Source organism: Acinetobacter sp. YH16031, from assembly GCF_013417335.1.
Classification (GTDB): Bacteria; Pseudomonadota; Gammaproteobacteria; order Pseudomonadales; family Moraxellaceae; genus Acinetobacter.
Window position 1 is genome coordinate 1 of sequence record NZ_VPED01000017.1, and the last position, 57,671, is coordinate 57,671.

Sequence of the window (57,671 nt, forward strand, 5' to 3'; positions counted from 1 at the left end):
CAATTACGCAGAATAATTCGGTACTATTGAACATCAGGACTAGAGTTGTGAGTTTGGTGTGGTAACTCAACTGATGGCTCTAGTCCTCTTATTTTTCAAGTCAATTTTTTATCCGCGATTCGGGTTACTTATGAAACTTTTTCATAAATACCGTCTTCGCTGTTATAGCGGAAGTTGCTAATGTCCTGCTTGACGTCTTTACGCAGTTCACGGCTTGGACGGCCATCCACACCTACTGGCACATCACCCTCTAAAGTCACACGGCGCACTACACGGTGCTGGTCACCATAGTCATTAATCGCTCGGTGTTGCGTTGCACGGTTGTCCCAGATCGCCACATCACCTGCACTCCAGCGCCAGCTCACAATATTTTCCAGCTTCTCTACATAACTTTGGAACAGGTCGAATAAACGGCGTGATTCACTTGAGCTATAACCGACGAAACTCTTAAAGAAGTGGCCCAATAACAAGGTTTTTTCACCTGTTTCAGGATGAACGCGTACCAATGGATGTTCAGTTTCATATTCAGTTGAATTGAAATAATTTTTATATTTTTCCAAAGCTTCTTTTGGAACACTGACTTTTGCAGCATAGTCAAAGTTGTTGCTGTGAATGGCACGCAAGCTGTCTGCCAATGTTTTTAATTCTTCAGGCAAATCATTGTAGGCAGCGGTTGTATTTGCCCATACGGTATTGCCACCTACTGCAGGCGCAACCACGCTACGCAGGATAGAAGCTTTTGGATAGGCATCAATAAAGCTGATGTCCGTATGCCAGCTGTCTGCACGTGCACCACGTGAATCAATTTCCAGAATATGTGCAGAGCCATCTTTTACCGGTACAGTCGGGTGATTCAACGGTGTGCCTAAACGCGCTGCAAAGGCTTCTTGGGCGACATCATCCAGATGTTGCTGATCTTTAAAGAAGATCGCTTTATGCTGCAATAATGCCTGATTGATTTCATTCACCACTTCATCAGCCAAATCCGCTGACAGTGTTACGCCCTGGATTTCAGCGCCAATACGGCCACCAATTGGTTGTACCTGGATGTGTTTGTATTCATAAGCCATGATCATTTCCTCTATCTATAATTATGTCGACCTTCGGTCTGTGAAATCATCATGCCGAATCGGCTTATCTAACGCTGTCAATTTATTGACATTCTTATGCACCATTTTTGATTTATAAAATACTTTAGCTGCTTAAGTTTTCAGGCATAAAAAAACCCGCTTATGCGGGCTTTGATCAGGGTGTTTTAAGCTGACTTTTTCTTCTGCTTGCCAAGTCGGGTAGCTAAAGCCGTGACTTTCTGATAGCCAGTTGGCATAAGGCGCTGAATTAAATCAATCGCTTTGGCATCATTTCCAATTAGCAAACGGCGTTTGTCTTTTTGTACCGCTTCCAGAATTTGACGCGCTGCTTCTTCCGGTGGGCAACGCAGCAGCTTATTGAAATTCTGTGCAGATTTTTCCGGATGCATTCCCAGACTACGAATACTGTCATTCATTTTCGCTGCAATAGCGATATTGGTGCGGATTCCGCCTGGGTGTACACAGAGTGCGCTTACGCCGCAGTTTTCCATATCCAGCTCCTGACGCAAGGATTCGGTAAAGCCACGCACGGCAAATTTAGTGGCATTATAAGCAGACTGGGTTGGCTGGGCAGTTAAACCGAACAGGCTGGAAATATTGATGACATGACCATCACCAGTTTTCTTGATTAAAGGTAGAAACTCTTTGGTGCCATAAACTACGCCCCAAAAGTTAATCCCGACGATCCATTCCAGCTCTTCATAGCTGGCGCCTTCTACGGTAGAACCAAGGGCAACACCAGCATTGTTAAAGATCATATTCACGCTGCCATGATCTTTCTCGACCTCAGTGGCCCAAGCGTGCATTTCTTCCAGATTAGCCACATTGACCTTTTTGGTTGTGACACGAACATCAGTACCTTTCAGCAGCTCAACGGTTTTAGCCAAACCCTGTTCATTCACATCACTGAGTGCTAAATGACAGCCCTGCTTTGCTAAAAGCACCGCAAGTTGCTGGCCGATACCTGAACCTGCACCAGTAATGGCCGCGACTTTATTATTAAAATTTTTCATTGAATTTCCTTGATTAAAACACTGCCCTTCCATGACAGCCTGTTTTTCTGTCGCATAGGGATACAGCACATCTTTTCAATATAGTTTTGACAATCCTTATTGTCAATAATTCCAGCATGTCTCTACGGGCCAATTTTCAGGCTTGAATTTCAGCATAGGTCAAAGCCGGATTTATTGATAAGATACTTAAAATCTCAAGCACATGAGTCTATGGTCTTTATGACGGATGCAGTAAATTCAGGACAAAAACTAGCAAGTAAAAGTAAGGAACGCCAGTTTAAAGGACTTTCCATGGCTGAGCGTCAGCAGGCGCGTCGTGAAAAGCTGATTGAGGCTGGGATTGAGGCTTATGGTCGTCATGGTTTCTTTTCAGTCACAGTGAAGGATATCTGTAACGAGGCCAAACTGACTGAACGTTATTTTTATGAATCCTTTAAGAAAAGCGAACATCTGTTCCAGACTATTTTCCTCAAGCTGATTGACCAGTTACAGCAGAATGTCATGCAGGCCATGATGCAAGCCTCTTCTGATCCAAAGAAAATGATCGAAGCCGGTCTGACTGCCTTGCTAACGACCTTACGTGACAATCCGGGTATGGCACGAATTATTTATATCGATGCGATGCTGGTTCAGGAACTGCATAATCAGGCCACGATTCATGAAACCATGGGCCGTTTCGACCGTATGATTCAGGCCTTTGTCATGCTGATGATGCCGAACCTGAATCGTTCTGAAAGAGAGATTTCTCTGGTCTCGACCGGACTCAATGGTTATGTCACCCAGATTGCGATTCGCTGGGTCATGAGCGGCTTTAAACAGTCACTGGAAGAAATTCTGTCTTCCTGTAGTCTGGTGTTCTTTGCTTTATTAGATACTTTGGGTACAGAAAAACCTGCGGATCCGATTAGATAATTTTTAAATAATGATGAGGTCTGTATAGATCTAGCTCTCAGTGATCTACAAGATTTTGAATTAAGACCCTCTTATAAAATAACAGCTTAAATTGTGACAAATCTTTGCGAAAGGCCCCGGAGCTACCTATTCTGCAATGATACTGTCATAATTAATCTTTGTAATAAGCCTGTCATAAATATAAAACGGTCCACCGTTTGCATGAAATAGGGTATTGCGCTGTGAAAGATGACTACATTCTAATTGTTGATGACGAACTGCCGATTCGTGAAATGATCCATACTGCTCTAGATATGGCGGGCTTTCAATGTTTACAGGCAGAAGATGCCAAGCAGGCTCATCAAATGATTGTGGACCAGCGTCCAGCATTGATTTTGCTGGACTGGATGATGCCGGGTGGCGTCAGTGGTGTCGATCTATGTCGTCGTCTGAAACGTGATGAAAACCTGTCCGAAATTCCGGTCATCATGCTGACTGCGCGTGGTGAAGAAGATCATAAAGTTCAGGGACTGGACGCCGGTGCCGATGACTATATGACTAAGCCGTTTTCGACCCGTGAGCTGGTTTCACGTATTAAAGCTGTTTTACGTCGCTCCAATGCCCTCAGTGGTGAAAAATCCATTGATGCTAATGGATTGGTATTAGACCCAGTCAGTAAGCGTGTGAATTTTGGCAGTACTATACTGGACATGGGACCCACTGAATATCGTCTCTTGGCATTTTTCATGACCCATCCGGAACGTGCTTATACCCGTGCGCAGTTGCTGGATCAGGTTTGGGGTGGCAACGTCTATATTGAAGACCGGACCATTGATGTGCATATCCGTCGTCTGCGCAAGGTGCTTGAACCTTATGGCGCTGACCGCTATGTACAAACTGTGCGTGGCACCGGTTACCGTTTCTCGACCCGTACCGATGTTGCACTGGGTTAATTGTTTTTAGGTAAATCTTGTTTTATGTATGAGCCCTATCCTGTTCCCGAACTGTCACATGAGCACAAAAGACTCCGTTACAGCAGCCTATGGGATTTTGCCAAGCAAGATTTACGTCTCCTTCTTCTCTTCCTGGTGATTGCCAGTTGTATTGGTCTAGGCATCGGTTATTTCTGGATCTGTATCGTTCTGGCCTTTGTTGCCTTCTTTGGCACACAGTTGCGTTCACTCTACCTGGTCAATGAATGGATCTCGAACCGTCCCTATGATGTACCGCCAAATATTAACGGGATCTGGGGTGCTTTACTGTTCAATGTCTATCGGGCCCAGCGTCAGGAACGTGTTGTTCAGGCTGAAATGGTCGAGCTGATTGACCGTGCACAATCCTCGCTAGTCGCCCTACAAGAAGCCGTGGTACTGATTGATGAAAACCAGCAGATTGAATGGTGGAATCCAGCTGCAGAACGCTTATTAGGGATTGGTCAGGAAGATCGCGGCCGTAATATCCTGAGTTTGTTACGTCAGCCAAATTTCATTGATTACTATCATCATATTGATGATGCACCTGATGGCCTTAAAATGAAGTCTTCGATATTCGAAGATCATTATGTGCAAATCAAAATGACCCGTTTTGGCGGTGAAAGTCGTTTGCTGGTCGCCTATGATGTGACCCGAATGCATAATCTGGAACAGATGCGTAAGGACTTCGTCGATAATATTTCGCACGAACTGCGTACACCTTTAACTGTGCTCAGCGGCTATATCGAAACCTTTACCGATCAGGAAGATATTAGCCCGCGTTGGAAACGCGCCTTTGACCAGATGCAATCACAGACCCGTCGCATGAATGCACTGGTCAATGACCTGTTGCTGCTATCCCGTCTGGAAAATGACAAGAATATTGCCAAGAACCAGATTATTGACATGCCTAATCTGATGAACCAGCTGTTTGATGATGCACAAGCCTATAACGTGGATTATGGCCATACCCTAAATCTGGATATTGATAGTCACTGTGACCTGATCGGCTCAGATATGGAAATTGCCAGTGCCTTCAGTAACCTGATTACCAATGCCATCAAGTACACGCCTAAAGGTGGAACCGTGACCATGGGCTGGCATGATGATGGTGAATCGGCCTATTTTGTCGTAGAAGATACCGGGATTGGGATTGATCCTAAACACTTGCCACGTCTGACAGAACGTTTCTACCGAGTCGATTCTGACCGTAGCCGCCGTACTGGTGGCACAGGCCTGGGTCTGGCAATTGTGAAGCATGTACTGATGCAACATCAGGCCCAGCTCGAAATTGATTCCCATGAAAATCAGGGATCCACCTTTAAGGTGATTTTCCCTAAAGAACGTCTCAGTTTCCCAGACTGATTCAAAAATAAAAAAAGGTGCAAATCGCACCTTTTCTTTTTTAGCGAAGGCTTTAAGACTTTAATGCCTGCTCCTTGGATAAGGCCCGGAAATAAGCCGCACGATGCGAGATCCGTTCCAGATAGGCCTGAATCGCCGGATAGCTTTTACCGGTACGGCTTTGCATGGCTTCAAGCGGAAAGCTCATCTGGATATCCGCAAAACTGAAACGACCGGCAAAATATTCATGCTGGCTTAAATGATCTTCCAGAAACTGGATATGGTCTTTTAAACGGCTTTGCACAAACTGCTTCTTCACCCCTTCACAAATTGTTTTAGCCACGGGACGTACCAGAAATGGCACTTGCTCAGGAACTTTAGTCATCACCAGCTGCATGACCAGTAAAGGCATCAAAGACCCTTCTGCATAATGCATCCAGTAGCGGTATTGCGCCTTGTTCTCAGCACTGATCGGTTGAAACTGATGGGTCGAATCATAAGTTTCTTGGAGATACTCCAGAATGGCGGCAGACTCAGCCAGTACCAGATTTTGATCTTCCAGAATCGGGGCTTTACCCAGAGGATGAACCTGTTTCAAAGAAGGCGGAGCAGAATAGTTTGGCAGGCGTTTGTAATACTTGATCTTATAATCAAGCTCCAGCTCTTCCAAGGCCCACATGATTCGAAATGATCTTGATTGTTCGAGATGATGTAAAACACGCATATTAGACTCATGATTTTATTGTTATTACTGCGTGAGCATAGCAAAAAGTCTGGCTCTAACTAAAGAGTTTATCAGTCTACTTACATTTTCCCTACCGGATATAGCGTACCCTCTTTTAGCTTAAATCAGGCTGGTCCGAATCTCCAGACTGCGTAACAGGGTTTTGGTCACCGGAGTTTTGGCACAAATCTCCAGAATTTTCTGCTGCAAAGCCGAATCATGAGTAATATTGAAACTTAAGCGTCGTTCAATCCATTCCTGTCCTTCTTTATTGGCAAAGAATTCTGCTTCAACCTGAAAGTCGCCCAGTTCAATGTCCTTATGTTTGGCATACATGCGCAAAGTAATCATGGTGCAAGAGATCAGACTGCCTAAAAGCAGATCATAAGGTGCAGGACCTGCATCCTGCCCACCGAAGGATTCCGGTTTATCGGTTAGATAATGATGCTGACCATGACTGATTTCTCCCTGCCACGGTATGGTTAAGCTCTGTATTTTGGCAAGTGCGATACGGGCCATACTGATCCTTTGTTCTTATAGTTATATGAAAGATTTATCGAGAAGCACGCATATGTTCCGGAAATACTGGTGCTTCCATACGCGGCCCATCATAGCTTGGAATGGTGCCAAAACGCGGGTGCCCCATCATCCACTGTTCACGGGCCAGCTTCAGTTCTTCCACATCACGACCAACCAGATTCCACCACAATAAAATAGGGCTTTCAAATGGCTCTCCACCAATCAGCAAGATTCGCCCACCCGCATGAATTTCGACATCTACATACTGTAATCCCGGCTCAAGAATCACCATATTATCTTCAGTCAGTTCATGCCCATTAATACTTGCCAGACCCTCAAGGGCCATAAAGCCATATTCAAATCTTGGATCTAAACTCAAATGGGCACGGGTACTTTCAGCAGCAAACAGATCCACACCCAAGAGTTCGGTATGCACTTTAACCGGGGATTGTGTATTTAGGAATTCTCCGACCAGGACCGTACATTGAATGCCGTGTTCTTCGATCACGGGTAATTCCGGATAATGATCAAACGCCGGAGCCATATTGATCTTGTCATCAGGTAGGGCGATCCAGAGCTGTGCTGCATGCATCTTGGTTTCAGTTTCCGGTGAAACCTCTGTATGCGAAATGCCATAGCCTGAAGTCATCAGATTGACCTGTTTCGGCCGGATCAATTGCCGGTTACCCAGGCTGTCACTGTGCATCATGGTGCCTTCAATCATCCAGGTAAAAGTTTGCAGGCCAATATGCGGATGCGGTCCGATATCCAGGCCATCTCCCTGAGGAAACTGAGTGGGGCCGGCATGATCCAGAAAACACCAGGCGCCAATCATGCGTTTATGCCGACTCGGCAAGGCCCGTTTAATGACTGTTCCCTGCCCGATTTCCGCACGCCGTAAAGGAACTTCCTGTATGAACTGATTAATATACTTTTCACAATCATCTGAATTTGACAGTTCAATATCATTATTATTCGACATGGTTGAGCTGACCTCGGCAAGTTCATTCTGGCTATATGCTGAATCAAGACATCTTTCCCTGACCATCACAAGATGTCTACCTCATACAACAATGTACCGCGTCTACCCATAAAATCTATCTTTGGAAATATTTCGATACGTATAAAATGTGCTACTCATCAGAACAGTTCAAATGCTTAAAGGCTTCAGTCTTTCAAATCCTGTAATCAAGATCTTGGTGATGAATCATATAATCATTCAAGCACCTTACATCAGTTCGTTTAAATCAACTTATTCATCATACTCATGTTTCACGTGAAACGCCTGTTTTTATTGATATAAATGATTAAAATCAGCAATCTATAAAAATGTGATCCGTATAGCTTCATATTTACAAAACAAAAATTTTGTTACGTTTTCTTTTTAAAAATCGTGCTACCCCCTGATTCTAGGGAGATTGTTTTTTATTCATTTGGTTCATAATAGGGCCCAATAAAAATAAGATTGGATCAGGACATGTCATCCTCGAATGAAAATATATATTCAACGGCGAATATGTCTTTTCAAAACTCGACCACGGATAGATCATTAAAGTTGGCCGAATGTGATCTGCAAAATCGCCAGTTAATTGAAGATGCGCTTGTACATCGCGGTGCACCTATTCCTGCGCAATTCCAGCAGTACTTTTATAATTATCTTTATGTGCATCGTCATCAAAATCTTCGCCAGATTAATTACATGGCGCAGATCGCCTTTTTGCTGTATTTCTTTGCCGATATTTTTATTATTCCTGACATGTTTTTCCTGTCTGGCCTGATCCGGGTATCACTGGTCATTGCTGTCATGTTTTGCTGCTATTACCTGTTTAAGCATCAAAAGAATATCCGGGTTCTGGACATGATTTTGCCTGTGGGCACGACTGTGGCTGCAGCGACCTGGATTGGCCTGCTCCTGCTGTCGAGTAGCCCGCATGTGTCAACTTATATCTATGCCTCTGCGATCTTTGTTTTAATTACCAATCTCTGTGTACAGACCGAGTTTAAGGGGGCGTTGTATTGTTCTATTTTTATCGCCCTGTTTATAATGATTGGGGTAACCCATCTCATGAGTCTATCGCAGGCCTTTATTTTCATTGTTGTTTTCACGCCGCTCTGGGCGTTTAGTATTTATATCAACTGGAATAATATCATCAACATACGGCGTTCTTTTCTACGCACTTTACTGGATGAATGGAATTATCAAACCTTAAAGAATCTTGCCCATACTGATGATCTGACGCAGTTATTTAACCGTCGTCATTTTGTGGATATGGCGGAACGTTCAATCCATCAATGGCCAAAGCCTGCCAGCACCTGCCTATTGATGTTTGATGTTGATTATTTCAAGAGAATCAATGACAACTATGGCCATGATGTGGGTGACCGGGTGCTACAACTGATTGCTGAAATTACCCGTAAAGAAATGCGCTCTAGCGATGTACTGGCACGTTTTGGTGGAGAAGAATTTATTGCTTTGCTGGAAGATACCCAGCTACAGGACTGCCTGATGATTGCGGAACGAATTCGCTGCTCGATTCAAAAGCAGGCGATGCATATCAATTCTGACCAGAAAATCCAGTTCACGATTTCTATCGGTATTGCTGAACTTGAATCTCCGCAACAGGAACTTGAAGACCTGATTAAACATGCGGATATTGCGCTTTATGAAGCTAAGAAAGCGGGAAGAAACCGGATTAGGGTCTATCATCCCAATATGCTGCAACCGACTAAACCGCTCTCTCCAAATCCCTGGAATGTATTTAAACCGTTAAATAAACAGGAGCAGTCTGGCGCTCATCATAAAGCGAAACAGTCTTGGTCTACTTTGTAACCTGATAGCAAAACCAAGATTGTTAGACAAGAATTTAAGAATTAGGCCTAAATCTGTTTGTGATGCTTTTCAAATAATCCCTAAAAGAATAGAATATTTTTCATACAAATATAAATATTCATCTTATTCATTTCTTTGGATTTAATGTGGGAAGGCGATATGCCAGATAAATATGAAGAAGAAGCTCGCTTCCTGCTTCAGGATGCCCTTCAAGATCCTCTCGTTCGTATTCCTGGGTCTTTAAAACCTGCCTACTTTAACCATCAGAAACAGCTCACTTTAAAATATCTTTTACAGGTGAATCTATTTGCACAGGTGGCATATGCCTCCTACACCCTTGCCGATATTCTGGTACTGAATGACATTATGAATTTGCTCATCCTGACCAAGCTAGGCTATACCTTGGTGATCGTGCTGATAACAATCTGGATGTATCATTTTTACCGGAATTTGCCTGTATTTGACCTGCTGTTGCCGACCTCGATTATCGGAGCAAGTGCAATCTGGTTTTTTAATCTGAATCAGTCTGAAAGTCCGCATACGCTCATTTATCAATATGCTTCACTGGTCTTTATTGTCCTGGCCAATCTATGTGTGCAGATTCGCTTCTGGCCTAGCCTAATTAATTCCGGTCTGATTACACTGGTGATTTATATTGGTGTGTATTTCAATACCCAAGCTGATCTGTATCAGATGTTCTTGTTTTCCCTGATCTATATGCCGGTATTGACCTTCAGTTTATATATCAGCTGGAGTTCTACACTAAAATCTCGTTTGGTATTCCTGCAATATACCCTGAATGAATATCATCGTCAGACTTTTGAAAATCTCGCTCATACTGACTCGCTGACAGGCCTGAATAATAGACGCTGTTTTGAATATCTGGTGCAACAGCTGATCCAAAACAATCTTAAACAGCCTGCTCCAATCAGTTTGCTGGTCTTTGATGTCGATCATTTTAAGCAGATCAATGACCGTTATTGGCATGATGTTGGAGATCAGGTACTCCAGATGATTGCGCAGACCACACGTAATGAAATGCGGCGCCATGATGTGCTGGCACGGTATGGGGGTGAAGAATTTATCGCATGCCTGCCTGAAACTTCACTAGATGATGCACTCAAAATTGCCGAGCGTTTAAGACACAAAATCGAAAATATTGTGGTCAATCTGGAACATGGGCATCGTCTTGATTTCACCGTTTTAATTGGTGCGGCCATTCTGGAAAGCAGTGAAACGGATTTAATGGCGCTGATTAAACAGGCTGATATTGCCCTGTATCAGGCTAAAGCCAATGGTCGGAACAGAGTGGAATGTTATGACCCTGAACTGGATCAGAGCTTGCTTGGAGAGCTTCAAAACTGGCAGGTTAAACCGGCTTAAATTCATTTGAAAGATAATAAAAAAAGAGCGCCGAAGCGCTCTTTTTATGAGTTAAAAATTATCTTCATCAAAACGATCTTGATCAATTTTATAGATATGAAAACTGCGTTCTATTTGTACGCCTAAACCAAATTCAATCATTAAAGACGTTAACTTATCACCATCAATTAATACAATTCCCGACTTCTTTGCGGATTCAATTGCCTCTTTACTAAAATTAGAAGTAGTAATAAATACGCCTTTCTTGGCAACCTGATCCTAAAGCCCCTTTAAACTGCTGAATATCAGGACGTCCTACTGTATTTTCCCAACGTTTTGCTTGAATATAAATTTTATCTAACCCTAATCGGTCTTCACTGATGACTCCATCAATTCCACCATCGTTGGTTTTACCAATTGCTTGGGCTGCATCTTGATGTGAACCACCGTAGCCCATAGCAACAAGCAGATCTACAACAAGTCTCTCAAAAAATGAAGGAGACTTTTCCTTTACCATTTGAAGTAAATCACTTTTCAAATTGAACCTTAATAATTCAGTCGTAGTCTGAATTGTTTCTTCAGGTGTTTGTGTTTCTTGTAATTTATTTGAGTTTTCAAAATTTTTTAAAATTTCGACCTCTAATCCCTCTTCGTTTTTCTTTCCAAATTTAAAATCTATAAATCCATCAAACTGTGCTAAAAATTCATTAGTTATTGCTTCTAAGTTTTTTAAATCAATTTTTCTTCCTAAATCGCTAATTTCACAATATGCTCGTTTTGGTTGATGAATTAAACCTGCTTTGACTAAGTATGTCTTTGCCCAAGCAACTCGATCTTTAAATATATTTTTACCACTTGGTAGTACCTTATTTAGATCTTCTTCAGGTAAGCCAGAACGCTCAGCTAGGATATTGGCGGCATCTGAAATTTTAATTGGCCCTTCTATTTCTGATAATAATTTCATCAAAGGCAGCATTAATTGATCATAAGTAGGTAATGACATATATTTTTTAGCTTAAGAATTAATTTTTCTTGAGTATAAATGAAAAAAAGAGCGCCTAAGCGCTCTTTTTTATAGGTAATTTTCGTTAGAAAATTACTCCCATTCAATTGTTGCTGGTGGCTTAGATGAAACGTCATATACCACACGAGAAACTTCAGCAATTTCGTTCATGATACGTGTAGAAATACGGTCTACCAGGTCATATGGAAGATGTGCAAAACGCGCTGTCATAAAGTCGATGGTTTCAACTGCACGAAGTGCAATTACCCATGCATAACGACGGCCATCACCGACTACACCCACAGATTTCACTGGTTGGAATACGGCAAAAGCTTGAGCAGTTTTGTCGTACCAGCCGCTTGCGCGAAGTTCTTGCATGAAGATGTCATCAGCAAGGCGAAGAATATCAGCATATTCTTTTTTCACTTCACCCAGAATACGAACACCAAGGCCTGGACCTGGGAACGGATGACGATAGATCATGCTGTGTGGCAAGCCTAGAGTTGTACCCAATTTACGTACTTCATCTTTAAACAGGTCACGTAATGGTTCAACCAGGTCAAATGCCAAATCTTCCGGCAAGCCACCTACGTTATGGTGCGACTTGATGACATGTGCCTTGCCTTGTTTGCTAGCAGCAGATTCAATCACGTCTGGATAAATCGTACCTTGTGCAAGGAAGGTTACGCCATCGAGCTTACGTGCTTCTTCAGCAAAAACTTCGATGAATTCACGACCGATGATTTTACGTTTTTTCTCTGGATCAACTTCGCCAGCCAATGCAGAAAGGAAACGGTCTTCAGCATCAGCACGGATCACACGGATCCCCATGTTGTCTGCAAACATTTGCATCACTTGATCGCCTTCGTTCAAACGAAGCAGACCGTTGTCTACAAATACACAAGTCAACTGATCACCAATTGCCTTGTGTAGAAGTGCCGCTACAACTGATGAATCCACACCACCTGAAAGACCTAACAATACTTTTTCATTGCCAATCTGTTCACGAAGCTGTTCTACACGCAGGTCAATAATATGTTCTGGTGTCCACAGACCACGACAACCACAAATCTGGTGTACGAAGTTAGACAGTAATTCTGCACCTTTCGAAGTATGTGTCACTTCAGGGTGGAACTGGATCCCATAGAAACGGCGAGTTTCATCAGACACCATGGCAATCGGGCAGCTTGGCGTGCTTGCAGTCACCTGGAAGCCTTCTGGAATACGTGCAACCTTGTCACCATGACTCATCCAGACATGCAGCTGGTTTTCACGGTCTTGCAGCTGACCAATCAGCTGGTCACGTACCACGATATCCACTTCTGCATAACCGAACTCATGTACAGTACCTGGCTCAACTTTACCGCCAAGCTGTTCACACATGGTTTGCAAGCCATAACAGATACCCAGTACAGGTACACCTAACTCAAATACCACTTGCGGCGCACGCGGGCTGCCTTCCAGGTGAACACTTTCAGGTCCACCAGACAAGATGATACCGTTTGGATTAAATGCGCGAATGTCTTCTTCAGACATGTCATAGGCATACATTTCAGAATATACACCAGCTTCACGGACACGACGTGCGATGAGCTGACTATATTGAGAACCGAAATCCAGAATCAGGATACGATCTTCAGTAATTTGAGTATTGGTAGTCATGACAAACAACTATGAAAGGCAAACGAAAGATAAGCGCCGTATTCTAGCATTTTTATTAGGCTTAAGCACCCTATTCCCATCAGCATAATAATTAAGCAGTTTATTTTTTTAAATAGAATTAAGCTTTCGATTCAGCAGGAGAACTTTCCCTTCTCTCCCCAGAATTCAATATATTTACGCTATTTGGATTTCAATATTTTAAGACCGGCCAGTTAAGTTGCTATTGAAAGTTTATTTCGCTTACCTCTATTACGGTCTTCACTGGGATGGCGTTTAGGGTTAAACATGGGAGCCACCTTTTGATTTTTATTTTAATGACGTTTTCATGCTAAGCCTGTTTTCGCAGGAATTCACCGCTAGTTTGTAAGATAAATTTTTAATTCACCCATCAGGGATAAGCGGGCAATTATTTTCCTTTTCGGTACTGACTTTCATGCCCCAGACTGTTAGGATTTGATCACCTTTTCGCTTGTTTTTTCCCTATGGAACTGCTTGATTTTATCCTCCACGTTGATGATCACCTGCTCGAATTCATTACCAATTACGGCATCTGGATTTATGGCATTCTTTTCCTGATTATTTTTGTTGAAACGGGACTAGTGGTGATGCCGTTCCTGCCGGGAGACAGCCTGTTATTTGCATCAGGTGCGCTGGCGGCTTCAACGGGTGCTATGGATCCATGGGTACTGATTCCCCTACTGTTCACTGCGGCAGTGCTGGGCGACACCTTGAATTATCATATTGGTAAATATATTGGGCCACGTGTATTTGAGATTGAATCACGTTTTATTAATAAAAAGCATTTGCTTGCTACCCAGCAGTTCTTTGTGAAACACGGCGGTAAAACCATTATTTTTGCCCGTTTCATTCCTTTCGCACGTACCTTTGCACCTTTTGTTGCCGGTGCGGGAAGTATGAATTATAAATATTTCCTGACCTACAATATGATCGGTGGCTTTCTCTGGATCAGTTCATTTGTGATTTTGGGTTATCTGTTCGGCAATATGCCAATCGTCAAAGATAATTTCACTCATCTGATTTTCGGCATCATTATTTTAAGTGTCATGCCAGGTGTAATTGGCTTTATTCAGCAGAAACTCAAGAAAAATAAAATTGCCTAGAAGCCTAGAGCTGTTGAGTGAACATTTACTCCAGCCAATTGATCAGCAAGGGCACCAGACAAAGCAGTAAAAACAGAGCCGACCCTTTATAAATCAGGTCGGCTTTTCTTTTTGCCGACTCTCCCGCCAGAATCGCCTGTCCGAAGATCATCCAGAACAACGCAACAAGTAAGGCAATCCCAGTAAAAATGGCAAAAATCAGAACAAAGTTACTCGGACTTTCCCAGGTAGAGAGCGGCAAGATTCCGGTCGCCAGAAGTGCTGCTTTGGGATTTTTCAAGGTTCCCTTAAACATCTGCCAGGGACGGATTTGAGGATGACTCTGATTATATTGTTCCAGTTGCCGTGCCTTGAATAAATGGAAGGTCATCCAGCCCACACCGATTGCACTCAGCACATGCACCAGTTCCTGAAAACTCGGCCAGATTGGTGAAAACAGATAAACCAGCAGAGCCCACCCATTGATCGCATATAAATACCCCACCAAAATGACGGGAATATACAGACTAGTTTTGGCTGTTCCCTGCTGATAGGCAGAACTGGCCACCAATGCATTGGCAGGTCCAGGGATCATCAGCACTGCTATTGTTGCAAAAACAAAGAACCAGTTTTCAATCATGGTGGTTAAACATATCAGACAAGGTGATTACCTTAACCAATCTCGTGTTCTGATCACAAGACGAGATCTTTCAAAATTTTATGCGCATCGGTCATTTTTTTTGGCAAATACTGTGAACTCTGTCACTTGACCAATCACTTTTAAGATAGAAAAAATGCCGACGTAAAGTCAGCATTTTTTTGATGTTTAGAGGGCTATTTATTGGTGTTTTGACGGACAACAATTGGGCAAGCTTTAAATTTTGCAGCTTGTACAATAGCTTCCTGTTCACCCAGTAGACGTGCCGTTTCAGTGCGTTTGGTATTGGAAGACTGCCCCATATTCACTGATACACTCGGACCAATGCCCCAGCCGCCGCGGCTGCCCCAGCCACCACCAACGCCTACCCCTACGCCGACACCTGTACGTTTAGGCGGCTCAACACCATTATCAAGATATTGCTGAATACGGTTGTATTCACCCTGAAGCTGCTGACAGTTGAGGGTCTGATAATGGGTCGGTGAAACATAGGTCGGTTTGACCGTCGTTGCACAGGCACTCAGCAAGCTAAGTATGCTGATTGCCAGGCTTATTTTCACAAGTTTCATAGTTAACTCGATCTTAATGCTGCTCTATCTCATTGAACAATGATTGATAGGCCTGAGTCAATTTATGATCAGTTGCCAAGTGAATTAATGGCTGATTTTTTTGATGTGACTCTTTCATCAGCACCGAAGGCGGCAACATGCTGTTTAGCACCGGAAGACCTTCATCTTTCAGTTGCTGTACCACTTCACGTGGCAGTTTTGCCTGAGCCTGAAACTGGTTGACCACGATGCCTTCAATTTCCAGACGCTCATTATGATCATCCTGAGTTTCGATGACATTCTCAATCAGGGTTTGCAAAGCCCGTTTAGAAAACACATCACAGTCAAACGGAATCAGGACACGGTCTGCAGCAATCAGTGCTGAAAGCGTAAAGAAATTAAATGCCGGCGGAGTATCGATAAACACCCGGTCATAATGCTCAGCAAGTGGTTGCAAGGCATCGCGCAGCTTATAAATCTTATGCTTGGATTCCAGTGCATGGGCCAACGTGCCCAAACTCGGACTCGCCGGAATGACATCCAGATTTTTAAAAGGTGATTGATGCAGATAACTTTCCAACCCTTTAGTCCGTGTCTTGAGAATTGAGCCAATCGCATTACCAATTAAACTTTTGCTCTGCTGGTTCCCCAATACATCTTCAAAATAGTTTTCAATATTCGGTTCTAGCGCCGGCTTGTCACTCGAATAAGTTGCCTCATCCCCTAGTAAATACTGGCTGGAGTTTGCCTGCGGATCAAGATCGATTAACAGGGTTTTAAGCCCTTGATGCGCACTGATTGCAGCCAGATTGACTGCAATACTCGATTTCCCTACCCCACCTTTCTGATTAAATACCACACGAGTATGCATAAACACCCCTCTTTATTTTTCTAATGATCAGTATGTTTGAGTTCATTGACTGATGAATAATTTAGCCAAAATTCGGCTTGATCATGACTAATACCATAATCGCAATAAGTGAAACCACAGCAATAAATAAGCCAGCACGGCGTTGTACCAGCAGGATTGAATCATCTTTTTTATAGGCTTTACCCAAGGATGAAATCAGCACCAGGAATAAAATGATTTTGGCATAAAACCAAGGCTGTACATCAAAATTCTTTAAAAACAGGGCAATAACCCCAGTTAAGGCAATCACGCTAATGACCAGATGCTGCAAAGCGACCAGAAATACACGCGCTTTCGGATTTGGCTGATTGCCCTGTGTTCCCACAAACAGGGTAAGAGCACGTGCAAGAATGGCCACAATAGCCAGTCCTGCCGCAGACATATGAATAATCTTGACTAAAAGCTGGGTATCCATAAAGTCCTCTTAGTTTTTTGGTGCATGTGCACATTCCGGACTAGACGTATCCTGTCCTGTCCACTCTTCAGGCAAGAAAGCATGAATTGCCAAGGCATGAATTTTGTCTTTAGACAGCAAATCACCTGCCGCAGCATAGACCTTTTGATGGCGTTGTACCGCACGCAGGCCGGCAAAGGCTTCACTGACAATCACCGCCTTAAAATGCGATTCCTTACCTGGAAAATACCCACCATGACCTGAAGATTCATTCACGACTTCCAGATAGGTAGGTGACAATTGTGCCAAACGGTCTTTCAGTTGTTGTTCTAAGCTCATGGCCTGACTCCGATTCAAGATATGGGTCCAGTATACCCTGTTCTATCCGCTATTTCGGTGCAAGAAATGTCTGCAATTATTTGATTGTGCCGAGATTTCATTAAATTTTGCATAAATTTTGTCTAATTGTCTGGAAGCACAGAGAATATTGCTTTTATTTTATGCAATCGACACAAGATTTTTCATAAAGTTATTGACCCTGTTTTTGCATGCTGTATTATACACGGCATGCGGGAATAGCTCAGTTGGTAGAGCACAACCTTGCCAAGGTTGGGGTCGCGAGTTCGAGTCTCGTTTCCCGCTCCAAATTCTTTTTTGTTCATTTTTTAAAGTAAAAAATCGATCGACCCTGCGGGAATAGCTCAGTTGGTAGAGCACAACCTTGCCAAGGTTGGGGTCGCGAGTTCGAGTCTCGTTTCCCGCTCCAGATTCAAAAAGCCCTGATCGAAAGATTGGGGCTTTTTTCTTGTTGATTTTATTATATTTTTTAAAATTCCCCCTTCCTTTGTAATTCAATTCAATAGAAAATATTCTTAATGTAAACACACAGAAAAGTCTTGCAGAAAAAACTAAAGTCAATAAAACAACAATTTCAGAGATGGAAAATGGCCGTTTTACAGGTTCATTTGACATATTTGAACGTGTGCTTGATGGTGTTGGTTTACAATTCGAAGTGAATAAAAAAAATTGTAAATTGCCACAGTGGGATGAAATTGAAGAAATATTTTCAGAATATGATAAATAAACAGCTTTTTTACACAAACATTCAAAAGGTGAATTCTCCCCAATCCATTCAAATTAATTTTTTTATATGAAAGCTGATTGAAATACACATCTAGATCATAAATCTGATTAGATAAATGCGGATCAAATCGACATCCATTTTTAAGAGAGTTTTAAGGTTAAGAACTTAAATTAATCAAATTTCGTCTTAACTGAATCATTTCTATGTCCCCTGATCGTTCACTCTATAAAGGCACTTCCGGAATACAACGTATTTTCAATGCTACCCGTTATTCCGTGGCCGGCTTTAAAACAGCCTTTCAAAATGAAGCGGCCTTCAGGCAAATCCTGCTCATCAATCTGATTTTGATTCCTCTGAGCTTTGTCATGCCGGTGAGCCGGGTTGAGCAAGCACTGATGATGGCCGTGTGTCTGTTGGCGCTAATCGTTGAACTGCTTAACTCGGCGATTGAGGCGGTGGTAGACCGTATCTCCATGGAGCAACATGAACTGTCTAAAAATGCCAAGGATATGGGCAGCGCTGCCCAGTTTGTAGCACTCAGTTTAATTACCGTGACCTGGGGTCTTATTTTAGCGGGTTACTTGATTTGATCCCTCGCCTGCTACAGCAAGAAAAATGGAAGATTTAAAATGATATCCGAGCATTCCCGGTTTTTACTGACACAAATATTGCTGCTGATTTTCAGTTTTCTGATGCTCTGGAATTTTTTTGATGTAGGTGGAACGATTGATTTACAGCTGATCTATCCGTTCATTGATGATCAGGGACAATTTCCCCTGCGGCAACACTGGGCACTGGCCGAGCTCAATCATCGCTATGTCAAAAATCTGCTGATTCTGGTGTATATCACATTATTACTGGCCTGGTTGGCATCACTAAAATGGCAGAACTGGCATACGCGGCGCTGGGAATTTGGCTATTTCTTTAGCATGGTGGTGCTGACCACGGCCTCGATCGGAATTTTAAAATCTCAGTCGGCCCATGCTTGTCCCTGGGATATGACCATACCTACCCATAACGGGATTTTGTGGGATTTGAGTGCTACTGCCGGACACTGTTTTCCCGGAGGACATGCATCCAGCGGTTTTGCCTTAATGGCTGGTTATTTTGTCTATCGGATTGCTAACCGCAAGCGGGCTTATTTTTTCCTTATCGCGGCACTGATTTTAGGCTTCGCCATGGGCTGGGCACAAATGATACGCGGTGCGCATTTTCTGAGTCATAACCTGTGGACTGGCTGGATGATCTGGTGCATGAATGTCATTGGCTATACACTGTTTAGCCACAAACTGCCACTGGCAAATCATCCCATGCACATGAACATCAGACAGCCTTAATGCCTAAAAACCAAAGCCTATCCACTTAGGCTTCGACTACAGGAAATTTAACTTGTACACACAGGCCGCCAAGACTGCTACTTTGCGAAAATTCCAGCGTGCCGCCCAAGCGCTCGGTGGCTTTATCTACAATTGACAAACCTAAACCGCTACCAATTTCGGCATGGTTATGAATCCGGTAGAAACGCTGCCGGATCTGGGCGAATTGAGTAGGATCAATCCCGGCTCCACTATCTTCAATCTGTAAAACTGCCTGCTGGCCTTGCTGAAAAATCGATACATTAATCACGCCGCCTTTCGGACTGTATTTAATCGCGTTATCAATTAAATTATAAATAATCGAGTGCAAGGTCGAAGCTTGTCCTTGAATTCGCAATTCCTGTTGCTGTTCTACGCCCAGATCAATTTCTTTCTGTAAGGCCAGCTGAATCAGCTGCTCAAGGCAGGCCACGGTCATCTGATTGAGCGAAAGCATTTGTGCAGGCTCGATTAAGCTGTCGGAGGCATCCTGTTTGGCCAGACTCAATAACTGGTTGACCAGATGCTGCATGCGTAAAACGCCCTGACTCAGATTATGAAGCGAGTCGCTCTGCGGAAACTGCTGCAATAAAATTTGCAGCTGCAAGTTGAGTGCGGTCAGTGGCGTGCGTAATTCATGGGCAGAATCCGCGACAAATTGACGTTGTTCCTGTTGAGCCAGGGAAATTCGACCAAACAGATGATTCATTTCCTGAATAGTCGGTTCCAGCTCCAGGGGATAATCCTTCATTTCAATCGGCTTTAATTCTTGCGCCTTACGGCTGGCCAGTTCCGTTTTAAAATCATGCAAAGGCTGAAAATTTTTCCGGATCATCCAGCCTAAACCAAACACAGCAAAAGGCAAGAAAAGCACATAAGGCAGAAACATATTGCCGGCCAGTTCCAGCGCCAGCTCCTGCCGGACATTTTGCTGCTGACTCACCTGAATCTGCAACTGGTCACTTGGAATGATATAGGTGAGCCAGGTTCCATACGGCGTTTGATGCTTGTAAAAACCTGCTTTCTTGACCGGTGCAACCAGCACATTCTGTGGATGCAAGGGAGTAGCTGTATTTGCATAGGACCAGATATCTACAAATAAATCTTCTTCACTGTACTGTTTTTCTAGATCGATTTGACTTTGTAGCGGTCGTGGATGATTTTCCGCAATGCGCTCGGCCAGACTTTGCATCTGTTTATCCAGCACTTCATTAATTTCTTCGAGGGCAATCCGGTAGGCAGCGAAAATCAGGATGCAGCCCAGTACCAGGCTAAACAACGAAATGTAGATAATCAGGCGTTTTTGCAAAGAATAACGTTTCTGCATAAGGCTCTATCCTAAGCGATATCCTAGACCACGTATGGTACGGATAAAGTCTTTACCTAATTTCGCCCGCAGATGATGCACATAAACTTCAACGGTATTACTGCTGACATCACTATCGAAGTCATAAAGCTTGTCTTCTAGATCATTTTTAGAAAAAATTTTGCTGGGATGAGTGAGTAATGCAGTGAGAATGGACCATTCCCGATTAGACAACTCGATCGGCTGACTGTTAAAGCATGCGATGTGCTGCTCCAGATCCAGTTCCAGACCGCTATGTGATAACTTTTTATGGCTCTCTGACCCGGTATTCTTGGGACTACTGCGTCGGATCAAAGCATGAATACGGGCCAGCAGTTCATCAAATTCATAGGGTTTAATCAAGTAATCATCTGCCCCCTGATTCAGTCCATCGACTCGGTTCTGTAACTGATCCCGGGCGGAGATAATCAGCACCGGCAAATTGGGGAACTTCTGCCGGATATGTTTAAGTACCTGCATGCCATCCATCATCGGCAGGCCCAGATCCAACAGGACAATATCATAGGCCTGCTGTTGTAACTGCTTTAAGCCATCCAGGCCATTGTTGACCCAATGCACATCAAATTGATGCAGCTTGAGCAAGGTTTCAGTCGACTCGGCAATCATAAAGTCGTCTTCAATAATCAGAATTTTATGCATTTCAAGCTCTGTTCTTTAATGATGAGCATTGTGCAAGCATATCATTTTTAACTTCAGCCACTTGCGTTTTTACATCCAGCAGACTTAATAAGCTTGGGAAAAGATGATCCTGACTGCGCGCCTGTTTGGTCTGTGCTTTGAGACAGCTCACCTGCTGGGCATTCTGCTGCGTCCAGTCCTGTGAAAACCACATCAGCATCGGAACATGGGTTTGCTGGGTCGGTGCCATACTATAAGGTGCACCATGCAGATATAAACCATGCTCTCCGGTAGATTCTCCATGATCAGACAGATACCAGAAACCGGTTTGATATTGAGTCTGTTGCTTTAAAGTTTTAATGATCTCGGCAAGAACATGGTCTGTATATACAATCGAATTATCATAGCTATTCTTTAATTCTTCTGTACTACAGCCCTGAATGGCATTGGTATTACAGGTCGGTTGAAATGGCTGATATGGTGCTTTGGAGCGCTTGAAATATGCGGGGCCATGACTGCCCATCTGATGCAGTACAATTAACTGCGGTTTCGAGTTATTTTTATCCAGATGCGCCAGATAATCTTTCAGGCTATCCACCAGGATTTCATCAAAACATTCACCACCAGCATCACACCATCTCTGTTTCAGTTGGGCTGGAATCTGGTATTTTTGTACGCGGTCACAGGCACCTTTACAGCCCGAATTATTATCAATCCAGGTCACCTGATAACCGGCCCGCTGAGCAATATCCAGCAAACCTTCTCGGTGGCTAGCCAACTGTTCATTATAGTTTTGACGTGTCATCCCTGAAAACATACACGGTACTGAAACAGCTGTGGCAGTTCCGCAAGAACTGACTTGATTAAAATTAATTATCGGTAACTTGCTCAGTTCAGGATTGGTATTGCGTGCATAACCATTTAAAGCAAAACTCTCGGCACGTGCAGTCTCCCCAACCACCAGCACCATCAATTTGGGTTGTTTCTGTATTTGAGCCTGCTGCAGCAGATGGGCATCTTCACCATAAGGAATCAAAGGCAAATTGGCTTTAGGTGCTTTCTTTTTATAGTAGGATACGGTGGATGCAATGCTATTTTGCGGGGAAATCATGCCCTTCAGATCGCGGTGCTCGCGGAAGATGGCTGCATAATCGACATAAAAACAGAATAACAGTCCTAGAATCAATACGGCCGAAAGCAGACTGCTAAGGCTTTTATGCAACAATTGACGCCCGAAAGATGCAGGCTGAATGTTCAGCATCCAGACGATACACAAAGGAAAAATCACAAAGACCAGCGTCCAGATCACCAGCCGTATTGACCAGAGATCACGGACTTCCCGAGCATCGGTCTGCAGCATATTCTGGATCTGGTCCGGCGTAATAACAACCCCCAGACTATTGACAAAATAAGCACTAAAACCACCCAGAATGATCAGTACACTGGCCAGTATCTTGGCATTCCATTTCCAGTTCAGCCACTGCAAGACCAGATTGTACAAGCCGATAACTACCAGGACTGTAGCCGCCAATAATGCGCCTGCCTTGAGGTTGGTATAAGGCGTCAATTGATGGATTTTCTGATAGAAAGCAAAGTTTAAGACCAGTCCCAGCCAAATGGCGAGTAAAAGGTTGAAGCGTGCAAGGCTGATGGGTTTGATCTGGCGTAGACCGGGAAAAGAAGGCAGCTTAAGCATTTTTTTAGTTCAAAGACTTTAATATGCTTTAGCCTAAAATTTGAATCTTAAAAATGACTTAAAATAATCTGAGAACTACAAAAACTTATACATATTTTGATTTCAAATCAAATCTGATAAAACTAAAAATGCAGCCCAAGCACGTTGGGGAAAATCCGCAAGTAATGCTCAAGCAAATCATGAGCACAGCCCGAGTATTACTCAAGTCATGCTTGAACCATGCCCTGAATAGCCACCAAAATTCTAGACACACATAACCATCTCTTGATGGGCCTTTTCATAATCTAATGGAGAACGCTGACCATTGGAACCATGTCTGCGTTTTGAGTTATAGAACATCTCTATATATTCAAAGATATCCGACCTTGCTTCAGTTCTTGTCACATAGATTTTCTTCTTGATCCTCTCTCGCTTTAACAGCTGAAAGAAGCTCTCAGCAACAGCATTATCATGGCAGTTTCCACGCCGGCTCATACTGCTTTCAAGGTTGTGATGCTTGAGAAATGTCTGCCATTCATGACTGGTGTATTGGCTACCTTGATCAGAATGAATCAGGACTTTGTTCTTTGGGCTTCTTCGCCACAAAGCCATCAGTAGAGCATCTAAAACCAGATCTGTTGTGATTCTCGACTTCATAGACCAACCAACGACTAGCCGTGAGAATAGGTCGATTACTACTGCAAGATACAGCCATCCTTCATGAGTGCAAATATAAGTGATGTCAGTCACCCACAACTGGTTGGGCTGGGTGGGGTTAAACTGTCTGTCTAAAGTATTTCGAGCCACAATCGATGGAGTACTAACATTAGCTCTAGGTTTGCGATAGCCACGCTGTGACTTGAGACCATTCGCCTTCATGAGTCGATGTACTCGATTGATACCGCAACTTTCGCCAACGTCTTTCAAATCACAATGAATCTTGCGATAACCGTAGACTCCGCCAGATTCCAACCAGAACTGTTTAATTAATCCTGAAAGCTGTTGCCGCTTCCTCGCAGTTATACTGGTAGGTTTCTTTAACCAGGCGTAATAACCACTGTGATGAACATCTAACGTTGAACATAAACGACGAACAGACCATATATGTTGGTTGTCCCGAATAAAGGCGTACCTCATTTGGACTGGCTTGCGAAGCGGCGTGAAAGCAGTGCTTTCACTTTAATATGTCCCTTTCTTCAGTGACCCTTTGCAGCTCTTTTTTTAATTTCGCTAATTCTGTAGTTGGATCACTAGATTCTGTTGTCTTGGGCTGCTGTGGATCATAACGTTTGATCCAAGCATACAGACTATGTGTAGTGGTTCCTAAACGTGTAGCAACTTCAGCCACACTATGACCTTTCTCAGTGACTTGTTTTACTGCTTCAATTTTGAATTCTTCAGGGTATCGTTTACTGCTCATAAGCACCTCGTTAATTAGCCATTTTATCTAACTAAAAGGTGTCTACAAAATCGGTGGCTATTCAAACTTTGCTTTCTGGTGACCACTGTACTTGCCCTTGTAAAATAATTTGTTTTTGTATGTCAGTAGAAGAAGCACCTAATGTGTGTAATTTGATCCCAACTTGCTCAATTTGTTTTGAAGAAATTCAGATTTGTTGCTCTGAGACTTCAGGACTCCGCTCAGCCACTGAAACCTGTCTCTCTACTTTAGCCTCTATATTTTTATTCGAGAGCAGCTTACTTCCCCACCATAGCCCAAGGCTAATCAAGATCAAGACGCTCATTAGATATAATAGTTTTTTAAAATTTAGTACATCTACTCGCTGATCCACTCGTTTCACCCTTCAAGAGATTTTCTCTACAAAGCTAAGATTAAGTTCTTAAGATCAGATTAAGTTTATAAACCTATTTCAGACTGCATAGGCCCAAGTGAACCGTATTGGGTTTGTGTGAGACTTTTGTTTAACTGATGTTACGTAGTAAGTGCATTTTGAGCATCTTCGCTACTACATGTTGTAGTCGATTTATAAATAATTAATAATCATTATATTAAACTATATATTGTTATTATTTCTCACGAAAATCAGCATCAAAACATAGGTGACTTTTATAAACTAAAATGCCTAAAATGAAGCGACCAAAACCACATTAAATGATCTAAATTGATCAAAATTTTACTCCACCAAAAACTATATACCAGTAATTAAATCATATACTTATAATTAAGGTCATTTAATGGAATAAATCTCGGTGACCTTGCCAAGGTTGGGGTCGCGAGTTCGAGTCTCGTTTCCCGCTCCAGATTCAAAAAGCCCTGATCGAAAGATTGGGGCTTTTTTTATTGTCGTTCTCAATGACTAAATATTCTGACTAATCCTGCTTCTTTCTCAAATTAAAAAAATTTTCTTTAAATCTTGAATCTCTAGAACTCTGGTTCGATTTATCTTTTTTAGGGAAGTCCTACTGAAAGGATTACACTTCATACAGGTTGAGACTTCTAATTCATCAAAGTAGTTAATGATAAAAAATCATAAAAAAAGCCCATTTGAGGGGAAATGGGCTTTTGTAAAAATCAATATTAACGCTCTAATATGACAATCTGGTTAAATTTCATATCTATAGATTAAATTTTTTTGAGATCTCATTAGATTCCTAATAGCTGCTTACACCACGGAATTGAAATATCCCGAGTTAAAGGGGCTAAAGGCAGGTCTGGATGATTAAGATCAACCCATTGCATTTCCGCAAGTTCAGCCTGAACCTGAGGCTGACTTTTTAATTTAACCTGATACAAATAACTGACGAGGGAATGATTCAATTCGTTCGCAGCCACGGTTTCATATTTACCAATATAAGACAGTATTTCAATCTCACAGCCTGTTTCTTCCAAAACTTCTCTGGAGAGTGCTGCTTCAGGCAATTCATTGGGTTCCAGCTTTCCGCCTACATGCATGAAAAAATCAGTATCTTTTTTACGAACCAACAAAATCTGATTCTGTTCATTAAGAATGATAGCCGCAGCAATCGTAATCACTTTATTACTCATACCGATTCTACTGCCTTTACGCTTTTATTCCATTTCGGTTCAGGCGCATGATAATGCTCCAAAGCATCCAATACTTCCTCAATTGAACTTGAGGAAATCAAGGCATCGGTAAAACGTGACTGGGTAAATCCAGCCTCAGTCGTTTTCATCAGGAAATTTAGCAATTCATCATAAAATCCGTGGATATTTAAAAATGCACAAGGTTTCTGATGAAGGCCCAACTGCCCCCAGGTCAACTGCTCAAAAATTTCTTCTAAAGTCCCCACTCCACCCGGCAAGGCAATAAACGCATCTGCCAGATCAGACATTTTTGTTTTACGTTCATGCATATTTTTCACTACATGCAGCTCTGTTAACAGCGGATGAGCCAATTCTGCATCGACCAGATTTTGTGGAATCACTCCAATGACTGTTCCACCAACATTTAAGGCACTATCAGCCACAACGCCCATCAGACCAGCTCGACCGCCCCCATAAACCAGTGTGATTCCCCGTTTCGCAATGGACTCACCCAAAGCTTGGGCCTGCTCTTTAAAATTTTCGCTATTCCCCATAGCTGAACCACAAAAGACTGCAATAGATTTCATTTTTTTACCCCCTCATCAATCAGCGTATTCTAACGGTATTGAAATAAAATAATTGTCTTAAAAACAAGCAAAATAGCCATAAGCGGCTAGTTTATCGAACTTCATGATTCAGAATAAATCTCACTTCTACAGAAAAATATGGATAATTTTTAGTCAGAATTGTACGCATTGACTTACATCAATTCCGGTTCTTTGCGGCTATCCCGGATAGTGGAATTTTCCTATGATACTTACATCAGGAACAGGAAGTTCCATATAACAATGACAATAGATAAGCACAAGGATTGTAAGGTACGACAGGAGTTATACCGAGCTAACCAATACGAAAAACCCCGGCAGGATGCAGGGGTTTTTTATTAATTTTTATTTAGTCAATCAGGCTGCCAATGACCTGAAATTTTATATTTGGCTATTCTCTGCATGGTGCTACTGATCTCGAATGGGTCAGACAGCAGGATTTGACAAATGCAAGCCAATCCACAAGGATAAGTGAATAAAAATAATCATGAGTAGAACAATATGTCCCATCCACTTTCCAGCCTTGAATATCAACCTGACATTCTAGGTGAAGGTTATGAACAGGCCACTTTAGAATTCCCGCCAGATACTGAAGGTACAGTAGTTGCCACTTTAGTCCGCAAAAAGGCAGACCAGCCCACCTCTAAAGCTGTCCTTTATATTCACGGCTTTATTGATTATTTTTTCCAGACTGAAATGGCAGAGCGTTTTAATCAGCAAGGTTTTGATTTTTATGCACTGGATTTACGTAAATACGGCCGATCCTATCTGTCCCATCAGAAACTTTATAATGTCTATCATCTTTCAGAATATGATGCAGAAATCAGCCAGGCTCTTGAAATTATTGGACAGGAAGGCCATGACACGGTTTTACTCAGTGGCCATTCTACCGGCGGATTAATTACTACTTTGTATGCAGCACATCATCCGGATCATCCCTTAATTAAAGGCTTATGGCTCAATAGTCCTTTTTATGACTTTAATATGACGCCTTTTGAGAAAAAGTTTCTGGTGCCTAAATTGAGCCGTCTGGGAAAACGTTTTCCGGAAATGCTATTTCCTAGCCGCTTAAATCGTCATTATGTGCCTAGTCTGCATATTAGCTATCAGGGGGAATGGCATTTTGATCTGGAATGGAAAAAACCTAGCTATCACTGGGTGCGTCTGAGTTTTGTACATGCCATTCACGAAGCACAAAAAGAAATTCATCAGGGTGTACGTTTAAATATTCCGACTTTGCTGATGCATGCCCACAAAACCACTTATCCCCTACGTTTTAACCGTAATGCTCAAACCAGTGATGTGATTCTTCAGGTACGTGACATGATTGAACATGCGCAGAAAATCCAGGGCGATGTGCAACTTTGTTCGATTCAAAATGGGTTACATGATCTGGTTCTTTCAGAAAAACCGGTTCGTGAGCAGGTCTATCAGCAGCTATTTCAATGGCTGGAAAATAAAGCCCTATAAGCCAGATGAATAAGATAGGTAGCAAGCTCTGCCTGTCTTATTTTCCAATGATTTTATTTACCTATTTTTCCTGGATATGAAATAAAAATATCAAGCTGATCAGTAATGCTTTTTACATATTACAACCACTTTATTATAAAAATAAGATATTGAATTTTATAAAAATAATAAATTCAATTTTTATCCAAATGTTGCCTTTTGTAGCAAGCTTGTAAGTATTTATCCTGCGATTTTTTTCCCTCTCTATAGTAGAGCTGAGATGTTGAATCTGAGGGCTTTTGCAGGGCAGAAGTGGTTCGGCATTCATCAATAATAATCATATCAAGGAATAGAATTATGCGTTATGCAGATCCCAATACTGACGGTTCAAAAGTGCAATTTAAATCCCAATACGAAAACTTCATTGGCGGCAAATGGGTCCCACCAGTCAAAGGTGAATATTTTGATAATGTCTCCCCCGTAGATGGAAAAGCCTTTACCAAAGTTCCGCGCTCATCAGTGGAAGATATTGAACTGGCGCTGGATGCGGCTCATGCCGCCAAACAACAATGGAATAACAGCTCCCCTACTACCCGTTCCAATATTTTATTAAAAATTGCTGACCGACTTGAGAAAAATCTTGAACTGCTGGCAGTTGCAGAGACTTGGGATAATGGCAAGCCGATCCGTGAAACTTTGGCAGCGGATATTCCTTTAGCCATTGACCATTTTCGTTATTTTGCCGGCTGCATTCGCGCCCAGGAAGGCGGCATCTCGGAAATTGATGAAGACACGATTGCCTACCATTTTCATGAACCTTTAGGTGTGGTTGGGCAGATTATCCCGTGGAACTTCCCGATTCTGATGGCGGCATGGAAACTGGCCCCTGCTCTAGCTGCGGGCAACTGTATCGTGCTGAAACCCGCTGAACAGACACCGGTGAGTATTTTAGTGCTGGTCGAACTGATTCAGGATCTGTTGCCTGAAGGCGTATTAAACATCGTGAATGGCTACGGCGTTGAAGTCGGCCGTCCACTGGCGATTAATCCACGCATTGCCAAGATTGCCTTTACCGGTTCTACCGCAGTAGGTCAGCTGATCATGCAATATGCGACCGAAAATATTATTCCAGTGACTCTGGAACTTGGTGGGAAGTCACCAAACCTATTCTTTGCAGACATTATGGATCAGGAAGATGACTTCCTGGAAAAAACCTTGGAAGGCTTCGCCATGTTTGCCTTGAATCAGGGTGAAATCTGTACCTGTCCTTCACGTGCGCTGGTTCAGGAAAGTATTGCCGACCAATTCTTGGAACTAGCAGTAGAGCGAGTGAAAAAGATCAAGACTGGTCATCCCTTGGATACGGAGACCATGATCGGGGCGCAGGCTTCTCAGGAGCAGCAAGATAAGATTCTCGGCTGTATTGCTACTGGCCGAGAAGAAGGTGCGGAAATCTTATTAGGCGGCAACGAGCGTCAGGAAGTGGGAAAAGGTTTTTATATCGAGCCAACGATTTTTAAAGGTTCCAATGACATGCGCACCTTTCAGGAAGAAATTTTTGGACCGGTATTGGCAGTGACGACTTTTAAAGACTTTGATGAAGCCATCAAAATTGCCAATGATACGATTTATGGACTCGGTGCTGGTGTCTGGTCACGTTCAGCACATACCTCTTACCGCGCTGGTCGTGCGATTCAGGCCGGTCGGGTCTGGACCAACTGCTATCATATCTACCCGGCTCATGCAGCCTTTGGTGGCTATAAAAAATCCGGGATTGGTCGTGAAAACCATCGCATGATGCTGGATCATTATCAACAGACCAAAAACCTGTTAGTGAGTTATTCAACCAAACCAGCAGGCTTCTTCTAAACTTATCTGAATTCGGGTGGACTTCGGTCCGCCTGATTCATTCATTATTTCAAACAGAATTTTAAACTGATTGGTAAAAAATTTATAAAGGGAAGAATGAGGAGGTATACGTATTTTTAAGGACTATATTAAACGAATAAATAAAACTGCATAAAAAATAAGGGATTATTTTTAGTTATGTTGATTTTAAATAAGTTTGTCATTTTTTATGCTTTCCGATCGTTTAAAAATCCAGCATAAAGCCTGTGCATTCATTTAAAGTCGACTTTTCATGCTACGCAAGACTGTGTATAACAATGAACCCCTGAGGGAAAGCAATAAGCATAGGCAAAATTGCTTAAAAAGCGTTAGACTATGCAGTAATAATGTCATGATTCGGTCTGGTATAGATCAAAAAAGAAGGTGAAGGTTGATGCCGCTCAATACAGTTGAAGAGCTTGTAGCAGATATCCGTGCAGGAAAAATGGTTATCCTGATGGATGACGAAGACCGTGAGAATGAAGGCGATCTGGTGATTGCTGCGACCCACGTGCGTCCTGAAGACATCAACTTTATGATCACCCATGCACGTGGCCTGGTTTGCCTGACTTTAAGCAAAGAACGTTGCCAGCAGTTAAATCTACCGTTGATGGTGGATGCCAACGGCGCTCAGCACGGAACCAACTTCACCCTTTCAATTGAAGCAGCCAACGGAATTACTACCGGTATTTCTGCAGCTGAACGTGCGCACACCATTCAAACTGCGGTGGCTGCACATGCTAAACCAAGTGACATCGTACAACCTGGTCATATCTTTCCATTGATGGCACAGCCAGGTGGTGTATTGCACCGCGCCGGTCATACTGAAGCTGGCTGTGATCTGGCGCGTTTAGCGGGTCTGGAACCTGCGTCTGTGATCTGCGAGATCATTAAAGAAGACGGCACCATGGCACGTCGTCCAGATCTAGAAATCTTTGCGGAAAAGCATGGTCTGAAAATTGGTACCATTGCTGATCTGATCCATTACCGTATGACCAATGAGCAAACGGTTGAGCGTATTGACCAGCAAACTATAGATACTGAATACGGTGTGTTTGATCTCTATCGTTATCGTGAAATCGGCAACCCGGACATTCATTTGGCACTGGTGAAAGGCCAGCCTAAAGATGGCGTGACGACTGTTCGTGTGCATGGCTTTAATCCGACCCGTGACCTGCTCAAACTGAACAAGCAGGATGGCGAACCAGCTTGGAACCTGGACCGTGCACTAAAAGAAATTTCCAAGAGTGAACGCGGTGTCCTGGTCTGGATTGGCCAACGCCATTTACAAGACTTAGGCCCTGCCCTAGATGCACTGACAACACCAAAAAATGTAAAATCCAATGCTGCCCTGTCTCAGCAGTATCAGACCATTGGTGTCGGCGCACAAATTTTACGTGACCTCGGCGTGGAAAAAATGAAGCTGCTTAGCTCTCCATTACGTTTCAATGCCCTGTCCGGCTTTAACTTAGAAGTGGTGGAATACATCACCGCACAACAAACATCAGAGAAATAATCGAGGTTCCTATGGCAGTTCGCCGTATTGAAGGTATGTTGCATCTCGCGAACGAAGACCGTTATGCGATTTTAGTTGGTCGTTTTAATAGCTTTGTTGTTGAACATCTGTTAGAAGGTGCCATTGATACATTGAAACGCCATGGCGTATCAGAGGATAATATCACTGTTGTTCATGCACCTGGTGCTTGGGAACTTCCTGTGGTTGCGAAAAAACTGGCAGCTTCAGATCGTTTCGATGCCATCATCGCGCTGGGCGCTGTGATTCGTGGCAGCACGCCTCACTTCGATTTTGTAGCTGGTGAATGTGCCAAAGGTTTGGGCGTGGTTGGCCTGGACACTGGCTTACCAGTGATTAATGGTGTATTGACTACGGATAGTATCGAACAGGCGATTGAACGCTCGGGTACAAAAGCAGGTAATAAAGGTAGTGAAGCTGCCTTGACTGCTATTGAAATGGTTAACTTGTTAAAGGCTATTTAACGCTATGTCGCAAACACTTCAAGCAACTTATGCAGCAAAACGTAAAGCACGTCGCTTTGCTGTACAAGGAATTTATGAATGGCAGATGAGCCACAATCCGGTGCATGAGATTGAAGCACGTACTCGTGTAGACAATGCCATGCACAAAGTGGATCTCAGCTATTATCATGAATTGTTGACTCAAGTGGTTGCCAATCATGAAGCATTGGATGCTTTGCTTATCCCTGTGCTGGATCGCGAACTTTCTGCACTTGATGGTGTAGAACTCGCTACACTTCGCCTAGGCGCTTATGAACTCAAAGAACACCTTGAGATTCCATACCGCGTGGTTCTGGATGAAGCAATTGAGTTAGCTAAACACTTTGGCGGTGCAGACAGCCATAAATACATCAATGGTGTATTGGACCGTTTAGCGACAACTTTACGTGCAGCAGAAAAACAGCAAGCCAACTAGTCTAGTCGAATTGTTGTATGGCTGAGTTTTCGATTATCGATACCTATTTTAATCGTCAGAATAAAAATTCTGTCGATTTAGGCGTTGGCGATGACTCAGCCTTGCTCACCCCTCCTCCACAGCAACAACTGGTCATCTGTGCCGACACCCTCGTTGCTGGACGTCATTTTCCTTTAGACACCGATCCTCATGCGATTGGCTGGAAATCTGTCGCTGTTAATCTTTCTGATATTGCTGCGATGGGCGCGACCCCGCATAGTATTTTACTTGCCTTGAGCCTACCCCAAATTGATCATAACTGGCTAAAAGCCTTTAGTCAGGGTCTCTATGATTGCTGCGATCAATTTGGTGTGAGCTTAATTGGTGGTGATACCACCCAAAGCCCTCATTTGACCTTATCTGTGACTGCCCTTGGTTGGGTAGATACAGGACAAGCTGTGCCACGTTCAGGTGCCAAGCCTGATGATCTGATTTGTGTATCCGGTACAGTGGGTGATGCAGCTTTCGCCTTAAATCATCTCGGTCACCCATTACAGAAACGTTTGGATTATCCAACCCCACGCTGTCAGTTGGGTACTGCCTTAAAAGGCCTAGCCAATAGTATGATTGATGTCTCGGATGGCCTCGCACAGGATCTGGGACATATTCTCAAAGCTTCTCAGGTTGGAGCGATTTTAGCGCTTGAAAAATTGCCGATCAGCCCTACCCTGCAGGCATTAAATGATGAACAGCGTTGGCAATATGCCCTCGCGGGTGGTGATGACTACGAGTTATGCTTTACAATAAGCCCGCAAAATTATGAAAAATTATTGCAAAAACAGCTGGATGTTTCGATTAGTATAATTGGCTCCATTCAGCAGCAACACGGTTTAACTTTTGAAAAAGATGGCGTAGATCATTCACTTCAATTTAACGGATATCAACATTTTGCATAAACCTGCGATCAATTTTAAAAGCATGTCATGGACCAACCGGCTCATTGTCTTTAGTGGGGTAGGATTTGGTTCTGGTCTGGCACCTAAAGCGCCCGGAACTTTTGGTTCAGCTTTTGCACTTTTATTTGTACCCATCTGGCTCTACTTAGGTTTTGTAAATAGTCTTTTTGCCATTGTCATTATGTCCCTGATTGGCATATATATCTGTGGCCAAACTGCCAAGGTTATGGGTGTACATGATGATGGACGCATTGTCTGGGATGAATTTGCAGGACAATCCATTACCTTTTTGCCACTGATCTATTTAGCTCAGATGAACTGGTTATGGCTACTCATTGGCTTTGCCCTGTTCCGATTATTTGATGTCTGGAAACCCTGGCCGATTCGGGTCATTGACCGTCAGGTTGGGGGTGGTTTTGGCATCATGCTGGATGACATTATCGCTGGCCTCTGGGCAGCACTTTGTATTTGGATTTATTTTTACTTCACGATGGCTTGAGCCATATCTAGGATTAGAACATGTCTACGACTGTGATTATTCTTGCTGCAGGTAAAGGAACCCGTATGCGTTCCAACTTACCGAAAGTATTACAACCGCTTGCAGGACGACCTTTACTCGGCCATGTGGTCGACACAGCAAAAAAACTCAATGCAGACAATATTATTACCATTTATGGTCATGGCGGTGAGCAGGTTCAGTCCGCATTTTCAGACCAGGATATCCAGTGGGTAGAACAGGCCGAACAGCTTGGTACCGGTCATGCCGTACAAATGACACTACCTGTTTTGCCTAAAGATGGTATTTCACTAATCCTGTCGGGTGATGTCCCTTGTATTAGCCAGCAGACGCTTCAGAATCTGCTCGATGCTACTCAAGAGCAAGGCATTGGCCTAGTAACATTAACGCTTGCAGATGCCAGTGGTTATGGTCGTATTGTACGTAAAGATGGTCAGATTCAAGCCATTGTTGAACATAAAGATGCTTCTGAAGAACAGCGCCAAATTAAAGAAATTAATACCGGTATTTATGCGGTCAGCAATGCCAAGTTACATGAATGGCTTCCACGTTTAAGCAATGACAACGCACAAGGTGAATATTACCTGACAGATATCGTAGCAATGGCACTAGCAGATGGTATGAGTGTTGCATCTGTAGAACCTGAGCTGGCTTTTGAAGTGGAAGGCGTCAATGACCGTGTGCAACTGGCTGCTTTAGAGCGTCAGTTCCAGGCTTATCAGGCTAAACAGTTGATGCAGCAAGGTGTACATCTGATTGACCCAAGCCGTTTTGACTTACGAGGCCAACTCACTGTTGGTAAAGATGTGCGTATCGATATCAATGTCATTATCGAAGGTGATTGCGAACTCGGTGATAATGTTGAAATTGGTGCAGGTTGCGTGATTAAAAATACCAAGATTGCAGCGGGTACTAAAGTTCAGCCATATAGCATCTTTGATCATGCAATTGTGGGTAAAGAAGCACAGATTGGTCCATTTGCACGCTTGCGCCCAGGGGCAAAACTGGCAGCTGAAGTCCATATTGGCAACTTTGTTGAAGTCAAAAACTCAAGTATTGGTCTAGGTTCTAAGGCGAATCATTTCACTTACTTAGGTGATGCTGAAGTCGGTAGCGGTTCCAATATTGGTGCAGGGACGATTACCTGCAACTATGATGGTGCCAATAAATTTAAGACCATCATTGGGGATCATGCTTTTATTGGTTCTAACAGCTCTCTGGTTGCACCGGTCCAGATCGGTAATGGTGCGACAGTGGGAGCGGGTTCAACGATTACCCGTGATGTGGCAGAGAACAGTTTAGCGGTAGAACGTTCCAAGCAATTTGCCAAAGAAAACTATCAGCGTCCGCAAAAAATCAAGAAATAAGAGGAAGTTAATATGTGTGGTATCGTCGGTGGCATCGCGGAACGTAATATCAGCAATATCTTAATTGAAGGCCTAAAACGTCTTGAATACCGTGGTTATGACTCTGCGGGTCTGGCCTTAATCAATAATTGCCAGGTGCTACGTGAGCGCCGTGTGGGTAAAGTCGCGAATCTTGAACAAGCTGTGAATGAATCACAGATTAATGGTTCATTAGGCATTGCGCATACACGCTGGGCAACTCATGGTAAACCGACTGAAAACAATGCTCATCCCCATATTTCGGGTAATGTTGCTGTAGTTCATAACGGTATCATTGAAAACTACCAGGAGCTGAAAGATGATCTTGAAGCTTTAGGCTATGTATTCACTTCACAAACTGACACTGAAGTGGTTGCCCATCTGGTCAACGATGCACTGAAATCTACTCCTAGTCTGCTTGAAGCTGTTCGTCAGGTCGTACCACAGCTGAAAGGTGCGTATGCGCTGGGGATCGTACATACAGATCATCCTGATGAATTGATTACTGTTCGTGAAGGTTCACCACTGGTCATCGGTGTAGGTATTGGCGAGAACTTTATCAGTTCTGACCAGTTGGCTTTATTACCGATCACGAATCGCTTCATCTATCTGGAAGAAGGTGATATTGCACGTCTGACCCGTACTACCATTGAAGTATTTGTGGATGGTCAACTGGTAGATCGCCCAGTAAAAGAACTGGATGCTACTGTTAGCAATGCATCTAAGGGTGAATATAAGCACTATATGCTCAAAGAAATCTATGAGCAGCCTGAAGCGCTAAAACAAACCATTTCACAAGCCTTGAATGGCAATACCCTGCGTGAAGACTTTCTGGTGAATGCTGAACAGGATTTTTCAAAAATCCAGCAAATCCAAATTATTGCCTGTGGTACCAGTTACCATGCTGGCATGATTGCTAAATACTGGTTTGAACAGCTGATTGATCTGCCTTGTCAGGTCGAGATTGCCAGTGAATTCCGTTACCGTACGCCAGTGATTGTTAATAACACACTCTATGTGTGTATTTCTCAGTCAGGTGAAACAGCCGATACCTTAGCTGCTCTGCGTGATACCCAAAAACGTGCTACATCAAAAGGTGTAAATATTACAACGATGACGATTTGTAATGTTGCAACTTCTTCAATGGTACGTGAAACAGATTACAGCCTGCTGACTTTAGCGGGTCCTGAGATTGGTGTGGCTTCAACCAAAGCCTTTACCACCCAGCTCGCAGCTTTGATGTTACTGGTACTGAAAATCGGTACAGTGAAAAATGCTATTTCAGCTGAACAGATGACTGAGATCACCACTGGACTATGGCATATGCCTAAGGTACTTCTAGATACTTTAAGTCATGATGATGAAATTCTGCGTCTCTCTGAACTCTTTGTAGAGAAACAGCACTGTCTGTTCCTAGGTCGTGGTACACACTTCCCGATCGCACTGGAAGGTGCACTGAAGTTGAAAGAAATTTCTTATATTCATGCAGAAGGTTATGCGGCGGGTGAGCTGAAGCACGGCCCATTGGCTTTAGTCGATAATGATATGCCAGTAGTGATTCTGGCGCCGCAAGATGACATGCTTGATAAACTGAAATCCAATATGGAAGAAGTTCAGGCACGTGGCGGTGAGCTCTTTGTTTTTGCTGATGAAAATAGCGGTATTAAAGCCAAAGAACGCCAGCATGTCGTGTATATTCCTGAAGTAAACGCTGTTTTAGCGCCAATTGTTTATTGTATTCCAGTACAGCTACTGTCTTACCATGTGGCAGTCCTGCGTGGTACTGATGTTGACCAGCCACGTAATCTGGCAAAATCAGTAACAGTTGAATAATTCATAAAATTAGCCTGTTATATGAGGATATTGATTACTCTCATATAACAGGTTAACTATATATTTCTTAAATTCTGAATAAATATTTTAATCTTTAATATCCATATAGAATTTGAGTTAAATGAATTCTTAACTGTCCTATTTAAAGGTACTTCAATAAATTTATTTACATAGTATCCAATGAAAATACAGATCACATATAAAAATAAAGCAAAATTAAGATTTTGAAAAAAGTAATAGCTTATATATAATTTTGTTCCTATAACCAGTATGAATGGGTGACTTAGATAAATAGAATAAGACGTGTTCCCTAATCTATCTAAAATATTTACAAATTTATGATAGTGGTTTTTAAAAAAGCTTTCCAGACCAATCACACCAACCACACATAAAAAGGCTGGTACTCCCCTGTCCAAAGCACGACCGAAAACAGTTTCAAACACATTAAATATATTCTGAAAAAAAATAAATGCAGTTCCCAATAGAATCAGAATAATATTCAGAATAAAGTTTAAATTGCATTCTATATAAATGAGATATGCACATATACCCAAGGCATACTCCAAAAGAATCACATTAAAAAAGAACACCTTATCTAAATTTAATACCAATATTCCTACAGCGGGCAAAAAGGTTAATACCGCTATTAATGCAATATAATTTATTTTATTTCTAAAGAAATAGAGAGATAAAGCAAAAATGATATAGAAATAAACATCATAACTTAGGGTCCAGCCATTTTGAACAAGGAACTTATACTCCCCTGGAATTAATAAATAAGAAGCTATAATATTGGTATATCCACCACTCATATTAATGAGGTCAGGGTTATATAAAAAAATACAAAGAGCCACAGTGGTAAAGAACCAATACAGAGGCAATATTCTTTGCATCCGACCTTTTAAAAATTTTATAGGGGTTATATTTTTTTTAGCTGTCGTTAAACAGATAATAAACCCGGACATTACGAAGAAAATATCAACACCTGGCCCTCTAAATCGATACCATTCTAAAGACAGGATATTATACTGATGAACTTTATTTTCTATATGACTGAGCAAGACAAAACTTGCAGCAATAAATCTCAATATATTAATTGAATATAATTTATTATTAGACATATTTTTCGTCCTTATAATTTTTCTAATACAATACTTTATTTTTCAAATGAAACATTATTTTAATATTATGTAACCAGCTGAATGGTAAAAATCTTTATTTGGGTTAGAATATATTTTTCAATTGTACTCTTAAATAATAAATTATGAAAAAACTTTCTTGTTTCAAAGCTTATGATATTCGCGGCAAGTTAGGTACCGAATTAAATGAAGATATCGCCTACCGCATTGGTCGTGCCTATGGACAGATTTATCAACCAAAAAACGTTGTAGTTGGCTGTGATGTACGCCTTAGCAGTGAAGACTTAAAACAGGCGACCATTCGTGGTTTAAATGATGCAGGTGTCAATGTCCTCGATTTGGGCATGACCGGCACTGAAGAAGTTTACTTTGGTGCATTTCATCTGGATGTTCAGGGTGGCATTGAAATTACTGCCAGTCATAACCCGATGGATTATAACGGAATGAAACTGGTCCGTGAAAATGCTCGTCCGATTAGCGCAGATACCGGCCTTAAAGACATTCAGGCACTGGCTGAAAATAATGAATTCGCTGAAGTTACAAGTAAGGGTACGACAAAAAAATATAATATCCTGCCTGAATTTGTTGATCACCTGATGAGTTATATTGATCCAGCAAAAATCCGACCAATGAAGCTGGTGGTGAATGCAGGTAATGGTGCAGCGGGTCATGTGATTGATGCGATTGAGATTAAATTTAAAGAACTCAATATTCCAGTCGAATTTATTAAGATTCATCATGAGGCGGATGGTAATTTCCCGAATGGTATTCCTAACCCGATTCTGATTGAAAATCGTGCCAGTACACGTGATGCTGTGATTAAACATTCAGCTGACATGGGCATTGCGTGGGACGGCGATTTTGACCGTTGCTTCCTGTTTGACGAAAAAGGTCAATTTATTGAAGGCTATTATATTGTCGGTTTACTGGCACAGGCTTTCTTGCTAAAACAAGCTGGCGAAAAAATCGTACATGATCCACGTCTGGTCTGGAATACTTTTGATGTTGTCGAACAATATCAAGGAACAGCTATTCAGTCGAAATCAGGACATGCTTTTATTAAGGATGTCATGCGTGAGCACAACGCAGCCTATGGTGGTGAAATGAGTGCTCATCACTATTTCCGTGATTTTGCTTATTGTGATAGTGGCATGATTCCATGGTTGCTTGCTATCGCAGTTTTATCTGAAACTGGAAAATCACTATCTTCCCTAGTTGAAGAGATGATTGCCAAATTCCCATGTTCGGGTGAAATCAACTTTAAAGTCGCAGATACTCAGGCGACGATCCAAAAAATCTTTGATCATTATGCCGACCAGCAACCAGAAATCGATCAGACAGATGGTGTTAGCCTGAACTTTGGGGCGTGGCGCTTTAACGTTCGTGCTTCCAATACTGAACCTTTACTACGCTTAAATATTGAAAGCCGTCGTGACCAGAACCCTCGTCCAATGCAATCTTATGTAGATGAGCTCACCCAGTTAATTCAGGGATAATTTTAACTATTAGAAAAAACTTTAGAAAAGTCCCCCCCTTCAGATTAGACGAACTGTCCATTTTGAATGGGGCTTTTTATTATGAATATTGAAAATATTGTTTGAGCAGATTTATATCGATATTTGCCTTCACTTTTCTGGCAAATAACATGCCTGATTGCTTCATCTTATCAAAATCAGACTCATCTAGAATTTTGGGATAATCTGGTCCTAACATCCAGTCGATATATCTTAATCCCCCTTCAGATACTTGTTCCTCATCTTCTGGATGGTAAATTCTTTCCTGTAAATATGAATTCTGAATAATGGTGTGAAAATATACTTCATCGGCACACAGTGATTTTCTAAAGGCCAAATCATAGTCTTTATTATTTTTTATAAAATCCAAAATATATTGAACCGCCTGATGGCTTAATATAAACCATAAAGATCCTTTATATAGTTTCGGCAAACTTTCTATATTTTGAGTATATAAACCAAGTTTATGTAAAAAAATAATTAGCTTACATTTGATTTTTTCTAAAACTGACTTTTCTTTAATAAAAAAGAAATCTGGATATAAATATTTAATCCGATTTCTTGGATCTGCTTGAAGTTCATAACCGATATATTCCTGATCACTGCTTAAAAGATATTTTTCTATACTTTCAATAGATGTTAAGGGAATATCATCACCGGACAATAAAGAAAAATAATTATATTCAAATTGATTGGCATAATTTAAAAGTTTTAGAGTGGCCTCAATTTGAGTATAGCCACCCCAATACACATCCACTCTTTCTTTCAAAAATTCTATTTGTGAGCTGCTTGGTAACGATTTTTTTATATGATCAAGATCTGATTTTTTATCTACATGAATTAAAATTTTACTATTAGGACTTTTAATCAGCTCATTTACAAGATAAACAAGTGGATTAGTCAATTGATGACACATAATCCCATAAATAAAATTCATATTTTATTATCCATATCCATGGGGATTCTGCTTTTGCCAGTTCCAACTATCAGCTAGCATATCCTCGAGAGTATAAGCTGCCGTCCATCCAAGTTCCTCTGTCGCACGGCGGCTATCTGCATAGAAGCTGGCCAGATCACCAGCTCGCCTTGGTGCATATTCAAATGCAATATTTATTCCATTTACTTGCTCAAAGGTATTCTTGATTGCCAGTACTGAAATAGGCTTTCCTGTACCGATATTCCAGGCACGGCAACCCGTTTGTTGCAAACGATTCTGAATCGCCAAAACATGCGCTTTGGCCAGATCGACAACATGAATGAAATCCCGCTCACATGTCCCATCTTCAGTCGGATAATCATGACCAAAAATCGACAACTTTTCACGTCGCCCTACCCCCACCTGTGTAACAAATGGCATCAGGTTATTCGGGATACCTTGTGGATCTTCTCCGATCTGGCCACTTTTATGTGCACCTACCGGATTAAAATAGCGCAGTAAGGCAATCGACCACTGTGGATTGGCTTGAGCGGTCTTCTCCAATAACTGTTCAACCACCATTTTGGTGTAGCCATAGTTATTGGTGGGCATGCCTAAGGGCATATCTTCCTGATAAGGTGAAGGATTGAACTCCCCATAGACAGTGGCTGAAGAACTGAACACCAGACAGAAGACCCCAGCACGCTCCATGGCCTGTATCAGGCTAATTGAACCGGAAATATTATTTTCAAAATATTTAAGGGGGATTTGCTGGCTCTCACCAACTGCTTTTAGGCCAGCAAAGTGAATCACCGCATCAATGGTATTTTCCTGGAATATTCGATCTAGGATCTGACTATCCCGAATATCACCTTCTACAAACTTCAGGCTTTTTTGGGTCAACTGCTGAACACGATTTAAAGACTCAACCGAGCTATTGGATAAATTGTCCAATACTACGACGTCATGCCCCGTATTTAATAGTTCCAAGCAGGTATGTGAACCAATATAACCTGCTCCACCCGTCACTAAAATTTTAGCCATGTCTTTCCTATTATAATTTTAATCAAGCTGTTAGGATTTTAATTAAACCTTGGGTTGAACCATCCAGACTACTAATATCGGTTTGTTCGCCATTCAGTATAGGCAACAGCTGGTTGGCAATTTCTTTGCCTTTTTCTACGCCCCATTGGTCAAATGGATTAATATTCCACAGTACCGACTGCACAAAAACTTTATGCTCATATAACGCAATCAGCATTCCCAGACTATAAGGATTTAATTCCTGTAATAAAATAGTGCTGCTTGGCTGGTTGCCCTCATATTGTTTATAAGCTGGTAAACCCTGCAATTCAGTTTGATCCAAGGCATCATTACCAAATGCCAGTAAACGTGATTGTGCCAAACAGTTAGATAAAGCCAGATGATGCTGTTCAATCAAAGCATCAGCATTATCAACATAAGTATATTGTTGACTGTTATAACGTTTAACAGGAGCAATAAAATCACAGCTGACTGCTTGGGTGCCTTGATGTAACAGCTGATAAAAGGCATGTTGAGCATTTGGTCCAACTTCGCCCCAAATAATCGGACAAGTGTCGAGCTGTACTTTTTCACCATTGCGCTGGATGGATTTACCATTGGATTCCATTTCCAGTTGCTGCAAATAAGACGCGAAATATTTCAGACGTCCATCATAAGGCAAGATGGCATGGGTCTGAATATCCAGAAAATTTGTATTCCAGGCACCCAGTAAGCCCATTAATACTGGAATATTCTGTTCCAGAGGCTTGTACTGGAAATGCTGATCGACGGCATAAGCACCAGCCAGCAGTTGTTTAAAACCGTCTACTCCAATACTGAGTGCAATCGGCAAACCAATACACGACCAGAGAGAATAACGCCCCCCGACCCAATCCCATAACAACAGCTGATTTTCAGGTGCAATACCCCAAGCTGTCATTTTTTCAGGTTTAGTGGATACCCCAATAAAATGATGCTTCACGATAGAAGGATGTTGACCTAAAGATTTTTCCAGCCATAAACGCACTGTTTGAGCATTGGATAAGGTATCAATCGTTCCAAATGACTTGGAAGAAATAATGAAAAGCGTGGTTTCTGGACGTAACTGATGCAGCAATTCAGATAGCTGGCTACCATCCATCGTGGAAACAAAATGCACATTCAGGGGTTTGGCAGATTGATATTTAAAATCCGAGAGCGCATGACTAACCATTAACGGTCCTAAGTCAGATCCCCCTACCCCGATATTCACTACATCCTGAATGACTTCACCCGTAGCGCCACGGCGTTGTCCGGCATGAATCTGTTCGACCAAAGCATACATACGGTCTAATTGAGCATGAACTTCAGCTGCCAGATCTTCATGCTGCTGGTCCTCTTTCGGCAAACGTAAGGCCCAGTGCATGGCTGCACGTTGTTCAGTATAGTTAATCGTCTGAGTGGAAAATAAAGATCCGATCCAAGATCTTAGATTTTGTGTCTCTGCCCATTCAATCAGATGCTGCACAGCATCATGATTGACTCTATGTTTGCTATAGTCAAAAACTACCTGCTCAAATTGCACCGAGTATTGGTTAAACCGTTCAGGATCTGCTGCAAATAGTTGGCGTAAATGGATCGATTTCAATTGTTCTTTTACAGAATTCAGCTTTTTATAAGCATTATTGGTATTCTGGTCTGATTTAAGCTGGTCTAACATCAACGTCCCACCCCAATATAATTAAAACCGCGTGACTTGATATAAGCAGGGTCATAGAGATTACGTCCATCCAGAATCAAAGGATGCTGCATCAACTTGCTGAGATAAGCATAATCTGGGCTACCATACTGTTTCCAGGCCGTGATTAAACACAATGCATCTGCATCTTCTACCGCCTGATACTGGTCTTCACATAAAATTAAATCGCTACGTTGACCATAAATCTGTTCAATATTGGTCAAAGCCTGTGGATCATGCAGTTTCACTGTTGCACCTTGCGCCCACAATGCTGCCAACATGGCATGTACCGGAGATTGCTGGATACTTGGCGTATTTTCTTTAAATGCAGCTCCCCAGATGGCGACTGTTTTCCCATGTAGGTCTCCACGGAAATAATTCCATAGCTTACGGAATAACAACTCTTTCTGTTGCTCATTAATATCCCAAACCTGTTCCAGTAACTGGTTTTTCACCCCTGAATCCGCTACGGCGTGAGTCAGCGTCCGGATATCATGAGAAAAGTTTTCCCCACCAAAACCCACACCTGGAAATAGATAAGCTGAACCAATACGATTATCGGCTGCCATACCCTGACGGACCTGTTCAATATCAATCCCCAGTTTTTCAGCTACGCTTGCCAGATCATTCATATAACTGATCCGGGTAGCCAACATGCCGGAAATACTCAGCTTGGTAAATTCTGCATCCAGTATAGGCATAAACAGATATTGCTGGGCACGAGGGAATAAGGGACGTAACAGCTCTCTAACCTTGAGCTGTACATCTGGTTGATCGCAACCCACAATCAGTTGAGTCGCTTGAACGAAACTGCGAATAGCATTTCCTTCTTGAATAATATCTGGAAGATAGACCCAGTCATCATTCGGCAAAAGCTGCTGGAATCGCGCTGTACCGTGTAAACCAAAGGTAGAGGCATTAATCATCAGTTTAGGGTGCGCAAAGCAGGCATGATGAATGGTATTTAACATCTGAAATGCTAGCTGCTCTTCGGTAGCATTAAAACTGAAGAAAAAAACATCCTGATTAAAAGTCAGATGCTGAAAATCACAACAGTTTAAGAATCCTAATTCCTGCTGTTTTTGTAGCAATAACTGTAAAGATTCATCTTGGAAATATGTCCGGGCAGGCTCATCAGTATTAAAGCTATTACACCATACGACCTGATGGCCACATTCAGCTAAAAGGGCTGAAATAACACCTGAGAATAAGGTTTTTCCTAATACTGCGACTTTCATAGTATCCCTTTTTTATTATAAGGCCAATTCCTGAATCAATGCTTTAAACTCAGCACCGAGTTTGGGATGATCTACGCCATAATGCAATACAGCCTTAAGATAGCCGAGCTTGCTACCACAATCAAAGGTTTGGCCTTTCATCCGATAAGCTTCGACAACTTCTGTTTGCTGCAATAGTGCAATCGCATCAGTTAGCTGGATTTCATTACCTGCCCCTTTCGGTGTCTGCTCCAGTAGTTGCATAATCTTTGCCGGAAGGATATAACGACCTACCACAGATAAATTCGACGGTGCAGTACCAATCGCCGGCTTTTCCACAATCCCTTGCATCACCGTACTTTCACCTTCCGCAGGCGAAGCAGAAACATCTACAATCCCATATTGATCAACCAGATGATCAGGAACTGCCTCAACCATGATTTGTGATGCACGAGATTGTTCATAACGTTGAATCATACGAGACAGGTCATTTTGAGTATCTTGATCCTTAACCAAAACATCCGGTAACAGCACAGCAAAGTCATCATCACCAATGACAGCTTTAGCACAAAGTACCGCATGACCAAGGCCTAAAGGTTGTGGCTGACGTACGCTAATCACACTAACATGAGGAGGTAAAATTTCAGTAACTTCTTTAAGTAAATCGGTTTTATTTTTTTGCTCAAGTGTAGTTTCAAGTTCAAAGTTACGGTCAAAGTAATTTTCAATCGATGCTTTGGAAGAATGCGTCACCAAAATAATTTGCTCAATTCCAGCCGCAATTGCTTCTTTTACCACATATTCAATGGCCGGACGGTCAACCACCGTCACCATTTCTTTGGGAATAGATTTGCTGGCTGGTAAAAAACGTGTGCCAAGTCCTGCAACAGGGAGAATTGCCTTTTTAATCATGTTATTCAACCTAATTATTTCCAAATTTAATTTACTTTAATTTCCTGACCACGCTGATAACCATCGACATAATGTTCAAGCTGCATTAACGCCCAATCTACATCACTTTGAGTCGCTGTCAGCACATGCATACGATTAAATACTTCCAGAATTTCAGCTAAAGGATAATGTTTTTCTACCGATCTTAAAATTCGCTTATGTGAAGTAATCTCTGTATTTTCTTGGTCAATTAATAACTCTTCATACAGTTTTTCGCCTGGACGCAACCCTGTGTATTGAATTTCAATGTCACCATTGGGATTTTGACTGTCTTTCACCTTTAAGCCACTCAGTGAAATCATCTGACGAGCAAGATCCTGGATTCTTACCGGTTCTCCCATATCGAGCAGGAATACATCTCCACCTGTGCCTAGAGCCCCTGCCTGAATCACTAACTGCGAAGCTTCAGGAATCGTCATAAAGAAACGTGTGACTTCAGGATCAGTGACGGTGATAGGTCCACCTTTGGCTATCTGCTGTTTAAATAAGGGAACAACTGAACCTGATGAACCCAAGACATTTCCGAAACGTACAATACTTATTTGGGTTTGATTTTGTGCTTCAGCCATGGCCTGACAATAAAGCTCTGCCATACGTTTGGTCGCACCCATGACATTGGTCGGACGTACCGCTTTGTCAGTCGAAATCAGTACAAAGGTCTCGACGCCTTTTTTGACTGCTGCGTTGACACTAAAGGCCGTCCCTACCGCATTATTTTTCAAGCCTGCCAATGGATTACATTCTACTAAAGGAACATGCTTATAAGCAGCAGCATGATAGACGGTTTGAACGCCATATTGCTCAATGACCCGTTCCAGTTTACTTTCATCCACCACCGAACCTAGAATCGGAATAATTTCACAGCTGGCACTAAGACGTAATTCTTTATCGATACTATATAAAGCAAACTCTGTCAGCTCATAGATAATAAGTTTTACCGGTTGATTTTTAATAATTTGACGGCATAGCTCTGAACCAATGGAGCCCCCTGCCCCTGTAACCATCACGACTTTATCTTTAATATTTTTTTCTAGTAACTCCGCTACAGGAGGAACTGGATCACGCCCCAATAGATCAATGATATCAACTTCCTGAATATCAGAAACTCGAATTTCACCATTGACCAGTTTAGTCAGCCCTGGAATTTCAGTAATTTTTAAATGTGCAGGTTCTAAAAATTTTACAATTTCACTTTTTCGAATCCGCCCTACTGAAGGAAGTGCAATCAGAATTTCATCAATACGAAGTTTAGTAAAAGACTTTAATGCAGTTTCTGGTGCATAAACTTGAATCCCACCAATATTCTGACCGCTCAATGAAGGATTATCATCAATAAACATGACTGGTAAATGTTCATTAGAACGATTTAAAGTTGCTGCAACCTGCTGCCCTGCATAACCTGCCCCATAAATCGCAATCCGTTTTTTCGATACGCCTGCATATAAGTAAGAACGAACAACGAAACGAATTATTCCCCGACTAAACCAGACCCAGGCAAACATCATGAAGCCAAACATCAAAGGAATAGAAGTAGGAATGAACGCATGTGTTGCATATGCAAGCAAATATAAACCAATGACGGCCAGAACAGTCGCTAGCCCTAATTTAACAATAAAAAATTCATTAAAAGTACGAACAATAAACCGATAAACACCACAAACAAATAAAGCCAATACGGCAATGGCACTGACCCAAACTGTACCAAAAGGAATATTGGGAACAACTTCTGCACCCAGATCGAATTGACGAATGGCATAGCAAAGCCAGATCAGCACTGGGAATATGCAAAAGTCTAAAATAACGAGAAAGGTCTGTTTAGCCGCACGTGGAGATTCAACTAAAGGTAGAATGATAGATTTCACTTGCTGTGTCTTCTCAATAATTATTTATAAATTTTTACCTCATATTAAATATTAGAGAGAATTGAGGTAAAAACTTGGATAAATGTTTAAAGTGTACCTATAAAGATACACTTTACATGATTGAATCCTAGAGAATTATATGCGACTAATCACCTGCTGAATAACATCTTTAGTTGTTTGAATATTATTTTCTGTTAACGTTGGATGCACTAGGAACATTAGACTGGTTTCACCCAGTTTTTGAGCATTCTTTAAACGTTCTTTTGGACGCCATGGCGTGTCATCAAAAGCATGCTCCAAGTAGACTTCTGAACAAGACCCACTAAAGCATGGTACACCTTCGGCATTAATTTCAGTCATGATTCGGTCACGTGACCAGCCTTCTGGTAAAGCATCAGTATTGACTTGTACATAACATTTATAGGCAGCATGTACATAATCATCTGATGGACGATGAACTGTAAAATATGGACTATCTGCAAATACAGCATAAATTTTTTCCATGTTTGCATTACGCTGTGCTGTCCATTCAGACATCTTTTTCAATTGAATCCGTCCAATTACAGCCTGCATTTCCATCATGCGCCAGTTGGTACCAAAAGAGTCATGTAACCAGCGGAATCCCGGTGGATGCTGTTTGTTATATATACTGTCAAAGTTTTTACCATGATCTTTATAAGACCACATTTTTTTCCATAAATTTTCATCATTGGTAGTGACCATCCCTCCTTCACCACCCGTGGTCATGATTTTATCCTGACAGAATGACCAGGCACCAATATGACCGATTGAACCTGCAGATTTTCCTTTATACATGGCACCATGTGCCTGGGCACAATCCTCAATCACATACAGGCCTTTTTCTTTTGCCAATTGCATGATTGGATCCATATCACACATCCAGCCAGCGAGATGCACACAAATAATCGCTTTGGTATTAGGCGTTAAAACTGCTTCAATCGTACGACGTGAGATATTTTGCGAGTCAATTTCCACATCGGCAAAAATCGGATTTGCCCCAGCAGTTACAATAGAGCTAGCAGATGCAAGGAAAGTACGTGAAGTTACAATCACATCATCACCCGCCCCGATCCCCAAGGCTTTCAAGGCTACATCCAAAGCCACGGTACCATTCGCCAATGCTACTGCATATTGTGTGCCAGCAAATTGAGCAAATTCTTTTTCAAACTCACGGCATTCCTGTCCAGTCCAGTAATTAACTTTATTGGATAATAAAACCTGGGAGACAGCATCGGCTTCTTCTTGCGTAAAGCTTGGCCATGGTTCAAATGCAGTGTTTAACATGATACTTCCTAATTTTCAAAACTTTAAAAACTTATTTTTTCTCTAAAATACGTGCTGGATTACCTACAACAGTAACACCTGCGGGGACACTTTTGGTCACGACTGCACCCATACCAACCACAGCTCCTTTACCAATAACTAGCGGTTGGTCTGGAGTACCCTGCTTAATGACTGCACCTGTACCAATATAGGCATGATCATGAATATGAATATTGCCATTACATTTTACACCAGGGGCAAAAGTGACATAATCGCCGATCACGCAATCATGGGCGACATAACTATAAATATTGGCATGAAAAAATTTTCCAATTTTAATATTGGATGTCAGACAAGTGAAAGGGCAAAGTAAACTACCTTCACCAATCTGAACTTCATCTAAAATAACTGTATTACTTGCCTGAATATTCAAATGTTGAATTTGATCTTCAGTTAAACGTTTCACCAGTTTTTCACGAACCTGGCTATTGGCTATTGCAATCGTTACTGCCTTTTTTTGGTCAGGATACTTTAAGAAATCTTCATAACTTAAGACCTGATATCCATTTAAACTAGTACCTGCCCCACTATCATCAATAAATACAAATTGTTGTTTCTCTAATGTGGGATATTGTTGTCTAGCCAAAGGCATGACTTCTTTACCAAAACCACTTGCACCATATACACCAATATAAGAAATCATGAATTTGAATCCTTTTCTGAACCTGTAAATTTAGACATTGTGGCTTCACCCGCTTCATTGATGTCATCTTTGGCGAGCACTTTTTTCACCGTTTTTAGCATAATTTTAAAATCTAACCAGACTGATTGATTTTCGACATACCAGGTATCAAGTTTAAATTTTTCTTCCCAACTAATGGCATTACGTCCATTGACCTGTGCATGCCCTGTCATACCTGGGCGTACCAGATGACGCTTGGCTTGTTCTTCGTTATAAAGAGGTAAATATTCCATCAGCAATGGACGTGGGCCAACCACACTCATATCACCTTTTATGACATTCCAAAGCTCTGGCATTTCATCCAAGCTCGTTGAACGCAACATTTTGCCAAATGGGGTCAAGCGTTCACTATCGGGTAGCGGATTACCTTGTGCGTCTACTGCATCTTTCATGGTGCGGAATTTGATCATTTCAAATGGCTTACCATTTAAACCTGGACGCACTTGACGAAACAACACCGGCGAACCTAGATTTTTTTTCACTTTATATGCAACGTATGCATATAGAGGAGAAAGCAGAATAAGTGCAATAGAGGCTATAATAATATCTAACAGTCTTTTCACAATTATTCCTTAAATAATATTGAAGCCAATTTTTTAGTTAAACTTCCATATTCGTATGATTGAACTGCTTCCTGATGCCCATTTTGCCCCATAACAGCTCGTTCTTCAGGACTCATGTTATAAAGTTTAAGAACGCCATCTACAATGTGTTCTACATTTTCTGGTTCAATTTGAATGCCTGATTGGGAGTCAGTAACTGGCGTATAACGACCCGAATCAATTGCGTACAAGATAGGTTTGCCTGCGTATAAATAATCAAAAAGTTTATTAGGTGAAACGCCAAATCTAAAAAGTGGATCTTTAGTTAAGCCGATATAACAAACATTAAAGACTTTTAGTAAACTTTGAACTTGTCTTTTGGGGATAGCATCGACAAAGTAAACATTGGTCAGACCTAATTCATTTACTTGCTGCTGTAGACGTTGTTTTAACTTCCCATTACCCACAAGTACAAATGCAATTTCCGAATATCCCTTTAACTCATTTGCTGCTCGAATAAAAGAATCTAAAGCATTCGCAATACCTAACGTACCAGCATAACCAACAATAAACTTATCTTTAGGTATTTGATTTAACGTAGATTGCTCTAATGGTTGGGCACTCTCAACCTCTTCTTTTAGGAAGCCATTAGGTACCCATGCAAATTTTTCAGACTTCATTCCTCTAGATTGCATATGTTCATAAGAATTTTTTAAATTTGATAAAACAAAATCAGAATTCTTATAAGCTCGGTCCTCAATCCATTGTAATAACCGTATAAATGGATGATTTTCAGAATATCCACCTAATTCACACAAAGTTAAAGGCCAAATGTCACGGACTTCAAATGCCAATGGCACAGATAAATCACGTGCTAATTTTTCCGCACCCAAATATCCCACTAAACTTGGAGAGGAATATAAAATAACATCAGGTTTAGGCAAAATATTTTTGAGTTTGGTAATTTTCCATGCAAAAGAAAACCAATTAGCAATCCTTTTTTTACTATGTGCTTCAGCATACGTTGGCATTTTTACCCATACAAAATTAAAGTTGTCTGCAATTGGCTCAACTTTAAAATTATTTTCAAGAACTGGTGGTTCTCTAAGTAGGTGTGTAAACGCTGCACCAACTAAGTAAACCTCATACCCTAATTGTGCTAAAGATTTTGCAAAATAATAGTGTCTCCCCCCAACACCTGTTTCTGGTGTCGAAGAGTATTGATTGATTATCCAAATGGTTTTCTTCTGACTCATCTTGAATTATATACCTGCTAATACATTGGCAATATTTTGCGATGCTTTACCACCACCATATAAATTTAAAGGGTCCTCAATAGTTTTATTTAACATCGCCTGAGTTGCATTAATAATTTTTTGAGTATCTGCACCAGCCAAAATATTGACACCATGTTCAATCAATTCAACCCATTCTGTTTGGTCACGCATAGTGATACATGGCTTTTTAAAGAAAAATGCTTCTTTTTGAACACCACCACTATCTGAAACCACAGCATTACAATGTTTTAACAACCAGATCATTTCTAAATAACCCACCGGTTCAAGCACCAACATATCCAATTGCAACCCTAAAGATTTCACAACTTTTTGTGTGCGTGGATGTAAAGGCAGTACTACTGGTAAAATATTTTTATGAATGTAATTCAGTGCATCCACAATTGCTTTTAAGCGTACAGGATCATCGGTATTTTCTGCGCGATGCAATGTAGCAACAATAAAATTACTTTCAGGTACAGCTTTAAGTGCTTCACCTTTTACTGCACGCTCAGCAAAAAACATTGATGAATCTTGCATCACATCGCCCACATTTAAAACATGAACTGGTTTAGCCTCAAAACCTTCATTTTTCAAGTTTTTAACAGCAGTTTCAGTTGGGCAGAATAAAATATCACTGACTTGATCCGTCAAAATTCGGTTAATTTCCTCTGGCATACGCATATTAAAACTACGTAAACCTGCTTCAATATGCGCAACAGGAATATGTAATTTAGATGCTGCTAATGCGCCTGCTAATGTTGAATTCGTATCACCATATACCATTAAACGATCTGGTTTTGACTCTAAGCAAATTTTTTCAATCGCTTCAAGCATACGACCAGTCATAGAACCGTGGCTACCGCTATTAATATCTAATTGGTAATGAGGCTTTGGAATACCTAGTTGGTCAAAGAAAATATTAGACATGTTTGCATCAAAATGCTGACCGGTATGAATAATCTCTTCAGACAAACCCGCTGTTTTTTCAATCGCAGCTGATACTACACTCGCTTTAATAAATTGTGGGCGCGCGCCAATTACTGTAAGAATTTTCATATTAATTACCTTACTTTAAAATTTTTAATGTTTTGTGATAAACATCTGACATATTTTCTGCACACGATTGCCATGAGAAATTCGAATGTGCAAATTGTTTAGCTTCTACAGACATCGCTTGCCTAAGCTCAGTATCTAAAATCAGTTTTTTAATAGCATTTGCCGCTTGTTGAGGATTTTCACTATCTACAATAAAACCTGTTTTTCCATTTTGCACAACTTCAGGTAAGCCACCAACATTTGATACAACGACAGGAATACCCATAGCTTGAGCTTCAACCACAGCGACACCAAAGCTTTCTTGTCGACTGAGTGCAACATATATATCTAAGCGATTTAATTCACTTGGAACATCTTCATGAGACACAGATCCAGTAAAATGTGTTAGATGATCTATTCCCAATTCGACAGCAAGCTTTTTAAGTTCATCCATATCTGTCCCACCACCAACGATTCTAAAATTTAATTGGTTAGAAACTTCAGGAAATTCATTTTTTATATCGCTAAAAACTATCGATAAAGCTTTTAATAAGATATCTATACCGTATACATGTTTAAGTGTTTTGACAGTGCCAATACAAATGGTTTGAGCATTCGTATTTTTATCAAAACAACTAGGGTTAAATTTTTCTAGATCTACACCAAAAGGCGTAATCTCAATTTTTTTATGGCCGTCTACAAATTGCTGAGTTTGTTTAGCCATGCTTAGGCTGGTAGATGCTATAACATCCGCACTTTTGAGATTTTTTTGTAATAGCTTTTTATGAAAAAAAGAACGGTAAGGAAATTCAAAAACATCACTCCCCCAAACTGAAAGCACATAGGGGTGAACGTTAGCTAAACGCGCAGTCGTACCATAACCACTCGCATAGTGAACATTTAAAATGTCTGGTTTAATTTCTTTTAAAAGTTTTTTTAATGCAAAAACATTAAAAAAATAACCTAAAAAACCAGAAAAGGGTAAAACATGGACTTTCACTTCTTTAGGAAAATTATCAGCTATAGGGTGCTGAGAGATCACTCGCACATCAAGACCTAATTTACATAGATGATGAACCCACTGTATTGTATGAATGCTATTAGTACTTGATAATAAAATTACTTTCACAAACTTACACCTAAATCAGTACATACTTTTTTAGCTCTACTTTCCCATGTTTCATGTATTTTCAACTCGCAAACTCGTTCAGTTTTTTTATCAAAATCAGCTTTAGACATATTGGACAATAAATTAACCAACTCATTAACATCGTAATCAAGTACCCAACCAATATTATTATTAGCTACAAAATCACCAACCAATGTTGATGATGTACAAATTATAGGTTTGTTTCGTCCTATATATTCATATAATTTAAAAGGTACTGCGAACTCACGATAATCCTTTGGTTCAACAAATAAAATAGCTATATGAGAGTTATCATACAACTCTTCAAGCTCACTTCCACTTTTATGTACAATATTAATATTTTTAGAAATTAAACCATATTCATCTTTTACATTCTTCCAATCACACTCCCTTGTACAAATAGTTAGGCAAACATTTGGAAGTACGCTTACTGCCTCAAAAAGCTTATGCATCCTGTAATCAACACCCATACCCCCAATATACAGTAGATTTAATTTTTCACTATAATTATTCTTAACTAAATAATTAGATGTAGAGTGTGCAGGTGGCAAATTATCAATGATATTTTTATTATAAATTTTAACATAGTCTCCCATTTTTAAAGAAGGCAAATAAAGTTTATCTAGTAAATTGTTATACATCTTCAAATCTAATCGGTAAAAAAACAAAGCTAATTGTTTCTTATACCATGGTAAATTATTTCCATAATCATCAAACATCCAATATATATCTCTATAAAACAAACCAATTTTAATATTTTTACTTTTTAAAAAATCAAAAAAATCGAAATCAAGAAATGGTCTCAATGGTAAATGATGTTGATCTGTTAAAGCTGTAGGCATAGTGGAACTTTCAGAATATACAAAATCATAAGTCGTTCCAGAATTAATTTTCTTTTTAATAATATTAATAATTTTTTTTCGATCTGAACTATTACCAGAAACCACATCCACATTAAAACCCAAGTCCTGAAAAGCTTCCAACATTTTAATCGGTCTAATACCACTTGCAGAAGTAGCGCTATAATTAAGGACAAATGGACAGTGAAAAATAATATTTATCATAAAGAAACCTTACGCACATTACCATTACTTCTAAAAGAAGAATAATATGAAAAAATGACACCAAAACAAAAGAAAAAATATAGCCAATAAAAACTTTTTGCAAATAGCACACCAAACAAGCCAAACAAAATAAATGAAAGAACAATATAATCAAAATAAAATATAGTCTTAGATGTATATAATTTAAATAAAGATATTAAACAAAAAATTAAAAATGCAACCAAAATAAACAACCCCAAAACTCCAAATTCAGCCAAAAATGAAATATAGTTATGGGCATAAGAACCTTCACCTAAAGAGTACTTATAATATCCAAAATCACCAACAAACTTATTACTTAAAAAAGTTTCCCAACCCATTTCATTTAAGTATTTTCGCTCATTCAAAGATGTGTCACTGTCAGTAGAAAAAATTAATCTCAAAAACCTATTATCATTATAATTCAATATTGATTCATTCAACCTTAAAATATAATAATATGCCAGCAAAAAAATTGGAGAAAGAACCAAAGAAAATTTTAAAAAATTATTTTTCAAAAAAATCAAAGGAACCACACTTAACAAAAATAATAAAAGACCGGCCCTTGACTCAAGAAAATACAAACCCATTACCGATAAAATTAAAAATAAAACTTGATATTTAATTTTATCAAGCATGGAAATATAGAGCAAACATACAAGTGCAAAAGCATCACTTAAACGAAGGTAATTCTCACCCAAATCAAAATTGAATATTAATAAAAACATTAAAACCCAAAAAAATAATATTATATTTTTTAATTTTTTTACATCTGTTTTTCTCAAAAAACTAAAAAACAAAATACCACAGCAAAATGCACCAGAAATCTTAAGCAAATAAAAATAATCTAACAAATTAGCATTATTTGAAATCCACATCAAATAACTCATAAAAACCGCAAAAACACAAACAAACATATAGATAATTAAATTTTTTTTACTTGAGATAAAAAAATAAAAAAATAAAAAAATAAAAATAGAAATTAATGACCCAACAAAACCAATAGGAATTTCTAAACCCCAATTAGATGAAATCATATATGATATAAAATCTAAAGGGTATATCATTATAAAAAACAAAAAACCTAAAGACTCTTTTTTTATTTTCAGTAGATCAATACCCATCTTGCTCACTCAATAATAATTTATATAGTATTACAACCAAATATAATATATAAAAAAGAAATCCAGATAAAAAATAATATATTAATATTTTATCAGAAAATAAATTTACAACCAAAAGCAAACCTAAAACCCTTAATAAAAAGCCTGTGAATTGCAAAAGTAGAGCTACTTTTTGTTTACCTATTATATGAAGTGACATCGAAACAGGTGAAGATAATATTTGCATAAAACACCATGGCAACATTGCTAAGACATACAAGCCAACATCTTTCCAGGTTTCTCCAAATATATAACTAAAAATAAAAGGAGAAATTACAGCCAATACAACAAATGGAATAATTGTTATTTTAAATATTTTAAATATTATAGATTTTGTGTAAGAATAAAGTGTCTTTCTTTCTAAATATTGATTTGCATTTGCTAAATATACTTGTGAGAATGCAGAGCCAATTAACCCCATTGGCACACCTAAAACCTTCATAGCAAGCATTAAATACCCAACTGTTGGCCCAATTATATAACTCGCCAAAAGAATCAAAGGTAGTTGAATTGCACTCACATTAGCCAATGCTTCAAAAGTAGAATACTTGGGAAAATTGCTATACTTTGCAAATGTCGCTTTTAATGGACTGCTTTTAACAACAGCTAAATCCTTTTTAGCACTCACAGCTAACTTAAATAGCCCACCAGAGAAATTTAAAAGCTGCCCAACAATTAACCCACCAAAACCAACAGAAAACATACCACCAGCTAAACTTACAGCATTTCCAGATATAGCTTGTGTCATACGAGTTTTAGCAATATCTTTAAATCTTTTATGTCGTGTTGCCCAAAACTGCAGGGCAGAATAAAACCCTGATACAAATACACCAAGTGGAATTAACCAAATCCAGTAAGATAGCTGATCAATTATTTTATAATGTTGTATGTATGGATAACTTATAAAAAGTACTATATAAAGAATTATGCTAAAAATTATATTACTCAAAAATGATAAAAGTAATAATGCCTTTCCATCATTTTCATTTTCTGGAATAGGGATGGCTATATCAAATCTTAAGCATGAAATTACAGCTAAAATAGCCACAATTGCAACATACACACCTAAAACAGAATAGTCTTCTGGAGTATATAAACGCGTTAATATGGGTAAACACAAAAAACCAATTAACTGAGCAAAAGCAGTACCTCCAACCAAGACGGATACTGCTTTTAAAAAGCCCCCTTGTGCATTTAACTTTGCATTAAATTTATCAAGAAGGCTTTTCACAACTATTTACTCAAAAGTGCCGCAACAATCTTTTCTTGCGCTTCTGCAGTCAAGTAAGGATGCATTGGCAAACTCATCACGCGCTCAGCAATTGCATCACCAACAGGTAAGTTCACATTCTCATTTGCTACTGCTGGCTGCTTATTCAATGGAATTGGATAATGTACCGCTGTAGGAATACCCTGCTCTTTTAACTTCGCTTGCACATCATCACGACTTTCAACTTGAATGGTATATTGCGCCCATGCACTCTGATTATGTGCTTCAATACATGGTGTAGTATTAACACCCGCTTCATTAAACAGTTTGGTATAGGTTTCTGCTACACGCTGACGCGCTTGCATTTCTTCATCCAAAATTTCAAGTTTTGACAAAAGAATGGCAGCTTGTAATGTATCCAAACGACTATTCATACCTACACGAATGTGATGATAACGACGGTCTTGCCCATGTCGTGCAATTTGGCGAATCACTTTTGCCAGTTCATCATCATTGGTAAAAATCGCACCACCGTCCCCATAGCAACCTAAAGGCTTACTTGGGAAGAAACTTGTACAAGCCACAGTAGTTAAGTTACAACTTTTACGACCTTTATAGGTTGCACCAAAGCTTTGCGCTGCATCTTCAATAACAGGAAT

At 40.8% G+C, this 57,671-nt stretch carries 53 protein-coding genes, 2 tRNA genes and 1 pseudogene (1 of these 56 running past the window's edge); 21 read left to right on the forward strand and 35 right to left on the reverse strand.

Features of this window, described 5'->3' with window-relative positions; translation table 11 throughout:
- Positions 1-128: 128 nt before the first annotated feature.
- Both FTV31_RS08990 and FTV31_RS08995 read right to left on the reverse strand, forming a co-directional pair.
- Positions 129-1,070 carry a TauD/TfdA family dioxygenase gene (locus FTV31_RS08990; RefSeq protein ID WP_180014364.1) on the reverse strand — a complete coding sequence of 314 codons (942 nt, stop codon included), beginning with the start codon at positions 1,068-1,070 and terminating at the stop codon, positions 129-131.
- A 185-nt stretch (positions 1,071-1,255) separates the two neighbouring features.
- A complete protein-coding gene (locus FTV31_RS08995; protein WP_180014366.1) occupies positions 1,256-2,104 on the reverse strand; it encodes an SDR family oxidoreductase in 849 nt (282 codons plus the stop codon).
- A gap of 219 nt (positions 2,105-2,323) precedes the next feature.
- Here FTV31_RS08995 and FTV31_RS09000 point away from each other — a divergent pair, with 219 nt between their 5' ends.
- From FTV31_RS09000 to phoR, 3 genes are all read left to right on the forward strand, one after another.
- Positions 2,324-3,016: a TetR/AcrR family transcriptional regulator gene (locus FTV31_RS09000; RefSeq protein WP_180014368.1), complete on the forward strand. Its 693-nt coding sequence runs from the start codon at positions 2,324-2,326 to the stop codon at positions 3,014-3,016.
- Between the two features lie 221 nt (positions 3,017-3,237).
- Positions 3,238-3,948 (forward strand): phosphate regulon transcriptional regulator PhoB, encoded by a 711-nt coding sequence (gene phoB, locus FTV31_RS09005; protein WP_180014370.1) that lies wholly within the window; start codon positions 3,238-3,240, stop codon positions 3,946-3,948.
- A 24-nt stretch (positions 3,949-3,972) separates the two neighbouring features.
- Positions 3,973-5,331, forward strand: coding sequence for a phosphate regulon sensor histidine kinase PhoR (phoR, locus tag FTV31_RS09010; RefSeq protein WP_179992734.1), 1,359 nt, complete (start codon positions 3,973-3,975; stop codon positions 5,329-5,331).
- A 52-nt stretch (positions 5,332-5,383) separates the two neighbouring features.
- Here the strand turns inward: phoR and FTV31_RS09015 are convergent, their stop codons facing one another.
- The 3 genes from FTV31_RS09015 to FTV31_RS09025 form a co-directional block, all read right to left on the reverse strand.
- The gene (locus FTV31_RS09015) at positions 5,384-6,034 is read right to left on the reverse strand and encodes a glutathione S-transferase (RefSeq protein WP_034703785.1); all 651 of its coding nucleotides are present in this window, start codon (positions 6,032-6,034) and stop codon (positions 5,384-5,386) included.
- Between the two features lie 120 nt (positions 6,035-6,154).
- The gene (locus FTV31_RS09020; protein WP_180014372.1) at positions 6,155-6,553 is read right to left on the reverse strand and encodes an OsmC family protein; all 399 of its coding nucleotides are present in this window, start codon (positions 6,551-6,553) and stop codon (positions 6,155-6,157) included.
- A gap of 34 nt (positions 6,554-6,587) precedes the next feature.
- On the reverse strand, positions 6,588-7,535 hold the full coding sequence (locus FTV31_RS09025) for a pirin family protein (RefSeq protein WP_180014374.1): 948 nt from the start codon (positions 7,533-7,535) through the stop codon (positions 6,588-6,590).
- A 495-nt stretch (positions 7,536-8,030) separates the two neighbouring features.
- Between FTV31_RS09025 and FTV31_RS09030 the strand changes: the two genes are divergently transcribed.
- Both FTV31_RS09030 and FTV31_RS09035 read left to right on the forward strand, forming a co-directional pair.
- Positions 8,031-9,383 carry a GGDEF domain-containing protein gene (locus FTV31_RS09030; protein WP_180014377.1) on the forward strand — a complete coding sequence of 451 codons (1,353 nt, stop codon included), beginning with the start codon at positions 8,031-8,033 and terminating at the stop codon, positions 9,381-9,383.
- Between the two features lie 159 nt (positions 9,384-9,542).
- Entirely contained in the window at positions 9,543-10,766 is a 1,224-nt protein-coding gene (locus tag FTV31_RS09035) for a GGDEF domain-containing protein (protein ID WP_180014379.1), read from the forward strand.
- Between the two features lie 51 nt (positions 10,767-10,817).
- On the opposite strand, the pseudogene FTV31_RS09040 reads toward FTV31_RS09035, so the two are convergent.
- Both FTV31_RS09040 and guaA read right to left on the reverse strand, forming a co-directional pair.
- Positions 10,818-11,748 (reverse strand): annotated as a pseudogene (locus tag FTV31_RS09040) (restriction endonuclease).
- Between the two features lie 93 nt (positions 11,749-11,841).
- On the reverse strand, positions 11,842-13,410 hold the full coding sequence (guaA, locus tag FTV31_RS09045) for a glutamine-hydrolyzing GMP synthase (RefSeq protein WP_005233328.1): 1,569 nt from the start codon (positions 13,408-13,410) through the stop codon (positions 11,842-11,844).
- Positions 13,411-13,892: 482 nt separating this feature from the next.
- Here guaA and FTV31_RS09050 point away from each other — a divergent pair, with 482 nt between their 5' ends.
- Positions 13,893-14,531 (forward strand): DedA family protein, encoded by a 639-nt coding sequence (locus tag FTV31_RS09050; protein ID WP_034704672.1) that lies wholly within the window; start codon positions 13,893-13,895, stop codon positions 14,529-14,531.
- Positions 14,532-14,556: 25 nt separating this feature from the next.
- On the opposite strand, the gene FTV31_RS09055 is transcribed toward FTV31_RS09050, so the two are convergent.
- The 5 genes from FTV31_RS09055 to FTV31_RS09075 form a co-directional block, all read right to left on the reverse strand.
- A complete protein-coding gene (locus tag FTV31_RS09055; RefSeq protein ID WP_180014381.1) occupies positions 14,557-15,150 on the reverse strand; it encodes a threonine transporter RhtB in 594 nt (197 codons plus the stop codon).
- Positions 15,151-15,344: 194 nt separating this feature from the next.
- On the reverse strand, positions 15,345-15,737 hold the full coding sequence (locus FTV31_RS09060; RefSeq protein ID WP_004780647.1) for a hypothetical protein: 393 nt from the start codon (positions 15,735-15,737) through the stop codon (positions 15,345-15,347).
- Between the two features lie 13 nt (positions 15,738-15,750).
- The gene (locus FTV31_RS09065) at positions 15,751-16,587 is read right to left on the reverse strand and encodes a ParA family protein (protein ID WP_180014383.1); all 837 of its coding nucleotides are present in this window, start codon (positions 16,585-16,587) and stop codon (positions 15,751-15,753) included.
- A 61-nt stretch (positions 16,588-16,648) separates the two neighbouring features.
- Positions 16,649-17,041 (reverse strand): SirB2 family protein, encoded by a 393-nt coding sequence (locus FTV31_RS09070; RefSeq protein WP_180014385.1) that lies wholly within the window; start codon positions 17,039-17,041, stop codon positions 16,649-16,651.
- Between the two features lie 9 nt (positions 17,042-17,050).
- Positions 17,051-17,359 (reverse strand): BolA family transcriptional regulator, encoded by a 309-nt coding sequence (locus FTV31_RS09075; RefSeq protein WP_004780643.1) that lies wholly within the window; start codon positions 17,357-17,359, stop codon positions 17,051-17,053.
- Positions 17,360-17,589: 230 nt separating this feature from the next.
- Between FTV31_RS09075 and FTV31_RS09080 the strand changes: the two genes are divergently transcribed.
- The 5 genes from FTV31_RS09080 (at position 17,590) to FTV31_RS09100 (ending at position 19,441) form a co-directional block, all read left to right on the forward strand.
- A tRNA-Gly gene (locus FTV31_RS09080) sits at positions 17,590-17,665 on the forward strand.
- Positions 17,666-17,710: 45 nt separating this feature from the next.
- Positions 17,711-17,786 (forward strand) — tRNA-Gly (locus FTV31_RS09085).
- Between the two features lie 93 nt (positions 17,787-17,879).
- The gene (locus tag FTV31_RS09090; protein ID WP_180014448.1) at positions 17,880-18,104 is read left to right on the forward strand and encodes a helix-turn-helix transcriptional regulator; all 225 of its coding nucleotides are present in this window, start codon (positions 17,880-17,882) and stop codon (positions 18,102-18,104) included.
- Positions 18,105-18,307: 203 nt separating this feature from the next.
- Entirely contained in the window at positions 18,308-18,694 is a 387-nt protein-coding gene (locus tag FTV31_RS09095) for a diacylglycerol kinase (RefSeq protein ID WP_180014387.1), read from the forward strand.
- Between the two features lie 39 nt (positions 18,695-18,733).
- Positions 18,734-19,441, forward strand: coding sequence for a phosphatase PAP2 family protein (locus tag FTV31_RS09100; RefSeq protein ID WP_180014389.1), 708 nt, complete (start codon positions 18,734-18,736; stop codon positions 19,439-19,441).
- 25 nt (positions 19,442-19,466) lie between these two features.
- On the opposite strand, the gene FTV31_RS09105 is transcribed toward FTV31_RS09100, so the two are convergent.
- The 6 genes from FTV31_RS09105 to FTV31_RS09130 form a co-directional block, all read right to left on the reverse strand.
- The gene (locus FTV31_RS09105; RefSeq protein WP_163142346.1) at positions 19,467-20,786 is read right to left on the reverse strand and encodes an ATP-binding protein; all 1,320 of its coding nucleotides are present in this window, start codon (positions 20,784-20,786) and stop codon (positions 19,467-19,469) included.
- Between the two features lie 6 nt (positions 20,787-20,792).
- Positions 20,793-21,464 (reverse strand): response regulator transcription factor, encoded by a 672-nt coding sequence (locus FTV31_RS09110; RefSeq protein WP_004809319.1) that lies wholly within the window; start codon positions 21,462-21,464, stop codon positions 20,793-20,795.
- 1 nt (position 21,465) lies between these two features.
- The gene (locus tag FTV31_RS09115; protein ID WP_180014391.1) at positions 21,466-23,139 is read right to left on the reverse strand and encodes a phosphoethanolamine transferase; all 1,674 of its coding nucleotides are present in this window, start codon (positions 23,137-23,139) and stop codon (positions 21,466-21,468) included.
- Between the two features lie 243 nt (positions 23,140-23,382).
- A protein-coding gene (locus FTV31_RS09120) for an IS3 family transposase (protein WP_373686983.1) occupies positions 23,383-24,538 on the reverse strand; the annotation gives its coding sequence in 2 pieces (ribosomal slippage) (positions 23,383-24,294 and positions 24,296-24,538; 1,155 coding nt in all).
- 1,185 nt (positions 24,539-25,723) lie between these two features.
- Complete coding sequence (locus tag FTV31_RS09125) at positions 25,724-26,125, reverse strand: NUDIX domain-containing protein (RefSeq protein WP_180014393.1); 402 nt, start codon at positions 26,123-26,125, stop codon at positions 25,724-25,726.
- Positions 26,122-26,712 carry a TIGR00730 family Rossman fold protein gene (locus tag FTV31_RS09130; RefSeq protein ID WP_180014395.1) on the reverse strand — a complete coding sequence of 197 codons (591 nt, stop codon included), beginning with the start codon at positions 26,710-26,712 and terminating at the stop codon, positions 26,122-26,124. The genes FTV31_RS09125 and FTV31_RS09130 overlap by 4 nt, the downstream gene beginning before the upstream one ends.
- A 519-nt stretch (positions 26,713-27,231) precedes the next feature.
- Between FTV31_RS09130 and FTV31_RS09135 the strand changes: the two genes are divergently transcribed.
- The 9 genes from FTV31_RS09135 (at position 27,232) to glmS (ending at position 37,188) form a co-directional block, all read left to right on the forward strand.
- On the forward strand, positions 27,232-28,200 hold the full coding sequence (locus FTV31_RS09135; protein WP_180014397.1) for an alpha/beta hydrolase: 969 nt from the start codon (positions 27,232-27,234) through the stop codon (positions 28,198-28,200).
- 336 nt (positions 28,201-28,536) lie between these two features.
- Positions 28,537-30,048: an aldehyde dehydrogenase family protein gene (locus FTV31_RS09140; RefSeq protein ID WP_180014399.1), complete on the forward strand. Its 1,512-nt coding sequence runs from the start codon at positions 28,537-28,539 to the stop codon at positions 30,046-30,048.
- A 412-nt stretch (positions 30,049-30,460) separates the two neighbouring features.
- On the forward strand, positions 30,461-31,582 hold the full coding sequence (ribBA, locus tag FTV31_RS09145) for a bifunctional 3,4-dihydroxy-2-butanone-4-phosphate synthase/GTP cyclohydrolase II (RefSeq protein WP_180014401.1): 1,122 nt from the start codon (positions 30,461-30,463) through the stop codon (positions 31,580-31,582).
- A gap of 11 nt (positions 31,583-31,593) precedes the next feature.
- A complete protein-coding gene (gene ribE / locus FTV31_RS09150) occupies positions 31,594-32,064 on the forward strand; it encodes a 6,7-dimethyl-8-ribityllumazine synthase (RefSeq protein WP_004280926.1) in 471 nt (156 codons plus the stop codon).
- A gap of 4 nt (positions 32,065-32,068) precedes the next feature.
- Positions 32,069-32,518 (forward strand): transcription antitermination factor NusB, encoded by a 450-nt coding sequence (gene nusB / locus FTV31_RS09155; RefSeq protein ID WP_005233270.1) that lies wholly within the window; start codon positions 32,069-32,071, stop codon positions 32,516-32,518.
- 17 nt (positions 32,519-32,535) lie between these two features.
- Positions 32,536-33,453: a thiamine-phosphate kinase gene (thiL, locus tag FTV31_RS09160; RefSeq protein WP_180014403.1), complete on the forward strand. Its 918-nt coding sequence runs from the start codon at positions 32,536-32,538 to the stop codon at positions 33,451-33,453.
- A 22-nt stretch (positions 33,454-33,475) separates the two neighbouring features.
- The gene (locus FTV31_RS09165) at positions 33,476-33,952 is read left to right on the forward strand and encodes a phosphatidylglycerophosphatase A (RefSeq protein WP_180014450.1); all 477 of its coding nucleotides are present in this window, start codon (positions 33,476-33,478) and stop codon (positions 33,950-33,952) included.
- Positions 33,953-33,972: 20 nt separating this feature from the next.
- Positions 33,973-35,337, forward strand: a complete 1,365-nt coding sequence (gene glmU, locus FTV31_RS09170; protein WP_180014404.1) for a bifunctional UDP-N-acetylglucosamine diphosphorylase/glucosamine-1-phosphate N-acetyltransferase GlmU — start codon at positions 33,973-33,975, stop codon at positions 35,335-35,337.
- A gap of 12 nt (positions 35,338-35,349) precedes the next feature.
- On the forward strand, positions 35,350-37,188 hold the full coding sequence (gene glmS / locus FTV31_RS09175; protein WP_180014406.1) for a glutamine--fructose-6-phosphate transaminase (isomerizing): 1,839 nt from the start codon (positions 35,350-35,352) through the stop codon (positions 37,186-37,188).
- A gap of 56 nt (positions 37,189-37,244) precedes the next feature.
- Here the strand turns inward: glmS and FTV31_RS09180 are convergent, their stop codons facing one another.
- The gene (locus tag FTV31_RS09180) at positions 37,245-38,309 is read right to left on the reverse strand and encodes an acyltransferase (protein WP_180014408.1); all 1,065 of its coding nucleotides are present in this window, start codon (positions 38,307-38,309) and stop codon (positions 37,245-37,247) included.
- A gap of 143 nt (positions 38,310-38,452) precedes the next feature.
- On the opposite strand from FTV31_RS09180, the gene FTV31_RS09185 reads away from it, so the two are divergent.
- The gene (locus FTV31_RS09185; RefSeq protein ID WP_180014410.1) at positions 38,453-39,823 is read left to right on the forward strand and encodes a phosphomannomutase CpsG; all 1,371 of its coding nucleotides are present in this window, start codon (positions 38,453-38,455) and stop codon (positions 39,821-39,823) included.
- Positions 39,824-39,902: 79 nt separating this feature from the next.
- Here the strand turns inward: FTV31_RS09185 and FTV31_RS09190 are convergent, their stop codons facing one another.
- From FTV31_RS09190 to FTV31_RS09265, 16 genes are all read right to left on the reverse strand, one after another.
- A complete protein-coding gene (locus FTV31_RS09190) occupies positions 39,903-40,778 on the reverse strand; it encodes a beta-1,6-N-acetylglucosaminyltransferase (protein ID WP_180014412.1) in 876 nt (291 codons plus the stop codon).
- Between the two features lie 6 nt (positions 40,779-40,784).
- On the reverse strand, positions 40,785-41,801 hold the full coding sequence (gene galE, locus FTV31_RS09195; RefSeq protein WP_180014414.1) for a UDP-glucose 4-epimerase GalE: 1,017 nt from the start codon (positions 41,799-41,801) through the stop codon (positions 40,785-40,787).
- A 22-nt stretch (positions 41,802-41,823) separates the two neighbouring features.
- Entirely contained in the window at positions 41,824-43,479 is a 1,656-nt protein-coding gene (gene pgi / locus FTV31_RS09200) for a glucose-6-phosphate isomerase (RefSeq protein ID WP_180014416.1), read from the reverse strand.
- Positions 43,479-44,735, reverse strand: a complete 1,257-nt coding sequence (locus tag FTV31_RS09205; protein ID WP_180011558.1) for a nucleotide sugar dehydrogenase — start codon at positions 44,733-44,735, stop codon at positions 43,479-43,481. The genes pgi and FTV31_RS09205 overlap by 1 nt, the downstream gene beginning before the upstream one ends.
- A 15-nt stretch (positions 44,736-44,750) precedes the next feature.
- A complete protein-coding gene (gene galU, locus FTV31_RS09210) occupies positions 44,751-45,626 on the reverse strand; it encodes a UTP--glucose-1-phosphate uridylyltransferase GalU (RefSeq protein ID WP_180014418.1) in 876 nt (291 codons plus the stop codon).
- Positions 45,627-45,652: 26 nt separating this feature from the next.
- Positions 45,653-47,527 (reverse strand): nucleoside-diphosphate sugar epimerase/dehydratase, encoded by a 1,875-nt coding sequence (locus FTV31_RS09215; RefSeq protein WP_180014420.1) that lies wholly within the window; start codon positions 47,525-47,527, stop codon positions 45,653-45,655.
- A gap of 135 nt (positions 47,528-47,662) precedes the next feature.
- The gene (locus FTV31_RS09220; protein WP_180014422.1) at positions 47,663-48,832 is read right to left on the reverse strand and encodes a DegT/DnrJ/EryC1/StrS aminotransferase family protein; all 1,170 of its coding nucleotides are present in this window, start codon (positions 48,830-48,832) and stop codon (positions 47,663-47,665) included.
- Between the two features lie 31 nt (positions 48,833-48,863).
- A complete protein-coding gene (locus tag FTV31_RS09225; RefSeq protein WP_180014424.1) occupies positions 48,864-49,514 on the reverse strand; it encodes an acetyltransferase in 651 nt (216 codons plus the stop codon).
- The gene (locus FTV31_RS09230) at positions 49,511-50,119 is read right to left on the reverse strand and encodes a sugar transferase (RefSeq protein ID WP_373686984.1); all 609 of its coding nucleotides are present in this window, start codon (positions 50,117-50,119) and stop codon (positions 49,511-49,513) included. The genes FTV31_RS09225 and FTV31_RS09230 overlap by 4 nt, the downstream gene beginning before the upstream one ends.
- Positions 50,119-51,351: a glycosyltransferase family 4 protein gene (locus FTV31_RS09235; RefSeq protein WP_180014425.1), complete on the reverse strand. Its 1,233-nt coding sequence runs from the start codon at positions 51,349-51,351 to the stop codon at positions 50,119-50,121. The genes FTV31_RS09230 and FTV31_RS09235 overlap by 1 nt, the downstream gene beginning before the upstream one ends.
- A 6-nt stretch (positions 51,352-51,357) precedes the next feature.
- Complete coding sequence (wecB, locus tag FTV31_RS09240; protein ID WP_218948701.1) at positions 51,358-52,428, reverse strand: non-hydrolyzing UDP-N-acetylglucosamine 2-epimerase; 1,071 nt, start codon at positions 52,426-52,428, stop codon at positions 51,358-51,360.
- 10 nt (positions 52,429-52,438) lie between these two features.
- Positions 52,439-53,536 (reverse strand): glycosyltransferase, encoded by a 1,098-nt coding sequence (locus FTV31_RS09245; protein ID WP_180014427.1) that lies wholly within the window; start codon positions 53,534-53,536, stop codon positions 52,439-52,441.
- Positions 53,533-54,621, reverse strand: coding sequence for a hypothetical protein (locus tag FTV31_RS09250; RefSeq protein ID WP_218948702.1), 1,089 nt, complete (start codon positions 54,619-54,621; stop codon positions 53,533-53,535). Before FTV31_RS09250 ends, FTV31_RS09245 begins: the two co-directional genes overlap by 4 nt.
- The gene (locus FTV31_RS09255; protein ID WP_180014429.1) at positions 54,618-55,763 is read right to left on the reverse strand and encodes an O-antigen ligase; all 1,146 of its coding nucleotides are present in this window, start codon (positions 55,761-55,763) and stop codon (positions 54,618-54,620) included. The genes FTV31_RS09250 and FTV31_RS09255 overlap by 4 nt, the downstream gene beginning before the upstream one ends.
- On the reverse strand, positions 55,753-57,033 hold the full coding sequence (locus FTV31_RS09260; protein WP_180014432.1) for an oligosaccharide flippase family protein: 1,281 nt from the start codon (positions 57,031-57,033) through the stop codon (positions 55,753-55,755). Before FTV31_RS09260 ends, FTV31_RS09255 begins: the two co-directional genes overlap by 11 nt.
- Positions 57,034-57,035: 2 nt before the next feature.
- Positions 57,036-57,671 carry the 3' portion of a DegT/DnrJ/EryC1/StrS aminotransferase family protein gene (locus FTV31_RS09265; RefSeq protein WP_180014434.1) on the reverse strand. It continues 450 nt past the right edge of the window, so 636 of the gene's 1,086 nt are visible here — the last part of the coding sequence; its start codon lies beyond the right edge, outside the window; its stop codon occupies positions 57,036-57,038.

Bases quoted from the DNA above. Each gene is read 5' to 3' on its own strand.
- nusB (WP_005233270.1), top strand. From the start codon at position 32,069: ATGTCGCAAACACTTCAAGCAACTTATGCAGCAAAACGTAAAGCACGT.
- FTV31_RS09115 (WP_180014391.1), bottom strand. From the start codon at position 23,139: ATGCTTAAGCTGCCTTCTTTTCCCGGTCTACGCCAGATCAAACCCATC.
- FTV31_RS09220 (WP_180014422.1), bottom strand. From the start codon at position 48,832: ATGTTAAACACTGCATTTGAACCATGGCCAAGCTTTACGCAAGAAGAA.
- wecB (WP_218948701.1), bottom strand. From the start codon at position 52,428: ATGAAAATTCTTACAGTAATTGGCGCGCGCCCACAATTTATTAAAGCG.
- FTV31_RS09030 (WP_180014377.1), top strand. From the start codon at position 8,031: ATGTCATCCTCGAATGAAAATATATATTCAACGGCGAATATGTCTTTT.
- FTV31_RS09205 (WP_180011558.1), bottom strand. From the start codon at position 44,735: ATGAAAGTCGCAGTATTAGGAAAAACCTTATTCTCAGGTGTTATTTCA.
- FTV31_RS09055 (WP_180014381.1), bottom strand. From the start codon at position 15,150: ATGATTGAAAACTGGTTCTTTGTTTTTGCAACAATAGCAGTGCTGATG.
- FTV31_RS09110 (WP_004809319.1), bottom strand. From the start codon at position 21,464: ATGCATAAAATTCTGATTATTGAAGACGACTTTATGATTGCCGAGTCG.
- glmS (WP_180014406.1), top strand. From the start codon at position 35,350: ATGTGTGGTATCGTCGGTGGCATCGCGGAACGTAATATCAGCAATATC.
- FTV31_RS09225 (WP_180014424.1), bottom strand. From the start codon at position 49,514: ATGATTTCTTATATTGGTGTATATGGTGCAAGTGGTTTTGGTAAAGAA.
- ribE (WP_004280926.1), top strand. From the start codon at position 31,594: ATGGCAGTTCGCCGTATTGAAGGTATGTTGCATCTCGCGAACGAAGAC.
- FTV31_RS09255 (WP_180014429.1), bottom strand. From the start codon at position 55,763: ATGGGTATTGATCTACTGAAAATAAAAAAAGAGTCTTTAGGTTTTTTG.
- FTV31_RS09065 (WP_180014383.1), bottom strand. From the start codon at position 16,587: ATGCATACTCGTGTGGTATTTAATCAGAAAGGTGGGGTAGGGAAATCG.
- galU (WP_180014418.1), bottom strand. From the start codon at position 45,626: ATGATTAAAAAGGCAATTCTCCCTGTTGCAGGACTTGGCACACGTTTT.
- FTV31_RS09105 (WP_163142346.1), bottom strand. From the start codon at position 20,786: ATGCAGAAACGTTATTCTTTGCAAAAACGCCTGATTATCTACATTTCG.
- FTV31_RS08990 (WP_180014364.1), bottom strand. From the start codon at position 1,070: ATGGCTTATGAATACAAACACATCCAGGTACAACCAATTGGTGGCCGT.
- thiL (WP_180014403.1), top strand. From the start codon at position 32,536: ATGGCTGAGTTTTCGATTATCGATACCTATTTTAATCGTCAGAATAAA.
- FTV31_RS09050 (WP_034704672.1), top strand. From the start codon at position 13,893: ATGGAACTGCTTGATTTTATCCTCCACGTTGATGATCACCTGCTCGAA.
- guaA (WP_005233328.1), bottom strand. From the start codon at position 13,410: ATGACTACCAATACTCAAATTACTGAAGATCGTATCCTGATTCTGGAT.
- FTV31_RS09190 (WP_180014412.1), bottom strand. From the start codon at position 40,778: ATGAATTTTATTTATGGGATTATGTGTCATCAATTGACTAATCCACTT.
- FTV31_RS09060 (WP_004780647.1), bottom strand. From the start codon at position 15,737: ATGAAACTTGTGAAAATAAGCCTGGCAATCAGCATACTTAGCTTGCTG.
- FTV31_RS09185 (WP_180014410.1), top strand. From the start codon at position 38,453: ATGAAAAAACTTTCTTGTTTCAAAGCTTATGATATTCGCGGCAAGTTA.
- FTV31_RS09070 (WP_180014385.1), bottom strand. From the start codon at position 17,041: ATGGATACCCAGCTTTTAGTCAAGATTATTCATATGTCTGCGGCAGGA.
- FTV31_RS09095 (WP_180014387.1), top strand. From the start codon at position 18,308: ATGTCCCCTGATCGTTCACTCTATAAAGGCACTTCCGGAATACAACGT.
- galE (WP_180014414.1), bottom strand. From the start codon at position 41,801: ATGGCTAAAATTTTAGTGACGGGTGGAGCAGGTTATATTGGTTCACAT.
- FTV31_RS09000 (WP_180014368.1), top strand. From the start codon at position 2,324: ATGACGGATGCAGTAAATTCAGGACAAAAACTAGCAAGTAAAAGTAAG.
- phoR (WP_179992734.1), top strand. From the start codon at position 3,973: ATGTATGAGCCCTATCCTGTTCCCGAACTGTCACATGAGCACAAAAGA.
- FTV31_RS09130 (WP_180014395.1), bottom strand. From the start codon at position 26,712: ATGAAATCTATTGCAGTCTTTTGTGGTTCAGCTATGGGGAATAGCGAA.
- pgi (WP_180014416.1), bottom strand. From the start codon at position 43,479: ATGTTAGACCAGCTTAAATCAGACCAGAATACCAATAATGCTTATAAA.
- FTV31_RS09165 (WP_180014450.1), top strand. From the start codon at position 33,476: ATGTCATGGACCAACCGGCTCATTGTCTTTAGTGGGGTAGGATTTGGT.
- FTV31_RS09035 (WP_180014379.1), top strand. From the start codon at position 9,543: ATGCCAGATAAATATGAAGAAGAAGCTCGCTTCCTGCTTCAGGATGCC.
- FTV31_RS09135 (WP_180014397.1), top strand. From the start codon at position 27,232: ATGTCCCATCCACTTTCCAGCCTTGAATATCAACCTGACATTCTAGGT.
- FTV31_RS08995 (WP_180014366.1), bottom strand. From the start codon at position 2,104: ATGAAAAATTTTAATAATAAAGTCGCGGCCATTACTGGTGCAGGTTCA.
- ribBA (WP_180014401.1), top strand. From the start codon at position 30,461: ATGCCGCTCAATACAGTTGAAGAGCTTGTAGCAGATATCCGTGCAGGA.
- glmU (WP_180014404.1), top strand. From the start codon at position 33,973: ATGTCTACGACTGTGATTATTCTTGCTGCAGGTAAAGGAACCCGTATG.
- FTV31_RS09140 (WP_180014399.1), top strand. From the start codon at position 28,537: ATGCGTTATGCAGATCCCAATACTGACGGTTCAAAAGTGCAATTTAAA.
- FTV31_RS09125 (WP_180014393.1), bottom strand. From the start codon at position 26,125: ATGAGTAATAAAGTGATTACGATTGCTGCGGCTATCATTCTTAATGAA.
- FTV31_RS09180 (WP_180014408.1), bottom strand. From the start codon at position 38,309: ATGTCTAATAATAAATTATATTCAATTAATATATTGAGATTTATTGCT.
- FTV31_RS09075 (WP_004780643.1), bottom strand. From the start codon at position 17,359: ATGAGCTTAGAACAACAACTGAAAGACCGTTTGGCACAATTGTCACCT.
- FTV31_RS09015 (WP_034703785.1), bottom strand. From the start codon at position 6,034: ATGCGTGTTTTACATCATCTCGAACAATCAAGATCATTTCGAATCATG.
- FTV31_RS09025 (WP_180014374.1), bottom strand. From the start codon at position 7,535: ATGTCGAATAATAATGATATTGAACTGTCAAATTCAGATGATTGTGAA.
- FTV31_RS09100 (WP_180014389.1), top strand. From the start codon at position 18,734: ATGATATCCGAGCATTCCCGGTTTTTACTGACACAAATATTGCTGCTG.
- FTV31_RS09020 (WP_180014372.1), bottom strand. From the start codon at position 6,553: ATGGCCCGTATCGCACTTGCCAAAATACAGAGCTTAACCATACCGTGG.
- FTV31_RS09250 (WP_218948702.1), bottom strand. From the start codon at position 54,621: ATGATAAATATTATTTTTCACTGTCCATTTGTCCTTAATTATAGCGCT.
- FTV31_RS09235 (WP_180014425.1), bottom strand. From the start codon at position 51,351: ATGAGTCAGAAGAAAACCATTTGGATAATCAATCAATACTCTTCGACA.